The sequence below is a fragment of the Actinoplanes lutulentus genome (assembly GCF_003259845.1).
GTDB lineage: Bacteria > Actinomycetota > Actinomycetes > Mycobacteriales > Micromonosporaceae > Actinoplanes > Actinoplanes lutulentus.
Genome location: NZ_QLMJ01000001.1, coordinates 1 through 57,671 on the forward strand (window position 1 = coordinate 1; position 57,671 = coordinate 57,671).

A 57,671-nucleotide genomic window follows, 5' to 3' on the forward strand; every position below is an offset into this window, starting at 1 on the left:
CGCCGCGTTGACCAGGTTGGTGGCCTCCTGGAGCTCCTTCTCCGCGGACATGTGCGCCCAGAAGTCCGTCACCAGGTAAGCGCCGTAGGCCCCGGCGAACGCCGCCGTCAGGCTCTGCTCGTCGTAGTTGTCGGCCTGCACCACCTCCGCGCCGAGCTTGACCAGCTCCTGCGCCTTCACCGACGTGGTGTTGCGGGTCAGCGCCCGGACCGTGAAACCGCCGTCGGGGTCGTCCAGGATCGCCCGGACAAGACCGCCACCCTGAGAACCGGTAGCTCCGACGACCGCGATAACCTTTTTCTCACTCATTTCCTACTCCTGATTTTCCGATGTGGGCTTGCGTAGCTGCAGAACCGCGACCACTAGCAGGACTGCCAGACTCACGGCGACGTTCAGGACGGACATCCGTATGTCCAGGCGCTGTGCGGCAAGACCGAGACCCAGGACCGGCACGGTCAGGCCCAGATAGCCGACCAGGAAAAGACCGGCGAGGGACTCGCCGCGCAACCCAGGTGCGGCCAGGGCCGCGGCGGTCGCCACCGCACCCTGCAACGCCACACCGGCGCCAGCGCCGCTGAGCAGTCCACCGGCAAGGAAGACACCAACGCTGGGCAGCCACACGCCGGCGACCAGCGCCCCCAGACCAGCGATCAGCACACCGCTGCCGGTACGCAGCTGAACCGCCTGGCTGTGCCGGGCCATCGTCAGCTGCCCCGCCACCCCGGCCGCAAAGACACCGAAGGTGACCACGCCTGCCACGGCAAGCGAATGCTGATCGAGCGCCCGGCGCAGAATGCCCGGGGTCAGCGACGTGAACAGGCCGAAGACCGCAACGGACGTGAACGCGATCATCCCGGCGGCCGCGTACCGGTTGCCGTGGCCCGGCGGCACCGACGCCCGCTGCGGACGCCAGCGAAACGCACGCGGCGCGACCGTCTCCGGCGCCAGAAACGTGCCGGCCACGGCAAGAGCCAAAAGCAATTCAAAGACCAGATACGGTACGACCAAAGGGCCCGGCGCGTATTCGGCGAGCACACCACTGATCAGCGGGCCCAGGCCGGCGCCGCCGACGTTGGCGATGGTGGCGGCCATCGCGGCCCGCCGGCGATCCGTTCCCGGATGCCGCGCCAGGTGCAACTCCATGAGATACGCCGTGGCGGTGGCCGTGAGCAGCCCTACGCCGGCGCCGGACAGGATCCGGCCGGCGAGCAGGCTGCCGAGACCGGGCATCAGAAACAGCACACCAGCGGCCATCGCCGCGATCAACGCCCACCGCAGCACCCGGCGACGCCCCAGCCAGTCGGAGACATGACCGGCGGTGAAGACGCCCAGCACGACCCCGACGCCATAGGAGGCGAACACGACCGTCGCCGTGGACAGGCCGAAACCGTCACGCTGCTGGTAGAGCACGGAAAGCGGGGTAGGCGCCGCGGAGAAGGCCATCATGACCGCGAACGCGTACGCGACCGGCCAGAAACCGTCGCCGCGGTGGCCGGCCCTCACCGCCGGAACGGTGAGGGCCAGGGTAGTGCCGGACATCAGAACTCCTCAGACAAGTACATCGTTGACTCGTCAAGCGTCGTTCTCATCCGGCCTACCGCACCCCTGACCTGCGGCTGGGCTCGATCGCGTTCCGCGATATCAGGACCCGGCGGCCGCCAGCACCCGGTCACGGGAGGCAACCGCGCGGTCGCGGGCGCCGCCCGCGTCGACGCCGACCAGCACGCCGCCGCGCTTGCGGAACTCGCCGTCGATAAGCACGGTGTCCACGTCGCGGCTGTCGGCGAACAGCACCGCCACCGCCGGGTCCGGGGTGATCCGCAACGGCGAGGAGGCCGGGTTCACCAGGATCACGTCGGCGCGCTTGCCCGGAGTCAGCGACCCGACCCGGTCGTCGAGGCCGAGCGTGCGAGCGCCCTCGATGGTGGCGAACTCGATCGCCTGCCGGCTCGTCAGCGGCACGCTCTCCGGCGCGGCGCCGAGGTCCAGTTGCTGCTGGTACTGCACGTTGCGCTCGGCCTCGAGGACCGCACGCATCTCGCCGAACAGGGTGCTGGGCACACCGGCGGTCACGTCGAGCGACAGCGCCGGCCGGATACCGACAGCCAGCAGCCGGCCGGTGGCCGGGGTGCCGTGACCCATCATCATCTCGACCCGCGCCGACACCGAGGCGTTGCCGCCGCTGTCGGCCAGCATCTTCAGCTCGTCGTCGGTCGACGAGTTGGCGTGCAGGAAGATCAGGTCCGGGCCGAGCAGGCCGCTCTCGTGCATCTGAGTGATCGCCCGAGCCTGAGCGAGCAGGCCGATACCCACGTGCAGCGACGACCGCACGCCCAGCTCGCGGGCCAGGGCGATGTCGTTGGCGGTCGTGGCGATCGTGGACATCTCCGGACCACGGATCGCCAGCGCCAGGGTGAGCAGCTGGTCGGTGGAGCTGAAGTACTGCGAGGCCAGCCGGCGGGCATCGACTGGGTGCGGCCGCTCGCTGGCGTAGTACCACGACGGGTCCGAGGTGGGGATGCTGTGCCCGAAGACCGCGCGGATCCCGGAGGCGGACAGCGCCTCCACCGAGGCGTCCGCGTGCTCCGGGGTGTTCATGATGTGCGCCCAGTCGAACAGCGTGGTCACACCGCTGTCGAGCGCGTCGAGCGCACCGTAGTAGGTGCCGTCGCGGACATCGCCCGGCGTGAAGACCGGCGAGAGACGACCGATGATGCCGGCGAAGTAGTCGTTGAGCGTCCAGTCCGCGGCGGCCTGCGCGAAGCCGCCCTGCCAGGTGTGCCGGTGAGTGTCGATCAGACCGGGCATGACGATCATGCCGGTGGCGTCGACGATCTCAGCGTCCGGCGCATCGATGCCGGTACCGACCTCGACGATCCGGCCGCCGTCGATCAGGACGTCACCGCCGGCGATCTCCCCGATCGCCGGGTCGATCGACAGGACGTGACCACCACGAATGAGTTTGCGAGACATGAGCGTGCCTTTCTTCGTACCGATGAAGGGGTTTGCAGATCAGTGCGTCATCGGAGCCATCTGCCAGACGTCGAGCCGAAGGTCGACCAGCAGAGGCCCGGACCGGGCGGCGATGACCTTGTCGACCAGCGGCAGGTCGTCGAGGTCGCGGACGGTCACACCGGTGCCGCCCAAGGCCTCGGCGACGGTGACCAGGTCGGGCCAGGCGAACAGTGAGATGGCCGGGTCGAGGCCGCGGTCGGCGAGCTGGACGTGCTCGGCACCGTAGCCACCGTCGTTGCAGACCACGACGATGATGTCGAGGCCCTCCCGCACCGCGGTGCCGAACTCGGTGATACCGCCGTGCATGAACCCGCCGTCACCGCAGACCAGCACCACCGGGGCCGGGCGGCGAACCGCGGCAGCACCGATGGCGGCACCCATGCCGGTGCCGATCGACCCGAAGTTCTCCGGGAAGACGAACGCGCGGGGATCGGTCACCCGGATATGGCGCAGCGAGGTCATCATGAACCGGCCGCCGTCACTGACCACGATGCGCGACAGCGGCAGGATGTCGTCCAGAGCCCGCAGAGCGGTCTCGGCGTCGACAGTGCCGGGCGCGGTGGTGACGACAGCAGGCTCCGGCAAGGTGATCTTGCGCTTGGTCACGTCGGCCTGAAAACCGCTCGACGGTGCGCCGATCACGTCCAGCGCGACGATCAGGGCGTCGGCGACCACTGCCGCATCACCGGTCACCGAGGCGTCGACCCCGACCGCCGTGGCCTGCGGGTCGGTGTCGACCACCACCACCTGCCGGCCGGTCAGCAGACTGCCGTTGCCCGTCGTGTACGCGTTCAGACCGGCACCGACCGCGATGACCAGATCAGCCTCGCCGAGAATCTCCCGGGAGCCCGGATCGGCCAGTCCACCGGCGATACCGAGATCGAACGGCTCGCCACGAAACAGCTCCTTGGCCTTGAGCGTGGTCGCGACCGGAGCACCGATCCGCTCGGCCAGCGTCAGCAGCTGCTGACGGGCGGCGAGCGCCCCACGACCGGCCAGGATGACGGGCCTGCTCGCCGTGGCGATCCGCGCGGCCGCGTACCGAATCGCAGTGGGGTCGGGTTGCGGGGTTTGGATGTCCGGCAGATTCAGCGCGACGTGCCGATATTCCACCTCCGCCCACATGAACTCGGCCGGAATGTTGAACACGACCGGCCGGCGTTCGAGCACGGCGCGGCGCACGGCCACGGCCAGGTCGGCCAGGGTGCTCTGCGCGGTGGCGGCTTGTTCGAATCCGGCGCCGGTGGGCACCACGACATCACGCTGGGCGATGTCCTGAATGTTGGTGCGGCTACCGGTCGCCGTGTCGCCGGCGATCAGCAGCAGCGGCACCCGGCCGCGGACCGCTTCGACCAGGCCGGTGAGCGTGTTGGTCAGAGCGGGGCCGTGGGTGACCGTCACCACCGCCAGGCGCCGCGACACATTCGCGTAGCCGAAGCCCATGAACATCGCGCCGGACTCGTGGGCGGCGGCGACGTATTGCCCACCGGTGTCGTGCACGAAGCTGTGGACCATGAACATGTTGGCGTCACCGATGAGGCCGAACATGGTGTCGACGTCGTAGTCGGCCAGGGCGCGAGCCAGGGCCGCATGCAGCTTCATCGTTGTTCCTCCTCCGGCCGTCGTCAGGCCGTGGAAGAAGCGAACCGCTCACTCATCGACGCAGTGTCAACAGAACGATGACGGCCATCTCACGTCATCACCGTGCCGCTGCGCCCAGTCCTGCAGGGCGTTGAGTGCGGGTAGCAGCGAGTCGCCGAGTTCGGTCAGGTCGTATTCGGTGCGCGGTGGTATCTCGGCGTGGTAGGAGCGGGTCACCAGGCCTCGGCGCTCGAGTTCGCGCAGTCGGCTCGACAGCATGGAGGGGCCGATGCCTGGTATCTGCTTGTGCAGTTCGGTGAACCGGCGGTGACGGCGTCCGTCGAGTGCCAGCAGGATCTGCACCACCCACCGGCTGGTGATCAACTCCAGTACTGAGCTGGTGGTTCGCATGGTCGGTCCTTCCTCGCCCGGTGCCCGCCGGTGTCGCGGGCACCGGGATTGAACCTCGGCGATGTCGACATCTCGTTGACGACCGATCCATGCCGGGTGCTGTCCCCGGCGGCACCAACAAAACGTTGACCTGACGTCCATGCCGGACGGTTGCACTGGGGCGGACACCATCGTATGGAAGGGAAGTCGCAGCATGCACGAGGTCGAAGAGTCCTCAGGAATCGACCGGCGCACGATCCTGGGCTACGGCACCGCGGTGGGCGCCAGCAGTGTTCTCGGCGTTGTCGCCGCGGGTGGGCCGGCCGTGGCCGGTCCGCGCGGCGCGGCCGGCGGATTCCGCCGGCCGCCGGGTCTCACGGGCAAAGCGTTGCTGCCCGGCGATCCCGGGTACGCAGCCGAGGTCAAGACCTACAACCTGGTCCAGACCCCGAAGCCGGGCCTGATCATTGCAGCCGCCAACGCCCGTGACGTCCAGATCGCGGTCCGGTACGCGGCCTCGCGGTGCGCGCCGATCGCAGTGCTGGCGACCGGTCACCAGCCGTCGGTTCCGATCGGCCCGGACGCGGTGCTGGTCACCACCCGGTCGATGAGCGCGGTGACCGTCGACGCGCGGCGGCGGGTCGCCCGGGCGCAGGCGGGTGCGCTGTGGCAGCACGTCGTCGACAAGTCGGTTCCGGCGGGGCTGGCTCCGCTCAACGGCTCCACCCCGATCGTCGGCGTTGTCGGCTACACGCTCGGTGGTGGGCTGAGCCCGACGCTGGGCCGCAAGTACGGGTACGCCGCCGATCACGTGCGCAGCATCGAGGTGGTGACCGCGGACGGGCGGCTGCGCATGGTGACCGCGAAGTCCGACCCGGAGTTGTTCTTCGGCCTGCGCGGCGGCAAGAGCAACTTCGGTCTGGTCACCGCGATCGAGTTCGACCTGTTCCCGGTGACGTCGTTCTACGGTGGCGCCATCCTGTTCGCCGGCGAGGACGCGGGGCGGCTGCTGCATGCGTACCGCAAGTGGGTCCGCACGGTTCCCGAGGCGATGTCGTCGTCGGTCGGGCTGCTGCGTGTCCCGGACCTCGAGGCGTTCCCGCCGCCGCTGCGCGGCAAGCTGGTGGCAAGCCTGCGGATCGCGTACGTGGGACGGCCCGAGGTCGGCGCGTCCCTGGTTCACCCGTTGCGGCAGGTGGCGACGCCGATCATCGACGCGGTGGCGTCGCAGCCGTACGCGGCTTTCCCGGTGATCCATGCCGACCCGGTCGACCCGGCGCCGGTGTACGAGCGGACCGCTCTGCTGCGCGAGCTGAACGCCGACACCGTCGACGCGCTGCTGGCCGTCGCGGGGCCGAAGGCGCCGTTCCCGATCAGCCTGGTCGAGGTCCGGCACCTCGGCGGGGCCCTGGCTCGCTCCCCGCGGCAGCCGAGCGCGGTCTCGCAGCGCGACGCCGCGTTCACCCTGTTCATGGCCGGGGTCGCCGGACCGGAGCAGGCGGCGGCGACGCGTGCCGCGGAGGAGAACATCATCCGCCGGCTGCGGCCCTGGAGCACCGGCGGCATGTACCTCAACTTCATGAACGTCGACGACGCGTCGGTGGATGCGGTACGGCACGCGTACCGGCCTGAGGTGTACCGGCGGCTGCGCAAGCTGAAGCGGCGCGTGGATCCCGCCAACCTCTTCCGCCTGAACCACAACATCCCGCCGGCGTGACGACCGGTGCCGGTGCCGGCCAGGGCACCGGCACCTCCTACTTGGCGAGCGCCTGCGCCAGCTCGTCGCGGGCGGAGACACCGAGCTTCGGGAAGATCCGGTAAAGCGTGTTGCGTACGGTGCGGTGCGACATGAACAACCGCTCCCCGATCTCTCGGTTCGTCAGTCCCTGCGCCGCCAGCGTGGCGATCCGCAGCTCCTGCGAACTCAGCTCACTGGTCGCCGGACGCGGCCTGCTGACCAGACTCTCCCCGGATGCTCGCAACTCCACCGCGGCCCGCTCGGCCCAAGCCGGCGCGCCGGCCGCCTGGTAGAACTCGTACGCCGAGCGAAGCGGCTCGCGGGATTCCGCCCGGCGCCGCTGCCGCCGCAACCAGCGCCCGTAGGCCATCAACAGCGACCCCCGCTGCCACGGCCACGCCTCGATGCCGGCGTTGAACGCCGCTGCGAAGGCCGCGCCGGCGTGGTCGCCGTCGGCCAGCAGCGGCGCGGATGCGGCAACCGCGACGAGCAGCTGCGGTGAACCGGTGCGGTGCGCCAGCTCGGTCAGCTCGGCGTGCACCGGCCGCACCTCGTCGAGCCGTCCGGACATCGCCGCCGCGTCCATCAGATCCGTCAGCGCCCACGCTCGCGCGTTCTGCTGATACGCCCGCCCGTCCGGCCGGCACACGTCGATCAGCGCGTCGAACGCCGCCGCGGGGTCACCGTCCGCCAGGGCCGCGGTGCCCCGCACGAGCTGCACCATGGACAGCAGCGAATAAGCGCCGGCGCCGGCCAGCGCGGCATCGGCATGCGCCGCGATACCGGTGGCGACCTGCGTCTCACCCTGGCGAGCCGTGACCATCGCACCGGCAAGAACCGCGGTGACCACCATCCGGGGAAAGACGAACTCGCCGGCGACCCGCATGGCCTCCTCGACCGCGTCGCTCGCCGCCTCGTGCTGGGCCAGCAGGACACACCCCCATGCCTGCGAGGTCAGGATGCTGACCAGGTCCGCGAAGTCGCTGGTCGCGCGCAGATCCGCGGATGCCGCCGTGAGGTATGCCACCGCTTGCGGGATCGCCCCGACGGCGATCGCTGCCTGACCCAGGTTGCCGCGGTCCGCGCCGCTCACATCCTCAGCCGGCCATGACGACAGCCGGTGGCGGATGCCGGCGCCGCGCTCATCCGGCTGGCTGAAGGCCTCCAGGACCAGTCGGCGTGGCTCGTCCTCGGGCAGTGTCAGCGAGTCGACGGCGCGGCCCAGCAGGTCGCGCTCGGCATCGCCGAAGTTGGCCCACCAGCCGAGAAGAAAAGAGATCAGGAGAAGCTCGACCGCCTGGGCCGGGTCGTCCGCACCGTGGCGCAACACCAGTTCCGCCTGGCGGATCCGGCCGGCCGGCCCGGCCCAGCGATCGGCCGCCATCCCGTCCAGGGTGATCGTCACGATCGCGGCCTGCATGGGATCGAGCAGTTCCAGGTCCACTTCGCCGGCCAAGCGGCGAATCGCCTGTAGCGGACCCGAATCGTTGTAGGCGAAGATGGCCGCGATGCGACGGCGCGCAGCGGCGCGCGGATCCGGGCTCAGCCGCGCCGCCCGTTCCAGCACCACCGCGGCCGTGCTCAGGCCACCACGGTTGGCCCTGCGCCTGGCCATGCCTTCCAGCTCGACCGCGATCGACTCGTCCGGTGTCGCGGTCGCCAGCGCCGCGTGCCACAACCGGCGGTCGGCGTCCCCGCTGATCGATCGGGCAAGGCCCGCATGAACGGCCTGGCGCAGATCGGGGCTGACCGCTCGTTCGACCGCGGCACGCATCAACGGATGCCGGAACCTCAGTCGCCCGGCGAAAACCCACATCAGTCCGGCCTGCTCCGCCGGCGCCAGATCAGCCAGCGTCACCGAACGGACGAGCAGCTCACCCGCCGCCGCGAGCGCCTCGGCCACCTCGTCCGAGTCGTTGACCGCGGCGACCACGGCGACCATGCCGGCCGGTTCGGGGAGCGACCGGGCCTTGGCACCGAAGGTCGCCTCCAGCCGATCGGTCAGCGGCAACGCCGGACCACTCAGGTCGGTTTCGCCCGCCAGTTCGGTCAAGGCCAGCGGATTACCGATCGCGGCGGCCAGCAGCCGCTCCCTGACCAGCGCGGGCATACCCGGTGCCCGGCTGTCGAGCAGTGCTTCGGCGGCCCGGCGGGCCAGCGGCAGGACTGCCAGTTGCGACAGGTGCGCCGCGGCGAGCGGGCTGTCCGCCATCTCATCGGCGCGGGCGGCGCCCACCAGCAGCACCGCATCGTCCGCGAGACGGCGGGCCACGAAGGCGAGCACCCTGGAGGTGTCCCGATCGAGCCATTGCACATCGTCCACCGTCATCAGGATTGACGTCTGCTGACCCGCGTCGGACAGCAACTGGAGCACGCCCAGCGCCACGCGCTGCACGGAGACGCCGTCGGCGTCGCCGTCGTCCAGCGCCGCCATCAGAATCGTCCTGGTCGTGGGCAGCAGGGCGCCCGCGCCGTCCAGAACGGGTGTCAGCAGTTGCCGCAGGCCGGAGAACGCCCAGTCCGCCGTCGCCGGGCTGCCCGCACAGCTGAGCACCCGTACACCCGCGGCACGCGCGCGGGCCACCACCACATCCAGCAGGGCCGACTTGCCCACTCCGGCGTCGCCGACCAGGAGAAGCCCTCCGCCGGCGCCGGCCTTCGCTCTGCCGAGCGCCTCGGAAAGCACAGCGATCTCGGATTCCCGGCCGATCAGTGGTGCCATGATCGGGCATCCTACGTCGCGGCCGGCCGGCGTCATCGGATCGTCGACACCTCGTTGATCTCGGCCACTGAGCGTTGTCCCGTGACTCTGGAATCTCTGAACCTGAACTCGCTGGACCCGGCATCTCCGCCTCTGCGAACGTTACGGCTGTCCCGGAATGGCCGGGTGCTCACCGTCGGTGTCGACGCGCCGCCGCACAATTTCATGACCACCACCATGCAACAGGATCTGCTGCGGGTCGTCCGGGCCGTCGACGCCGACACGAGCATCGGCGTGGTGGTGCTGACCGGTGCCGTCACCGGCCGATTCATCACTCATTTCGACATCGCGGACCTGCTCGCCGCGGCCGAGGCCGCGCCGTCGTTGCCCCGGCCCGCGGCCCGGGCGCTGCTCGCTGCCGTGCGGGCATTGTCCGCGTGCGGTGCCGAACGAATCGTCGAACGGTCCCGGCTGGCCGGAGTGCTGGCCATCAGCCGCTTTCATCAGCTGGTGCTGGGGATCGCCCGGTCCCGGGCTCTCTGGATCGCCGCCATCGACGGCCCGTGCGGCGGCGGTGGCCTAGAGATGAGCGTCTTCTGCGATATGCGGATCGCCGCCGAGACCGCCACGTTCATCGTGCCGGAACTCTCCGTCGGCCTGACCACCACGGTCGGCGCGCAGCGGTTCACCCACCTGGTCGGGCCGGCCCGCGCGCTGGAGATGATGCTGGAGGCACGCGCGTACTCGGCTGCCGAAGCACAGGCGGCCGGGTTGGTGCAGCGGGTGGTGCCGCAGCAGGACCTGCTGGAGGAGGCGGCCCGCACCGCGGCCCGATACGCGCGCCGGCCCTCGTCCGCGGTAGCGGCCCAGAAACGCATCATCAACCAGGCGTACACGCTCGGGGCGCGGGCCGTCCTCAAACGCGAAGGCATCGCCCAGCTCACCGGCGTTCCGACGCCCGGCACCCGGGCGGCGTTGCGCCGGTGGCTGGCGATGCGGCAGCCGGACGGCGACTCGGTCTTCCTGACCTCACCCGGGCCGTGGCGCGACGGCACCGCCGTCGACTTCCATCAGCCGCCGCCGTGACCGGCTAGCCCATCGTCCACGGCGACTTGCCGGCCACCGTCACCGGCTGCGGGCCGGCCAGCGCCTCGGTGGCCGGCCCGTCAGCAGGCGGTGCCTCAGCAGCCAGTGCCCCAGTCACCGGCCCGGCGGCGGACGGCGTCTGCGTGGCGGGTTCGGATCCTTCCAGGTCGATGTCCGGCAGGATCCGGTCGAGCCAGGCCGGCAGCCACCAGTTGGCCTTGCCGAACATCGCCATCGACGCCGGCACCAGGATCATCCGGATCACCGTGGCGTCCACAGCCACCGCGGTGGCCATACCGAGCCCGAGCATCTTGACGACGATGTCCGTGTCGGCGGCGAAACCGGCGAATACCACCACCATGATCAAAGCTGCGCTGGTGATGACCCGGCCGGTCGCGGCCAGCCCCCGGACCACGCTGGCGCCGGCGTCCCCGTCGGCCAGCCAGTACTCGCGGATCCGGGAGAGCAGGAAGACCTCGTAGTCCATCGACAGACCGAACAGAGCCGTGAACAGCAGCACCGGTACCCAGCTGGAGACCGGCACCGGACGGTCGAGCCCGAGCAGACCGCTCCCCCAGCCCCACTGGAAGACGACGGTCAGAACACCGTAGGCCGCGGCGACACTGAGCAGGTTGACGAAAGCCGCCTTCAGCGGCACCAGAATGCTGCGGAACACGATGATCAGCAGAAGCAGGGACAGCCCCACCACGACGGCGACCACCAGCCACAGCCGTTCACCCAGCAGATCCGCGATGTCGACGAAAACCGCGGTGACACCGGTGACCTCGGCTCCGTCGGGCAACACCCTGCCCCGCAGCTCGTCGACCAGGTCGTCGGAGCGTTCATCACTGGGCGCGAATGCCGCCTGAACGCTAATCGCCGCGGCGCTGCCGTCCGGTGACAGGACCGGCTGAGCCACCCGGGCGACATCCGGCAGCTCCCGGACGCTCTCCACCAGAGCCGGCAGGTTGTCCGCCGGTACCTTTCGCAGGTCGACGGCGATCAGCATCGGGGCGTACGCGCCCGGCCCGAACTCCTGCGCGATCAGGTCGTACGCCCGCCGGACCGTTTCCGACGCGGGCTGGCTGCCGGCGTCCTGCGGCCAGGTACGCATGGCCAGCGCAGGCGCACCGAGCAGCAGCATGAACACCAGCGCACCCATCGCCCAGGGCACCGGCCGGCGGCCGACCCGCTGCGCCCACCGGGCAGTGAGCGTCGGCCGCTGAACGCCCGCGTTCCCGGCCGGGGTGAGCTCGCCTGCCGACTGCCGGGCGGCGATCTCCCGCCGCTGCCGGCGGCCGAACAGCCGGTTCCCGGCCGCCGCCGACAACGCCGGAACCAGCGTGACAGCGGTCAGCATGACGGTGGCGACGATGATCGCCGTGGTGTAGCCGTACGAATAGAAACTGGACAGCCCGGCGAAGAGCAACCCGGACAGCGAGACCAGGACGGTGGCGCCGGCCACCAGGATCGAGCGCCCAGCGGTGGCGGTGGCGCGGGCCGCCGCCTCCACCGGGGACAGGCCCTCACGAAGTCCCTCGACATGCCGGGTCACCAGCAGCAGGGCATAGTCGATACCCACACCGAGCCCGATCATGGCCGCGGCCGTCGGGGCGGTGGAGCTCACCTCGGCAACGGCGGCCAGCAGGATAACCCCGGAGCCGCCGACGCCCAGCCCGACCAGCGCCGCCAGAATCGGCAAGCCGGCCGCGATCACCGATCCGAACGCGATCACCAGGATGACCAGGGCGGCCACCAGGCCGACCGCCTCGGCCACCGAGCCGGAGGCGGTCTCCTGTTCGGGCACCTGCCCGGCGAGCTCGACCTGAATTCCGGTGGCCCCGGCGGCGCTGGTGGCCGCCAGCAGGTCGTCGACGGCGCTCGGACCGAGATCGGTGACCGGCTTGAGGTAGCGCACCTCGATCAGAGCCGTGTCGCCGTCGGCGGACATCCGCGGCTCACCGACAGCACCGACGTCTGTCACCTCGCCAACCCGTTGACGGACCTCCTCGACCAGACCGCGATCGAGGCGGACGCCGCTGGTGTCGTGCAGGACGACCCGGGCCTCGGTGCCGGACACCGCGGCGAAACGCTCACGCAGCAGGTCGGTGCCGGCCTGTGACGAGGTGCCCGGCACGTCATAGCTGGAGCGGGTGTCACCGCCAAATGCTCCAGCCAGGCCCAGCGCCACCGCTAGGAACCCGATCCACAGCGTCAGCGTTCGCCACGGGTGGGCGGCGCACACCGAACCGAGACGGTGCAGGAATCGCGACATCGGGTGTTCTCCTCGGTGAAGGGATGCTCCAGGCCAACCGGCAGTCGACCAGGCCATGGTCAACAGGGCATCGACAGCACCTCGATGCGATGCCCAGCGATGCCCTGCCGATGAAACGTTGACCTTCACCACGTGTCGTGGATCAGCACCGGGCGGCGGCATCCGGTGCCTCGACTGATCCAACGGGCGGAAAACCGGCGCGAGCGCCGCGATCCGCAGTACGGGAGCAACGTGATGATGAATGCGAAGACATCGACGCTGATCGCCACACTGGCGGCCGGCGCCATACTGATCACCGGGTGCGGCAAAGCGGAGGAGGAACCCGCGGCGAGCACACCCCCGGCCGACAGCGCGCTGTCGCTCGTCTCGGGCACGGCCGAGTCGAACAACGCGGAAAAGGGCACGGGCGACTGGGCGTACCCTCAGGGCGGCCCGGAGCTGGCGGCGAGTCGCGACAAAGCGCGCAAGTGGGTTGCCCTGGCCGCCACGTCGGTCGACGATCTGGACCCGGTCGTGGTCAACGGCGCCGGTCTGACGCTCTACCGTTTCGATGACGACGATGCCGAGCCCTCGAAGTCCAACTGTTCGGGCAAGTGCGCCGAGACCTGGCCGCCGGTCGCGGTGCGCTCCGGTTCGAAGGTGTTCATCCGCGGCATCCAGAAGGATGCGATCGGGTCCGTCGTGCGTGACGACGGCACTCTGCAGCTGACCCTCGGCGGCTGGCCGGTCTACCGCTTCAGCAACGACACCCGCCCCGGTGACACCAAGGGCCAGGGAGTGGGTGGCACCTGGTTCGGTGTCACGCCGGACGGCCAGCGCGCCGCCGGTGACGGCGACGGCGAACCGGCCGGTGGCGGCCAGGACGAGGGCGGCCAGGACGACGGTGACTCCGCCGTGATCGAGCAGCCGCAGGACGCCGAGACACCGGAAGGTTCCGGGGCTCGCTCGATCACCCTGTTCGAGGAGCCCGACTTCGCCGAGTCAGGTTCTTCTCAGGGCATCTCCGGCACCGGGTGCCTGCCCGTTCCCTCCCCCGGAATCGCCTCGTCGGTCAAGACGACCCGCACGGTGCGAATGTGGGCGGAGCCTGGCTGCAAGGGCGATGTCCGGCAGATCACCGGCGACGTCAATGACCTGAAGGACATCGACTTCGACGACGCTGTCGCCTCGGTACGGATCCTCTGACGGCTCTTCTGACTGCTTGCGAGGGCGCCGTGATTCGGCGTCCTCGCGCGGCCTCCTGATCAGCGAATACATCGGCTGTCGACATCTCGTCGATGGCCGATCGCTGTGCTGGGGATGCCTCATTCCCGCGGTCGACAGCTGGGCGACCCGATTCACGCGAAGACGGAGACAACGTGTCAAGCAACCCCTGGTTGCCGAGCCGCCGAAGCCTGTTCGCTTCGGCGGTGTTGGTGCTGGTGCTCGGTGGGCTACCCGTCGCCGTCACCAGGGCCGAGGCCGCCACCGCCCGCCCCGTCGTGCTCATCCACGGTCTGAACTCCGCGCCCAACAAATGGAACCCTTACGTCGGGCCGGACGGCTTCCTCGCGAGGATCGGGCGGCAGGGTTACGCCGTGGGCGACGGGCAGGCGCCCGGTGTCATCCGGGCCGGCAGCGAGCTCGAAGCGCTGACGAAGACGAACACCATCGCGGAGAACGCCGCCCAGCTGCGCGACTACATCGCCGGCGTCAAGAGCCTCACCGGCGCCGACCGGGTCGACATCGTCGCGCACAGCATGGGCGGGCTGATCGCCCGCTACTACATCGACCGGCTGATGGGCGAACGCGACGTCGACCGGCTCATCATGCTCGGCACCCCCAACGGCGGATCACCCTGCGCCAACCTCGCGGCCCGGCTCGGTCTCTCGGTCCCGGCGACCGTGGAGCTGCGGCCCGAATACGTCCGCGACATCTTCAACCGGCAGATCACCGACCGCCGGGGCATCGCCTTCTACGCCCTGGCCGGGGACCCGATCAGCGACGCTCTGCGTTCGCCGTGCGCGGGCATTCCGAGCGATCTGGTCGTCGGCGTCGACAGCGTCGAGGCCGTCGGGCTCACCGCGCAGCGAATGCCCGTGCTCCACAACGACCTCAAAGAGAACGAATCCGTTTTCGATCAGTTCGTCGCCCCGGCGCTGGAGTCGACGGCCACGGCGGCGGCGGACACCGGCTCGTCGTCAGCACCGGCGGCGGCTCAGGAACGCCAGACGGTGGCCTTGGCCGCCGGTCACGTCGACCAGGGGGGTTCCGTCGAGCAGGTCCTGAACATCGACGAGGTCGCCGTGGCGACGTTCGCCATCTACGACCCCACCAGGTCACTGGCCGTTTCCGTACGCGGCGCGAACGGCAACACGATCCGCCTCACCGCCGGCGAGAACGGCCTGGTCAAGGTCGACGACCCGGAAACGATGCTCTACCTCGGCTACGGCTTCACCAACCCGGCGCCGGGACCATGGCGGGTCACGCTGAGCTCGACCGGCTCCACTCCGGCGGCCGGCGCGGACTTCGCGGTGTCCGCGCAGGTCGAAGGCGGCGCCGACCTCGAAGCCCGGACCAGTGAGCTGCTGCCGACGATCGGCGAGGACGTCGATCTCAGCGCCGCCTTCGACCAGGCCGACATCCCGATCGTGGTCCAGCAAGCGACCGCGGTGATCCGTACCCCGGACGGCGCGGAACAGACAGTCGCGCTCACCGGCGGAGACCTGGAGACGACGGGGTCCTGGCGGCCCGCCGAGGCAGGACTGCACAGCATCGACCTCGTCGTGAACGGCATGACCGCCGACGAGCAGCCGGTCCAGCGCACCGCTTTCCTCGCCGCTGAGGTCCAGCAACCGCAGGTCGACAGGTCACTGCTGGTTCCCGTCGTCGGCGGAGCGGTAGCCGCGGTCCTCGGCGTGCTCGCCGTCATCTTCTTCTCCGTCCGCGCGCTCCGCCGCGCCCTGCGACGGCGCTCGGAAAGGGTCACCCCGTGAAGGTCCTCCAACGATTCAGCAGGATCGAACATCTCGTGCACGAGTTCAGCAAGTTCAGTGCTGTGCTGCTGGCGGTGTACGTCCTGGAAGTCCTGCTGTTCAACATCGCGCTCGGTCTGCTCGGCATGGAGCCGGTGGCCGCGAAAGCGTTCTCCTACCTGACCTGCGCGGTCATCTCCTTCTATGGCAACAAACTGTGGACGTGGCGCGATCACCCGCCCGCCAACCTGTTGCGCGAATACCTCGCCTACACCCTGGTCACCCTGGTCGGGCTCGGCATCCTGCTGTCGTTCGTCAGCGTCAGCCACTACTGCCTGGGCGCCATCTCCCCGGTTTTTCGCACCGCGTGGGCCGACAACATCTCCGGAAATATGATCGGGCCGCCGCTCGTGGCGTTCTTCCGGTTCTGGGCGTACAAACGATTCGTCCTGACCCAACCCGCGACCTGAGTTCAACAGACCGCCGCAAGCGGCGCATCCCACCGCCAGCCCGGATGGCGAGTATGTCGAAGCCAGCGTCGCGTTCGACACTCCCAAGGGATAACGTGTGTTCGTGGGGGTTGACGGTGGACGGATAGCCGCACGCGGCTTCCAGTACCAATATTTGCGCACCGTGGAGTACATGCTTGGTGCCCTTGCCGGAACGAGGGCTCATGCTTGCCGGATCGAGGGTGATCCGCATGCCCTCGTCGACGCCGACGCTGTCGACTTCGATCTTGTCGACGACAACGGACGTGTACTTCTCGCAGCCCAGGTCAAGTCTCGCTCCGAAGGCAAGAAAGTAGGCGTAGCAGAGGCCTGCTCAATCTTCATTCGCCTGGTCAGGCGCGCGGAGGCTGACAAATATCTGCTGCTTACCGACGCGCTTGAGGGATCCGGCATCGCAGACCTGAGGGCAACACTTACCCGTACGGACCTGCGGCGTGAACTCAAGGAACTTCTCGCCAGTTCCCACCGGACACAAGCACTAGTTGCGGACCTCAGCGACGTCGAGATCGAACGACTCCGTCGATGCGAAGTTGACATCGACCCACGGGAACGGGATGAGATCCTTGAGGGGCTCCGCCGGCATGTACGAAATTTTCGTCGTCGCGTCGGACAGGCGATTGGGCCTGACTCCAGCGGCCTGCTCGTTTCGTGCCTGATTGCCGAAACTCTCGAGCGGGCTGCTGAGCCGCACAAAGCAGTCTGGCTGTTTACCGACTTGCAGAGGACGCTGAGACTGTCCCCAGCGGCGCTCGCACAAGCCCTCACTATCAGGGACTGGGGCGTCATCGTCGGTGTCATTCCGCCTATCCCTGACGTTGCACGCAACGGCCTGATGCGCGCCATCGGTGACACATTCAGTGCTCCGGACCGCGACGCTGGCACGGTTATACAGCTCGTACTGTCTGGACCGTCCGGTATCGGTAAGTCGAGCCTGGCTGCTGGTTACATTGCTGCGTCCGCGGATCGCTACGACGTAATCGCCTGGATTGACGGTTCCAGCGAGTCCACATTGCGGGAGTCATTCGGCCTTCTTGTGAGTTGGCTGGGTGTTAGCCCACCAGCAGAGGACCGCGCTCTCAAAGAATTGGTCCACCGGCGACTGGGCTTGATGACTGGCCGGTGGTTGCTTATCGTGGACGACAGCCAGTCGACTGAGTCGGAGTCATGGATACCGCGCTTAGGTAGCGGCGATATCCTATTCACGACATTGAACAGCGCAACGGGATACACACGCGCCCAACGCCTCACTGTGCCACCTATGGAGCCGTCGGAGTCTCATGCACTGTTGACGGCACGCTTAGGTCAGGCTTTCCCTGATACGACCGCTCTGACTAGCGCTCTCGACCATTGGCCATTGGCCATCGAGTTGGCGGCGGGCTACCTGACGAGCTGCGGCTATGAGCCAGAGGACGTACCCCTTTACCTCGATAAATTGCGATTGCGAGCAATGGATGACTCCCCATCGGTACCCGAAGGTTATCCGAGGACTCTCGTAGCCGCCACAAATCTGTGCCTTGCCCGACTCGCCGAAACCGCCGCACCGAGCGCGTTATTCCCTTACGCCCGCGACTGCCTCGTTGTCGCAAGCTACCTAGCGCAACGCCGAATCCCTATTCATCTACTCGTAGCAGCAGTAGGCACTGATCCAGCCACCGTGCCCGCGCAGGCTGGTCCGCTGTTCAGTCAAGATCCACAAGTTCCTGAAATCTTTCGCCTACTAAAGTCCGTGTCGTTCATCCGTGACGATGAGCCATTGCCGCCATCGCACAACGATGCTTCTCGGGCCCGCCAAACGATCACACTAAACAGCATTCTGCAAGAAATCGTGCGCAATAATGCCGAACGACTGAACGTTCGGAGAAGCATCGGACAAGTATTAAGCTCTGCCGCATTCTACATCAATTTGTGGCTACAGTCCGCAATTCATAACGGCGAAAACGACCGGGTGCTCGCCGTGGCACCCCATGCGGATGTCCTGCATCGGCATGTCACCCGTCTTCACATCGCCGACAACCACGTCGCAATTATGATCGGCAACCTGGCCGCCTTCCATAGCGCTCAGGATAACAATCCGACAGCCAGGAATCTGCTCGAAGCCGAGCTGCTCATCCTCGAAAAGATCGACGACCCCAACCTCCACTTGCTCGAACAAGCCCGCATCTACTTCGCCGTGGTAGTCGCGCAAGAGGACTCGGGAGATTCCGACACAGCAGAAAAGGCGATTACCCATCTAGAGGCAGCTATTCCGTTCCTCTTCAGACTCGCGGCTGACGCCGCCGTCATGCCTGAGGCAGAACAAGCTGCATCGTTTATGTGCGGTCAGGCACTCCAAGCCGCAGAGCAGCTCTATGCCAATCGCGCTAGACCTCGCGCGACGCCCGTTCTGACGGCACTCCGGGAACTCTCGCTCCGGCTGCCCAAGCATCCAACGATATCCGCGAGAGAAGCAGTAGAACGTGCCAGCCTTCTCATCGACGTCGACAAGCTGCGGGAGGCAGAAAGCATCTGCCGAGACTCACTGAGCCGCGAGAGTGCTGGCGCCGGCAGCCTTTACCTGGAAGTCCGCCGAGTCCTGGTCGAAGCACTCGCGCAACAGGGCCGTTGGGATGATGCCCAATTAGAACTTGATGCACTCTTCGAGCGAATGGGAACGTCTCCGCTCTACAACGCGGTAGCCGCAACGACGTTGCACAACCTCGGGCTGTTCGCTGCAACCCAGATTCTTGTGGGCGACAGCAGACGTGCCCACCAATTCTTCAGCAACTTCATAAAAGCTCCGCAGTTCACTACAGTCAGAGGCCGCTTTCCGGTTGATGAAGCATGGCGCTATGACGTACTCGATGTGGCATATGCAGTTGCGCAGGGGGATCTGTCGAAGGCACGCCACCTTGCCGATCAGATATCCCGCAAGTTGCCGATCTCATCGAAATCCCATGATGACATGGGCTGGCGGGTACTGTTCAGGACATTCGCCGGAATTGCCGAGGGTTTAAACGGCGACGAAGCAGCCGAGGCTGCTTTCATGGAGGAGGCCCGTTTAGCCTCGATGTCGTTGGACGAACTTTCCGAGGCCATCGCGGCAGGCATCAGCAAGCGCCGCACCCAGTCAAGTGACGCGCCATTAAGTGACTGACTTCGTTTGCAGTGGCAGCGTTACTGGTGGGCATTTAGTCGGTTGTTCAGGCGTCCAATCCGCTTGGCCATCACGGAATTCACGGAGAATCCATACTCACATCGACCGGCATGGGTCTCGGAGTGACATCCTGTCGTAATTCGAAGAAACCACGAGTTCGTCATGAGTCCAAGCCGCCATATTCAGCGGCCAAGCAGCTCAGTGAGTGTTTGAGAAGGCTGTTAATCGGGCGTGCTGGAGGTCCAGCGGGTTGGCGGGTGGCGGGTCCGCCGCGGTCGAATTGGCGGACCATCGTGTTGATCGCGTCCCAGCGGATCAAGGCCTCGAAGACCGCGGGATCACGTTCGTAGTCGCGGGCCAGGCGGCGGTGGGCAGTCAGCCAGGCGAGGCTGCGTTCGACCACCCTCCGTTTCGGGTGCACGACGAAACCCTGCTGGTCGGTGGGCTCGCGGGCAAACTCGACAGTGGTCTTGAGTGTCTCGGCGGCCCAGTCGACCAGCCGGCCGCGAAGCCTTGATCAGCGAACACGTGCCGGATAGGCGTGAACAGATAGGTGCTGAGCAAAGTCGTCTTCGCGCCGTCGCGGGTCATGCCACGACGCCGACATCACGCAGACCACGGCCAGCAGCCCGAGAATGTCGGTGACGATGAACCGGTTACGGATGTTGATCTTCTTCCCTGGGTCGCAACCTCGGCTGCCCCTGCTGACGGTGTCGGCCGCCTTGACCGATTGCGAGTCCATGACACCGGCCGACGGCTGCGCGTCGCGGCCCTCGGCCAGCCGCAACTGCTCGCGTAACTCTTCAAGAATCCGCTGACGCCATGAGCAGCCACCATGGACCACCTGCAAGATCGCGTCGATGATCGCCCCGCGGGATGCTTCGGAATCCGGCCCGGATACTTGATCAACGGGAGCATCGGCTCCACGATCTCCCACTTAGCATCGGTCAGATCAGAAGGATACCGTCGCTCACACTCCACCAGGACTGCTTCGGGCCGCTCTCACCTCGCCCAAGGACACGCTGTGCGACAGCCCTCTCAAACACTCACTCAGCGATTCGCGGAGATAGTCACACGGGGCATTGAATCCCTGGTTACGCGCGAAGCCCATCGGGAACGGAACAGGTTAAACGCTGACTTGCGTGTTTTCGGCAGCCCACGGTGCCAGCGCCTGTAACGCCGCCTCCAGCAGCGGCTCGGCCGAGGCCTTCGTCCCTGGTTCGCCAGGTATGCGGGCGAGCAGCTGGAATCGCGTTGCTCGATGGCCGGCGCCATTCGGTGTCCGCGGCTGAGCCACGAACGCGCCACCGAGTTGCCGGATCTCCACCATCGGCACCGGTGGAGTGGCGTCTGGGCCGGCCACGGCAAGCAGGGTGTCCGCCGCCAGCATCGGGAAGCTGGTCAGCTCGACCGACCGCTCGTACACCGGCACCGGGTCGGCCTGGAGCGCGGTGCGCCCCATCAGTCCCACCGTATCGAGCAGTGCGGGCGCGGTCGCCCGCAGCCCGGCGATCAGCCACTGGCCCTGCGCGGCCGATCCGGCGTACGCGACTCGCACACGCACGCCGAAGCGGCCGCGCAGCGGCTGCGGGACCGTGGACAACGCGGGCAGGCGCAGCAGGGCGAGAGAAGCGGTCAGCTCGTCCGGCGCGTCCGCGACCAGCTCTCGATAGGCGTCCATGACCGCCCCGGCCTGCCCACCGTCGAAGAGCAAGTCACCGCCGTAGACCTCGATGGCCGGCGAGGCGAGGTCCGCTTCGTCGATCGTGGCCGAACCGATCATCTCCTGCTCCTTCTCGGACGACGTGATCGTTGCCGAGGGTTATCGGTTTGCGGGGGTTCGCAGCAACGGCCTCGCCGCCGCGGACAGCAGCAGGAGCAGGCTGGTGGCAAAGATCAGAACCGAGGTACGGGTGTCCAGGTGCTGGGCGGCCAGACCGAGACCGAGGACCGGCACGGCCAGCCCGAGGTAGCCGATCAGGAACAGCCCGGCCAGGGCCTCGCCGCGGGCCTGCGGGGCGGCCAGGCTGGCCGCCGTCGTCACCGAACCCTTGAACGCGGCACCGGCTCCGGCGCCGGTGAGCAGGCCGCCGATCAGGAAGAAAGCGAAGCTCGCCATCCAGATCCCGGCGATCAGCAGCGCGAGGCCGGCCACGAGTACGGCGACGGCGGCGCGCAGCTGGACCGCGAGCGGGAACCGGGCCAGGGCGATGGTGCTGACGACACCGGCGGCGAAGACCGAGAACGCGACCAGGCCGGCGACGGCGTGCGACTGCTGGTCCAGGACGCCGTGCAGGAAGCCGGGCGCCAGCGAGGTGAACAGGCCGAAGATCGAGAATGAGGCGAACGCGGTGAGGCAGGCGGCGGCGTACTTGCCGCGGTCGCTCGCCGGCACCGAGACCCGCTGCGGGCGCCAGCGCACGTCGCGGCGGGTGACGGTCTCGCGGGCGGCGAAGGTGCCTGCGAAGGCCAGTGCCAGCAGTGCTTCGAAGACCAGGTAGGGGACGGTCAGCGGGCGCGGCGCGTACTCGGCCAGCAGCCCGGCGAGCAGCGGGCCGAGGCCGATTCCGCCGACGTTCGCCGCCGTGGCCACCAGGTCCGCACGGCGGCGGCCGGCATCGGGTCGCTGTGCGAGGTGCAGCTCCATCAGGTAGGCGGTGGCCGTGGCGGTCAGCAGTCCGACGCCGACGCCGGAAACGAACCGGGCGGCGAGCAGGGCGGCGAGGCCGGGCAGCAGGAACAGCAGACCGGAGATCATGGCGCTGATCAGCGCCCAGCGGATGACCCGCCGCCGGCCGAGCCAGTCCGAGACGTGGCCGGCGGCGTAGACGCTCAGCGCCACACCGACGGCGTAGGCGGCGAAGATGATGGTGACGGTGAACGCCCCGAACCCGTCACGCTGCTGGTAGAGCACGTAGAGCGGGGTCGGTGCGGCCGAGAACGCCATCATGACCGCGAAGGCGAAGGCGATCGGCCAGAAGCCGCGGTGGGCGGTCTTCACCGGTGATGCGGCGAGGACCGAGGTGGTAGCGGACACGGAGGGCTCCTCAATCGGAAATGTCGGTGAGTCCAGCCTCGCGGCCAGACCGCCCACCGCCCGCCGAACGTTCCTCTGACACCGATCGCGATCCGCGATGCCGCTGTCAGTCCTCGAGCCGCAGATCGATGAGCAGTGGCCGGGTCCGGCTGGTGACGAGTTTCTCGACGGCGGGCAGGTCGTCGAGGCCGCGCACCGTGATGCCGTCGCCGCCGAGAGCCTCAGCGAGGGTCGCCAGATCTGCTCCGTGTCCGTCGTTGTCGCAGACCACGACGATGACATCGAGGTGTTCCCGCGCGGCGGTGGCGAACTCGGCGAGCCCGCCGTGCAGGAACCCTTCGCCGCTGCAGATCAGCACGACCGGATGCGGTTTGCAGGCCGCGGCCGCGCCGATGGCGGCGCCCATGCCGGTCCCGGCGGATCCGAAGCTCTCCGGGAACACGAAGGCGCGGGGATCGATGACCCGCAGGTGCCGCAGCGGCTCCGCCATGAGTCGCCCGCCGTCGCTGACCAGGACCCGGTCCTGGGGCAGGATCTCGTCCAGCTGACGAAGCGCCGTCACTATCGCGCCCGGCGGCAGCGGCGGCCGGCCGGCGAGCCGCCAGACCAGAGCGGCGCTGCGATGCCCGCTCGGCGCGGCGCCGCGTTCGTCCAGTTCGTCCATCAGGGCTTCGGCGACCACCGCCGCGTCACCGCGAACCTCGGCGTCGACGGTCCAGGGCCAGGCGCTCAGGTGGGTGTCGACCACGACGACGCGGCGGCCGGCAGTCAGAGCTTCGCCATCGGTACCGAACGCCACCACCAGGTCCGAGTCCTCGACGGCCTGGCGGGCGGCGGCCTCGGCCGGGCCACCGGCGATGCCGAGATCGAACGGCTCGTCCCGGAACAGATCCTTGGCCGTGAGGGTGGTCGCCACCGGGGCGCCGATACGTTCGGCGAAGGCGAGCAGTGAGGGCCGCGCGGCGATCGCCGCGCGTCCGGCGATCACGATCGGGCGATGCGCGGTCGCGATGCGCGAGGCCGCGTGACGGATGGCGCCCGGATCAGGGTACGGGGTCTGCGCGGCGGGCAGATTCAACGCAACGTCGGCGTACGGCACCTCCTCGTCCATGAAGTCGCAGGGAATGTTGAGCACGATCGGGCGGCGTTCGACCAGGGCACGGCCGATGGCGACGGCGAGATCGTGGAGGGCGCTGTGTGGGCTGCGGGCCTGCTCGAATCCGGCGCCGGACGGCAGTACGACGTCACGCTGGGCGATGTCCTGGATGTTGGTCCGGCTGCCGGTCGCGGTGTCCCCGGCGATCACCAGCAGCGGGATCCGTCCCCGCACCGCCGCGATCAGGCCTGTGACGGTGTTGGTCAGGGCCGGGCCGTGCGTCACCGTGACGACCGCGAGCCGGCCGGACGGGCCGGCGTAGCCGACGCCCATGAACATCGCGGCGGACTCGTGTGCCGCGCCGACGTATCGGCGGTCCATGTCGTGCACGAAGCTGTGGACCAGGAACATGTTGGCGTCACCGATGAGACCGAACATGGTGTCGACACCGTGGCCGGCCAGGGCCCGTGCCAGGGCTGCGTGCAACTTCATCGCGATTCTCCTCCGGCTGCTGATCGGCCAGCCCGGCACATCCCAGCGTCAGGTCATCAACGACATGTCGACAGCACGACGACGGCTGATGTCAGCGCCGCAGCGCGGTCTGCACCAGCACGCTCAGCAGGTCCGGGAATGCCAGACCCTCGGCTGCCCAGATGCGGGGCACCTGTGACGCCGCGGTCAGCCCGGGCGCCGTGTTCACTCCGTTGAGGACCGGCCGGCCGTTCTCGTCGACGAAGAAGTCGATCCGTGCGTGCCCGCGGCAGTCCAGCACTCGGTACGCGAGCAGCGCCTGCTCATGCAGCAGGGCCTCGACGGCCGGGTCGAGCGTGGCCGGCACCTGCAGGGTGGTGTCCCGGTCGGCGTATTTGGCGAGGTAGTCGAAGAACGGCCGGCGCGCCGACACCGTGATCTCCAGAGCGGGGCCGGTCACCAGGCGCCCGTCCGGATACTCCAGTACGGCGACGGCGATCTCACGACCGGCTGCCTCCGGCTCCACCAGGACCTTGACGTCGTGGCCGCGCGCTGCGGCGATCGCGTCCGGAAGTTGGTCCCACTCGGTGACTCGGGAGACTCCGATGCTCGACCCGCACCGAGCGGGTTTGACGAACACCGGCAGGCCCAGCCGGTCACGGTCGGCTGTGGATACGGTGGCGTCGCCGGTGAGCACCGTCGTATCGGTGACGGCCAGTCCCGCGCTGGCCAGCAGGCGCCGGGTGACGTCCTTGTCCATTGCGGCGGCGCCGGCCAGTACGCCGCTGCCGACGTAGGGCACACCGATCAGTTCCAGCATCGCCTGCACGATGCCGTCCTGCCCGTTGCGGCCGTGCATCACCGGGAAAGCGATGTCGCAGGACCGCAGCACGTTCTGTGCGTAGGCGAGTCCACTCAGCGCGCCGTCCCCGGCGCCGTCCAGCGGCTGGTCGTCGGCAACCCAGTGACCGGCCTTGGTGACGTAGATGCCGACGGCGTCGAATCGGTCGCGGTCCAGATGTTCCAGCACGGCTGCCGCTGAGGCGCGCGAGATGTCATGCTCCTCGTTGCACCCGCCGTACAGCACCGCCACCCTTACCCTGCGCGCCATGAGATCCTCCACGAGCCGTCCGTCAGATCACCGTCCGCAGCCGACGTCAACAGGTGATCGGCATGGTGTCGATGCGAGGCGCTCGGCACACGAATGGCCAGGAGGTGGGCTTCCGGATGAACAGCGGCGTCCCGGATGATCCCGGCTCTGCGCCGGTCTACTACGTGGAGTGATTGCCGTGTATCAGAGCGTCCGGGTGGCAGTCCTCTTCGGCGGACAGAACACCAAGCACGCCGTCAGCGTCGTGACGAACCTCGATCGCTCCCGATATCGGGTCATCCCCGTTCGTATCGCGGCCGACGGACGGTGGTCCGCCGGATTCGGTACGCCGGACGGGCCGATCGACGAGTCGGTGCTGCGGCTGCTGACTCCGGACCACCCGCCGGGTGTGAGCGTTGCCGAGAGTCTCTTCGCGACGATCGGGGTGATCCTGCGCGAGGCTGACCTGGTCTTTCCCGTTCTGCACGGCGTCCACGGCGAGGACGGCACCGTGCAGAACCTGCTCGATCAGGCTGGCATCCGATACGTCGGCAATCCTGCTGCGGCCTGCGCCACCGCGATGGACACGGCACTCACCCGGCGGATCCTCACCGCCCGCGGCATCGCGGCCGACGGCGCGGTGATCGGCCGGGACATCGATGTCGGGGTCCTGGAGACGCCTGACGGGCACCTGATCGCCAGCGCTCCGCGGGAGACCGGTGACCTCGCGGTGCCGGCCGGCCTGGATCAGGACACCACCGCCCGGCTCAAGGGCACGGCGGTACGGGTCTTCCGGGAGCTCGGCTGTGCCGGGATGCTGCACGTCGGCTTCGTCGTCGCGCCGGACTCGACGGTGAGCGTCAAGCAGGTCAGCACCATGCCGGGCATGGCATCGGGGTCACGGTTCCCGCTGATGTGGACGGCCGGCGGCATCTCCTATACGGAGCTGCTCGACATCCTGATCCGGACCGCCCGCCGAGGCAAGATCGATGCCACGACCTGACCAGGTCAGCTCCCGATGCCACAGCAGGTCGCAGAGCACCTGAACACCGCGGGTCAGGTGGCGGCGATAGGTGCTGAACGGCAGGCCGAGGCGCTGGGCCGCCGCGTCCTGGGTAGGTGCGGTGCCCAGATAGGTGGTGGTCAAGGCCCGGTGCGCCTTGCCCTCGCGAGGGTCGTCCCCCAGCGTGTCGATCGCGGATCGCAGCACGGCCCGTAACGCCACCGCCGGCACCTGTTCCGTCGTGGCGAGCGCCATCCGGCTGTGCACCAGCGGATTCTCGGCGAGCAGGTCGAGGCGCCGCCACTCCCGCAAGGCGCCACGCACCGCCGCATCGAATGCCGGGCGGGCCAGGCTGCCCGTGGACTCGGTGCGGGCGACCAGGTCGCGGACAGCATCGTGACGTGCCGGGTCCCGCCATCGCAGTTCGGATCGCACGGCGTGGCGCAGGTACGGCCGCACCCGAACGCCGCCGGCATCACCGTCGGCAAAAGGCTGATCGCGGAGCCATCGCAGCAGCGCCACCGCGTCGCCGTCCACGACTGCGGCGCGCAACTGTCGTTCGGTGAGCCGATCGGCGTACGCGCAGATCTCCACCGCCTGACGGTGCGCCGGCGACGGCAGGTCGGCGAGCACGTGCCGTACCAGCGCCTGGCCCACGTCGAGACGCACGTCGTGGTCGTCGCGGCCGTCCGCGATCGCCTCCGCGGCAAGGCGCATCGCCAGCGGATGACCGCAGCCGAGTTCACGCAGCAGCGGGCGGGCCGCGGGCGGGACCGCCGCGTTGTCCAGCCACAGCTCCGTCTCGGTCGTGTCGAACTCCACGATCCGCAGCAACCGGGTCACTTTGCGCCAGCCCGGATCGGTGGTCCACACGACGTCCGGTCCGGCGCGGCCGGCCAGCGCCACGACCGTACCCAAGGGAAGGCCGGGGAGAAACTCCTCGCGCAACCACGACGCGGCCGGCGACCACTGCTCGACGTCGTCGAGCACCAGCACCGGCGCGGGCTTCGCGCCCAGGCGCAGCGGACGGGCGCTGAGCACCGCAGCGACCGCGCCGACCGGATCACACCGGTCCAGTCTCACCACCGTCCGCCCGGCCGCCTCGGCGTCGGCAGCGAACTGCCGCAGCACTGTCGACTTTCCGATACCGGCGGCGCCGTGCAGATAGACGACGGCGCACGGCGACGACCCGGCCAGCGCGGCCCGGAACACCCCCAGCTCGGTGTCGCGGCCGATGAAGGCCCCGCTTCGCTCGGCGCGCAGGGTCTCGGCCAGCCGGGGTGTCTCGTCACGCCGGCCGATGACATCGACAGCACGGCCCGGCACCTGGTCAGCCGGCGGGAGTCCCCGCATGATCGCCTCCACGACGGATGTGATGTCGCGGGAGTCCGTCCTGCTCGGGCGGGACTGCACCGCGCCGGCAACCGGCGCGCACACCGAGATCTCGGGCGCTGCGGATCCGGGCCGGACAGGACGCGACCATACCCGAGGCGATCAGCGGCTCAGCGGGTGAACAGGAAGTGACCTTCCCGGTGAGCATCGGATCGGGCCAGGATGCCGCGCGTGTCAGATGATCCTCACGATGCCGGCGAGACGGCGGCCACGACGGCCGAAGCTGTCGTCGACCTGAACGCGATCGCCCACAACACTCGGCTGCTGCGCTCGGCCGCGGCGCCTGCCGCGATGATGGCGGTGGTGAAGGCAGACGGTTTCGGCCACGGCGCGGCGCAGGTCGCCCAGGCGGCGCTGGCGTCCGGCGCGACCTGGCTCGGGGTCGCCCACGCCGCCGAGGCGCTCGCCCTGCGCAAGTCCGGATTCACCGCTCCCCTGCTGTTCTGGCTGCCGCCGCCACCCGACGCCGTGGATGCGGTGCTCGCCGCCGGCATCGACGTCTCGGTCGGATCGGTGAGCGGGCTGCAGGCCGTGGCCGACGCCGCAGCCCGCACCGGCACGGTCGCCGGCGTTCATCTCAAAATCGACTCGGGAATGTCCCGCGGCGGTGCCCCGGCCGAGGTGTGGGGCCGGCTGTTCACCTGGACACACCAGTTCCAGGATGCCGGGCTGCTGATAGCGCGGGGCCTGTGGACCCATCTCGCCAGCGCCGAGGAGACCGGCAGCGCCGCCCTGCACATCCAGATGAACGACTTCCGTACCGCCATCGAGGCCGCGCGGGCAATCGGCCTGAGCTCGGTGATCTTGCATGTCGCGAACTCCGCCGCCGCGCTGCACACGCCACAAGCGCGCTTCGACCTGGTCCGGCCGGGACTGTCGTTGTACGGCATCGAACCGGTCCCCGGCCGCACCTTCGGTCTGCGGCCGGCGATGACGGTGCGGGCACCGGTCGTGCTCACCAAGCGGGTGCCGGCGGGCACCGGCGTCTCCTTCGGGCCGGACTACTACACCAGCCGCGAGACCACACTGGCGCTGGTGCCGCTCGGTTTCGCCGACGGGGTTCCCCGCCGGGCGAGCAACCGCGGCGAGTTCTCAATCCGTGGTGTGCGCTGCCGGGTCGCCGGGCGCATCAGCATGGACCAGGTCGTGCTCGATGTCGGTGATCTGCCGGTACGCGAGGGTGACACCGCCGTCATGTTCGGGCCGGGCGCCGGCGGCGAGCCCACCGTCAGCGAGTGGGCGCTCTGGGGTGACACCACCGCCAACGAGGTCCTCACGAGGATCGGTCCCCGCGTCACCCGGCGGTACCTGCCCCTGTGAAGACCTGGCACGTCCACCCACCGTCGATACCCAATTGATGTCCGCCGGATGTCCTGAAACGGTGTTGGCACAAAACCTGATCACGTTCGCAGATCTCCCCGGGCCGCCCAGCCTGCCGCTGGTCGGCAACAAGCTCGCTCTGGCCCGCGCCGGCGGGCCGAACCACGCGTTTCAGCAGTGGTGTGACCGCTACGGGCCCACCTATCGGCTGCGGCTGCCCGCGCCGACCGTGGTCACCGCCGACCCGTTGCTGGTCGACCAGGTGCTCAAGCAGCGGCCGGAAACGTTCCGGCGCAGCCCTCGCGTCACCTCGACGCTGCAAGGCCTCGGCATCCACGGCGTGTTCACCGCTGAAGCAAGTGAATGGCATCGGCTACGCCGGGTGGCCACCCGCAGTCTCAACGCCGCCCATCTCAACACGTACTTCGACACGATGACCCGTACCGCCGAGCGGGTCCGGCGCCGATGGCACGACGCTGCGGCAACGGGCGAACGCATCGACGTCCTCGACGAAATGATGCGCTACACGCTGGATGTCACGGTGGGCCTCGCGGTCGGACACGACCTCAACGCCGTCGAGAACCGCGACGGCGGGCTGCCGGCCCGGCTGCCCGAACTGTTCCCGGAGATCGGCCGGCGACTGTACGCGCCGCTCCCCTATTGGAAGTTCCTCAACGGCGCGCGCCGCCGGCGTCTGGCAGAGACGATGAGCGAACTGGACGCCCTAGTCGCCGAGCAGTTCCAGGTGGCAAAAGCCCGCGTCGCCGGCGGGGCGAGCCCGGCCAACTTCCTCGAGGCCCTCGCAGCCCCCGTCGACGGCGAGCCTGAACTCAGCCACGCCGAACTGGTCGGCAACGTGCTGACCATGCTGCTCGCGGGCGAGGACACCACCTCGGCGACCGCCGCATGGACCCTGCACTACCTCGCCAACGATCCGCAGATGCTGCGCCGGGTCCGCGCCGAGGCGCAGACCGTGCTTGGTGACCGCCCCTTCGCCGGCGATCCGGGCACGCTGCGCAAGCTCGAACTCGCCGGCGCCGCGGTGCGCGAGGCGGTCCGGATGCGGCCGGTCGCGCCGTATCTCGCGATGCAGGCCCTGCACGACGTCGTGCTCACCGGGCAGGACGGGCCGCTGCGGATCGACTCGGGCACCATCGTGTTCGTCCTGCTCAGTCGCGGCGCACGCCACGACACCGACCGCTTCGGCGAGCCTGACGAGTTCCGCCCGCAGCGCTGGCTCGGCGCGGACCCCGAGGCGACCGGCGGCACAGCGCCCTTCCTGCCGTTCGGCGGCGGTCCGCGGTTCTGCCCCGGCCGTAATCTGGCAATCGTGGAGACCACGCTCGTCACCTCGATGCTGTGCCGCGAGTTCGATCTCGAACCGGACACCACGACCGGCTCGGTCGGTGAACGCACCGCGTTCAGCGTCTTCCCCACCAATCTGTTCGTCCGGGCGCGGCTGCCGCAACCGGCGAACCCGGAATGAGAGCATCCATGTCTGACACCCCGCAGGTTCTCGCGCTCTTCCGAGACGCCGCCAGTAGCGTTCCTGCGTACGCACGATTCCTGCACGACAACGGAATCGACCCCGCCGCGGTCGACGAGGCGTCGGCGATCCCGCTGATGACCAAGGCCGGATACCACCAGCGTTATCCGCTGCCGGACCGCTGCCGGGGCGGTCGCCTCGATGCCGCCGCCGTGGTCGCCCTGTCCTCGGGTTCCTCCGGCCAGCCGACCGTGTGGCCGCGGTCGGAGCCCGATGAGCTACCCGTCATCGCCCGCTTCGAGCAGGTCTTCCGGGACGGTTTCCGCGCCGCCGAGCGCAGCACTTTGGCCGTGGTCTGTTTCGCGTTGGGCAACTGGGTCGGCGGCATGTACACGGTCGCCGCCTGCCGCAAACTGGCGGCCTCCGGCTACCGGATCACGGTGGCCGCGCCCGGCAACGACATCGACGAGATCCTGCGGGTGGTCGAAGAACTGGGCGGGCACTACGACCAGACGGTGCTGCTGGGTTATCCACCCTTCGTCAAGAACATCATCGACGCCGGCATCGCCCGTGGCGTCGACTGGTCAGCGTATGACATCAAACTCGTGCTGGCCGGCGAGGTCTTCAGCGAGCAGTGGCGTGATCTGGTGGCCGGCCGGGCCGGCATCGCGGATCCGGAGACAGCGATCGCGGCGTTGTACGGCACGGCGGACGCCGGTGTCCTGGGCAACGAGACCCCGCTGAGCGTACGGATCCGCCGGTTCCTGGCCGAGCGGCCCGACATCTCCTCGAAGGTATTCGGCGATTCCCGGCTGCCGACCCTGGTGCAGTACGACCCGGTGGCCCGGCTGTTCGAGGCCATGCCGGACGGAACTCTCACCTTCAGCGCCGACGGGACTGTTCCCCTGGTGCGGTACCACATCGCTGACGAGGGTGGCGTGCTGCCGTTCGACGAATTCATGGCGACCTGCCGTGACCACGGATTCGACCCGGGCGAGGGCCCCGACCTGCCGTTCGTCTACGTGTTCGGCCGCTCGCTGTTCACGGTCTCGTTCTTCGGCGCGAACGTCTACCCGGAGAACATCACGGTGGGTCTGGAACGCCCGGAGATCAGCGGGTGGACGACGGGCCGGTTCGTGTTGCGGACCGTCGATGACGCCAACCAGGACCGCCGGCTCTCCGTGGTGGTGGAGCTCGCGCCGGGTGCGGAGGCAAGCGAACAGCGGCGGGTGCTCGCCGCCGAGTCGATCCGGGCCGTGCTGCTGCGGCTCAACAGCGAGTTCGCCCATTACGTGCCGGCGGCGTACCGGACACCGCAGGTCGAGCTGCGCCCCGCGGACGATCCGGAGTTCTTCCCCCGTGGGGTCAAGCACCGCTACACCCGTCCCCCGGTGAGTTCCTGACCGGGGCGGTGGCCGCCCGTCGGGCGGCCACCGGCCCGCGGGATCAGCGCACCAGGCGGCGGCGTGACACCCACACCGAGCGGCGGCGGTGGTGCTCGGGTCCGCGCGGCGGCCGCCGGTCGGCGGGTGCCTGGGCGGATCCTCCGGCGAGGATCTGGTTCATCGCCTCCCGCAGCCGGGTGCCCGGTTCGATGCCCAGCTCGTCCACCAGCGCCCGCCGGGACCGGCGGTAGTGTGCCAGCGCCTCGGCGGTGCGGCCGGTGCCGTGCAGCGCGGTCATGTAGAGCGCCTGCACTTCCTCCCACAAGGGATTGGCGGCGGCCATTGCCATCAGGTCGGGTAGGACGTCGCGGTACCGGCCGAGCAGGATCTGGTTCTCGATCAGGTCGAGGTGCGCGGTCGCGACGCACTGCTCGAGACGGGCGCGCTGGCCTTCGGCGTACGGGCCTTGCACGCCCGCGAGTGGCCGGCCGTCGGGAAGTGCCAAGGCGGCGCTCAGCTCGGCGGCGGCTCCGTGGCGATCCCCGCGCCGACCGGCGAGGGAGGCTCGGACGCTGTGTGCCCGGAATCGGTTCACATCCACGGCGTCCTCGGGGACGTGCAGCACGTACCCACCGGTGCCTGACTCCAGGCGGGTTCCCTGCGGGCCTTCGTCCTGCAGCACTCGCCGCAGGCGGTAGATGTATGTGCGCAGGGTGGTGACCGCCGAACGCGGCGGTTCGTCGCCCCACAGACCGCTGATCATTTCGTCGAGAGTGACCATGGTGCCGGCTCGCAGCAGCAGCATGGCGAGCGTGCCGCGCTGCTGCGGGGACCCGATGTCCACCTCGGTGCCGGTCCGCGGTGCGCCACGCTCCGCCGGCGCACCACGCCATGCCTGGACAGGCCCCAAGAGGCTGAAGCTGAGTGTGGTTGATGGTGCGGTGTCAAGCATGCCGGAAGGCTATGAGCGAGGCCGGTAAGAATCCTTTTCAAGTTCTGAACGCGGCATTCAGCGGGACCCTTGTCGACCTGCCGTCGATTTCGGTGTGCCAGAAATACGACAGGACCGGATGTACAACGCGCCGGCACTGGGGAAGGAAACACCGAATGCCTTCGCTGTTGATCCGAGGCGGACACGTCCTGACCATGGACCCCGTACTCGGCGATCTGCCGGACGGGGACATCCTGATCGAGGGTGACACGATCGTCGCGATCGCGCCACGCATCGAGACATGCGACGCCGAGCTGGTCGATGCCACCGGCACCATCGTCATGCCCGGCTTCGTCGACACGCACCGGCACCTCTGGCAGGGTGCGCTGGGGCAGATCGCCGCCGACTGGACGATGCACGAGTACCGCACCGGTCTGGTCGACCGATATTCGCCGTTGTTCACTCCCGGCGACGTCCGTGACGGCACCTTCTTCGGTGCTCTCGAGGCGCTCGACGGCGGTGTCACCACGGTGTTCGACTCCTCCCACGTCATGCACACCCCGGAGCACGCTGACGCGGCTGTCGAGGCGCTCAAGGCCGCCGGCTTACGGGCTGTCTTCGGATACGGATCGCCGACCGAGGACCTTCCACATCCGTACGACGCGCGCCGCATCGCCGCCGAACAATTCTCCTCGCGCGAACAGCTGGTGACACTCGGCCTGGCCCTGCGCGGGCCGGAGACGGCCACCCTGGACACCACCGCGGCCGATATCGCACTCGGGCGTGAACTGGGCGTACCAGTGTCGATGCCGGTCGGGCTGGGCCGCTCCGGCCAGGGCCGGTCGATAGCCCGGCTGCGCGAGCGTGGGCTGCTCGGCGAGGATCTGCTGTTCGTGCACTGCACGAACAGCACCGACGAGGAGTTGACGATGATCGCCGGCAGCGGCGGGCACGTGTCGGTGTCGGCACGCGCCGAAATGATGATGGGACATGGGCTTCCCGCCACCGGCCGGATGATCGAGGCGGGCCTGCGTCCGGGTTTGTCCGCCGGTGTGCCCGGCAGCATGTTCGACGAGATACGCGCGACGCTGCAGGCGGAACGCGCGCACCGGGCGAGCCGCCGCGGGCTCACCGGCGGGCGGCCCCGGTCGGTCGGGTTGACCAGCCGTCAGGTACTCGAGCTGGCCACCATCGACGGCGCGCGGACGCTGGGGATGGCGGATCGGATCGGATCGCTGGCGCCGGGCAAACGCGCCGACATCATCGTGATCGACGCGAGCCGGCGCGATCTGCGTCTGCTCTACGACGCCGCGGCGCTGGCGACCTGCAGCAACACGGCCGACATCGACACCGTGCTGGTCAACGGCGAGTTCCGCAAGCGCGACGGCCGGCTGGTCGGTGTGGACCCGTTCGCGGCCCGGATCCGTGCCGAGGCGTCCCGGGACCGGCTCGTCACGATAGCGGCCGGTTGAGCGATACGGATCACCGCGCCTGCGATCACTCGGATTCGGCGCGCAGCCACGGATGCGCGCCGATCTTGATGCGCAGGGCGGTGGCACGCCGGGCCGCCGTACGGGCCAGCAGAGCCCGGCGGCCGTCGGCGTACCGGCGGCTCATCGTGTCGAGCGTCTGTGCGGTGATGAAGGCATCGCCGACCTCCTCGTAGAGCAGGACCGCCCGTTCGTCGGCGGCCACCGACTGCGGCCAGTCCCCCATTGCGGCGTAGGCCTCACCGAGAGTGCGCCAGGTGTTGGCCTCGCGATGCCGGTCGCCCACTTTTCGCAGCCACGCCACCGCACGCCGACCGTGATGGATCGCCATCGGATAGTCACCGAGATCAACGAACGCCGCCGCGACCAGATCCTCGGGCGCATCTCCGGCGCCGTCCCGCTTCACGATCTCCTCGTACAGCTCCACCGCATCACGCAGTTGCTCGATCATCCGGTCGCTGCTGCCGTCCGCGCCGTCCTGCCGGGCGAGCCACAGCAGGGCCAGCATCTGGTTGTGGACGTCACCGGCGACCGCGAACAACCGCACCGCCTCCACGAAATGGCGGCGACTGCGGTCGGGCACGTTGAGCGCGCGGCTGGAGAAGAGAACGCCCGCTCCATGGTGCGTGCGGGCCAGCAGCGCCGGGTTGCCGTGCCGCTGCCCCGCGGCCAGCGCCAAGTCGAGCAGCCGCCCCAAGGTGGGCCAGTCGAAGGCGCGTTGCAGGAAGTTCTCCAGTGCCCAGGCGTACTGGCCGACGGCGAGATCGGCGCCGTCGGCGACGGCTCGCTCGACCATCGCCAAGATGCTCCCCCGCTCACGGCGCAGCCATGATGAAGCCTGCTCGTACCCGACGAACTCCTCGGGAGTCACCCCGCTGCCCACCTCGGGCGCGCCGACGGCGTCCGGCGCACGGAACGGGTTGATGGTGACGCCGGCGTGCAGCACACTGTGCAGATAGTGATCGTGCAGGCGCCTCTCGGCGGCCTGCCGGGCCACCGGGGTCTCCTGTTCGGCGAGCAGCTCGTCGGAGTAGGCACGCACCAAGTCATGAATGTGGAACCTGCCGGGTGCGAGTTCGGTGACCAGGTTCGCCCGGGACAACTCGGCGAGCAGCGGGGCTGCGTGGCGCTGCCCCTCGCCGAGCAGGCTGACCGCGGCCGACGCCGTGAAAACCGAGCCGGGATGCAACGCCAGCAGTCGGAACAGCCGCGCTGCCGTACTACCCAGCAGGTCGTACGACCAGGAGAACACCGCGCGCAGGTCATGTCGGCGGTCACCGCTGGCGAACCGATCCAGCAGCCGCCCTCGCGGCGCGACCAGCTCCTCGGCGAGGTGGCGCAGCTTGAACTGCGGGTGCGCGGCCGCGCGGGCGGCGAACAGCGCGAGCGCCAGCGGCAGCCCGCCGCACAGCTCCATGACCTGCCGGGCCGCTTCGGCGTCACCGGCCACCCTGGCCGGGCCGAGGCGCCGGCCCAGGAACGCCGCCGCTTCGGCGTCCGACAGAAGCCCGAGCGGGACCGCGAGGGCGCCCTCATGCACGACCAGGCCGGTCAGCGGATCCCGGCTGGTAATGATCGCCGCGCTGCCCGGTGTCGCGGGCAGCAATGGGCGTACGTGAGCGGAGTCGCGGACGTTGTCGATGACCACGAGGATTTTCCGGCCGGCGATCAGGCTGCGGTACAGCGCCACCCTGGCGTCGAAGTCGGCGGGTACGTCATGGTCGGACACACCGAGCGCGCCGAGAAAGCGCCGCAGCACGTCCGCTGTCGGGGTGGGCGCTGCCGACGGGTCGAAACCACGCATCGACGCGTACAACTGCCCGTCAGGGAACGCATCGGCCTCCTGGTGGGCGCAGTGCACGGCCAGGCTCGTCTTGCCGACACCGCCGAGGCCGGTGATCACGGCAGCTCGGGCGGCGCCCGGCCCGCCGCGCAGGAACGTCGACAACGTCTCGATCTGCTCGTCACGACCGGTGAAGGTCGGCAGGTCGGTGGGCAGTTCCACCGGGACCGGCCTGGCCGCCTGCGGAGTACGCAGGGAGGCGAGGTCACCCTGCAGGGCTTGCTGGTGCAGTGTCGTCAGTTCCGGGCTGGGGTCGACGCCCAGTTCGTCGGCGAGTCGTTGCCGGATGGCGATGTATTCGATCGACGCGTCCGCGAGGCTTCCGATGCGGATCAGTACGCGCAGCAGGGCAGCGTGCACGGCCTCGTCAAGGGGCGCACCGGCGGCCACCGCCCGGATCACGGGCAGCAGGCTGCGGGCGGATTCCTGGGTGCTCGCCAGCGCGGCGGCGTGCACTGCGGCGTTGATGAGTTCCTGCTCGACGCGCACGAACGGCGGCGACGACCGTACGGTCTCGTCCAGGCCTGCCGCGACCGGCCCACGCCGCAGCTTCAACGCGGATGCCAGCATGGTCGCGGCCCGGTCCGGGTCGGTGGCGGCGACAGCGGCGGCTTCGGCGGCCGCCCGGCGGAACGCGAGAAGGTCCAGGCCGTCGGCGTCCAGCGACAGCCGATAGGTACGGGTACCCCGCGTGAGCAGGTCCGCCGGCAGCAACCGGCGGATCTGGCTCACGTATCGATGGACGACGTTGACCGCGCTGGCGGGAGCACCGGCCGGCCACAACACGTCGATGATGTGACCGACGGTGACCGGCTCGCCGGCGTGTACCAGTAGCAGGCCGAGCAGTGACTGCTGCTGTGGCGTACCCAGGTTGATCTCTGTGCCGTCGCGCCAGGCACGGACCGGCCCCAGCACTGAGAACCTGATCATTGTCGGCAGCTCACTTGGGATCGATGGGGAATCGTTTCCACGAGCGTGGCGCAGCGAGCCGCCGCAAGCACACGGCTGTGGCGACACCTGTCATCGCGATTCGCGATGGTGGCCCGCTCACCACCGGGTGAACAGGAGAGCCACGTTGTGTCCCCCGAAACCGAGGGATGTCTTCAGCACGGCGGTGACGTCGAGCATGCGAGGCGCGCCGGTCACCACGTCCAGAGCGATCCCGGCGCCGGGTTCGTCGAGGTTGATCGTCGGCGGCACCATGCCGGCGCCCAGGGTCAGTACCGCCACTGCCGCCTCCACCGCGCCCGCTGCTCCGAGCAGGTGACCGGTCGCGGACTTGTTAGCGGTCAGCACCGGGTGCTCACCGACGGCCGAACGGATCGCGTCGGCCTCGGCCAGATCGCCGATCTGTGTGCCGGTCGCGTGAGCATTGACGTGGGTGACGTCCGTGCGATCCAGGCCCGCGTCGCGCAGCGCGAACGTGATGGCGTCTGCCAGTCCCTGGCCGCCGGGGCGCGGCTGGATCAGGTCGTGGCCGTCCGAGGTGACGGCGGTGCCCGTCAGCACAGCCCGGATGTGCGCGCCGCGTGCCAGCGCATGCCGCGCGTTCTCCAGCACGAGCATGCCCGCGCCCTCGCCCATGACGAATCCGTCGCGGCGCGCGTCCCACGGCCGTGAGGCGGCGGCGGGTTCGTCGTTACGCAGCGACAGCGCGCGCAGGGCGTGAAAGGCGGCGAAGGACTGCGGCACGATCGACGCCTCGGCGCCGCCCGCCAGGACCACGTCCGCCCGGCCGGATCGGATGATCTCCGCTGCCCGCGCGATGGCCTCGGTGCCCGATGCGCAGGCGCTCGACACCGAGTGCACACCCGCACGCGCGCCGAGATCGACGCCCACGCAGGCGGCCGGGGCGCTGCCCATGGTTCTGACGATCGCTGTCGGCGAGACCGCGAGCGGGCCACGCTGCTCCATGATCGCTGACTGCTCCAGCATGCTTGCCACACCGCTCATCCCGGTGCCGATGCACACGGCGAGGCGTCCGGTGTCCACGTCGGCGCCGTACAGGCCGGCGTCCTTCCAGGCCTGGCGTGCCGCGCTCAGGGCGAGTTTCTGAACTCGGTCGTACCGGCGGGTCTCGGGCCGGCTCAGGCCGGCGTCCAGATCCATGCTCACCTCACCGGCGATGCGGACCGGGAGCCGCTGCGCCCAGGGATGCCGCATCGCCGCGACACCTGACCGGCCCTTGAGCAGCGCGTCCCAGTGTCCGGCGGCGGTGGAACCGAGAGGACTGATGACCTCCAGGCCCGTCACCACGACTTCGTTGCCGGCCACAGGTCTAGCGCTTCTTTCCCGCGAGACCGGAGGAATTGATCATCTGCAGCAGGTCGCGGGGCGTGCGGACCGCACGCATCTTCTCGTCATCGATGGTGACCTCCAGCAGATCCTCCAGGCACTGGACGACCTCCAGCCGCGAGATCGAGTCCAGCTCCAGGTCGGCCATCGAGGCGTCGAGACCGAAATCATCCGGAATCGGCTCACCGGCCACATCCTGGTAAGCCGCGGCGAACTGCGTCGCGAAATGGTCTTCGCTGATGGTGGAGACCGTCATCGGAGTTGCCTCTCATGGTGCCGCCGGATGCGATTCCGGATCACCTTGTCCGTCACACATCGACATTTCATCGGCAGCACGTCAATCCGCGTCCGTCGAGCTTCTGTCGATGACGCATTGATCGACGCCTGGCTTCATGAAGTGGTGCACCAAGGCGCGAACCCCGTTCTCCCCAGGACTCCGGGCCGCGACCAGCGGTGCTCTCATCGGCCGGCCATGACGCTGACGGTGCGCACAGAGCGGCCTCTCTGCACCGGCGCCGGCCGGCCGATGAACCACCTACCGGATAGCCAGTCACAGCCCCCCGTTCCTGACTGTCCGGTAGGTGCACGAAGGCCGCCGGCTCCAATGACGGAGCCGGCGGCCTTTTGCGTGACGACAGCCTCCCTGCTCAGCCGGCCATCCGGAAGCGTTCGGCATGGACCTGCCGCTTCGGTACGCCGAGGTCGCGCAACGCGCCGAGAACAGCGACGGCCATCGCGTCCGGGCCGCAGATGTAGACGTCGCGCTCAGCCACGTCCGGCACCAAAGCGACCAGGTTTTCCGGGGCGAACGGCCTGTTCGGTGGCGTACCCGCACCGGTACGGCCGGCGAGTACGTGAAGCTGAGCGCCGCGCAACTCGGCCAGCGTCCGCAACTCGTCGAGCAGGACGGCACCCGGCTCCGACGGAACCCGGTACAGCACCGTGACCGGCCCGGTCAGATCCTCCAGCAAGGCGCGGATCGGTGTGACGCCGATGCCGCCGGCGATCAGCAGGCTTGCCGGTCTGGTCCGGTTCAGGCTGGTCAGCGCCCCATATGGCCCCTCGGCGAACACCCGCGTACCCACCCTGAGGTCGCGCAGGCCCGCGCTGGTGGTACCGACCCCCTTGACGGTCAGCCGCAGCGTCTGTCCATCCGGCGCTGCCGACAACGACCACGGATTGACCTGCCACCAGGGGTTGTGACCTGGGAATCGCCACAACATGAACTGGCCGGCCCGTGCCGGGAGACGGTCGAGGTCACGCCCGGTGACATACACCGACACCACGTCGCCGGCCTCCGGCACGACGGCCAGGACCCGGTAGCGGTGCCGCGCGTTGCGCAGCATCGGCAGGACCACCCGGCCCACGACCAGCGCGGTCAGTGCGGCCGTCCAGAGCAGCCACCAGTACGTCCGGGTCCACGCCGACGCGGTGAAGGTCGTGATCTCGAACATCTGGTGGATCAGCGCCAGCACGATCACCAGGTAGAGCAGAAAGTGGACGGCGTGCCAGGTCTCGTACGACATACGGCGGCGGGCCCGGCGCGCCGAGATTACGGCGACGACCGCGACGATCACGAACGCGATCAGTCCCAGTGCCACCGGCAGCGAGCCGGCCAGGCTAACCAGCTGTACCGGAACCGGGTTGTGGTACAGCTGCGCGAAGCCGGTCACGATGAACGCCACATGCAGCAGCAGGGTCCAGAACAGCGTGAAACCGACCCAACGGTGCAGCGACGTGAGTTGGTCCATGCCGAGCCGCCGGTCGAGCCACGGTATCCGCGCGATCAGCACCAGCTGAAAGATCATCACGAGGGCGACGTGCAGGCCCAGGAAGCGCCCGACGGTGATGAGCGCGTTCTTCTGCGGTACGTCGGTGACCGCGAACGTGATCCATACGAACAGCAAATTCGCGCCGAGCGCCCCGAACAGGACGGCGCGGGCCACCGCGGCCGGCGGCCAATTCTCATGTGTCTTGATGTCTCGAACTCCCATGTCCCCCGCCTCGTGCCGCCATTGACGGCGTCCACACGGATCGCAGGACGAAGTGGTTCACGACGCACCGAAGAGGCTTCGCGTCCATCGCCCGTCGATCCCGCGTAGACGAGCACACGGAATCTGGTCGTCAGACGTTCGCGACGAAGGAGCCGACGTGAAACACCTGATCCAATCCCTGCTTCTCACCGACCTGCTGGGCGGCGGCGCAACAGATCGCCGCCGCCGATGTGACGACGGCAACGCCGACCGGAACCGAACCACTCCCCTCGCCCATCCGTGTGAATGGCGACCCGTTCCCCGGAACGGTCCTGGAGACGCGACTTGGAGAAAATCCCGATGAGAACGTGGAAGTCCCCGGCACTGGTAGCCGCCCTCGCGGCCATCACCCTGATCACCGCCGCCTGCGGCGCCGACTCGCAGACCGACGAGCCGGCCGCGGTGACGCCGTCCGGCCCGGCGCAATCCGGTGGTGACGCGCTCGCCCTGGTCTCCGGCACGCCGAAGTCGAACAAGGCGCAAGCCGGAACGGGCGATTGGGCGTACCCAAATGGTGGCAAGGAGGAGCCCGCGAAGCGGGAGAAGTCCCAGAAGTGGACCTCGCTGCGCGCCACTTCGGCGGGCGACCTCGACCCGGTGGTGGTCAACGGAGCGGGCTTTACTCTCTACCGTTTCGACGACGACGATGCGAAGCCGTCGAAGTCGAATTGCGCTGGCGAATGCGCCGAGACGTGGCCGCCGGTGATCGTCAAGCCCGGCGCGAAGGTGTTCGTCGCCGGTGTCAAGAAGGCGAAGATCGGTTTCCTCAAGCGCGACGACGGCACGCTACAGATCACCATCGGCGGCTGGCCGATTTACCGCTTCAGCAAGGACAGCAGGCCCGGTGACACCAAAGGCCAGGGCGTGAAGGACACCTGGTACGCCGTCATGCCCGACGGCAAACGGGCCGGCGCCGACCAGGACCCTGAGGTGATCGAGTTGCCGGAAGGATCCGAGCCGCCCGCTGATCCCGAACTGCCGGCCGATCCTGAACTGCCGACGGAGCCCAGTGACGCTCCGGAGCAGGGCGGCGACCGGTCGGTCACGCTCTTCGAGGACGCCGACTTCGCCGAGAGCGGCCCCTCTCAGGGCATCTCCGGTGATGGTTGCCAGAACGTCCCCACCCCTGGCGTCGCCTCCTCACTGACCGTGCAGGGCACCTTGCGGATGTGGTCGAAGAAGGACTGCAAGGGCGAGGTACGCGAAGTCGACGGTGACGTGCGCGACCTGTCCGAGATCGACTTCGACGACACGGTCGTCTCCGTCCGTCTCGCATGATCAGTCTTTGGAAAGGATCGTTGGCAGCCGCCCTCATGCTGCTGATCGCCGCCTGCGGCGACGAGCCCACGACGCGGCCGGCCGATTTCGTCAACGGCCCTTGGACACCCACGCTGGTCGCCGGACTCACCGTCACCGACGGTCCCAGCGGCCTGAAGCCCGCAGGGCCCGCTGCGCAGTCGCAGGCCGAGAACGGCGACGGCGGCCCTGCCGACCAACTCGCCCTGGCTGCTCTGGACGACGTCCAGGCCTACTGGATCGACGCGTTCCCGCGCGCCTTCGACGCGGAGTACCGGCCGATCCGCCGGGTCGTGTCCTACGACTCGGCGACCGGCGGCGGACAGTTGTGCGGGGTCGACACGGCAGGCCTGGTCAACGCGTTCTACTGCTCCGACGACACGGTGGCCTGGGACCGAGGCGTACTGCTGCCCGATCTCCAGGAGCAGTTCGGCGAGCTCGCCGTGGTCACCGTGCTGGCTCACGAGGTCGGGCACGCCGTGGCGTCCCGGCTCGGTGACGCCGGTGAAGGCACTGCGTCGATCGTCAAGGAGCAGCAGGCCGACTGTTACACCGGTGCGTTCTTCCGGTCGGTTGCCGAAGGCGACGCCGACCGATTCGAGGTGAGCACCGGTCCCGGACTGAACCAGGTGCTGGCCACCCTGTTCGCAATCCGTGACTCGGCCGGCCGCAGTTTCGACGCCGACGGAGCGCACGGCAATGCGTTCGACCGGGTCACCGCGTTTCAGAAGGGCTTCGGTGAAGGCCCGCCCCGGTGCCGGGCGATCGACGAGGCGGAGATCGCCGACCGCATCACGCAGCAGTCCTCGGCGCAGGACGGCGACGCCGACTCCCAGGGCGCCGATCTGGGCATCGGCTTCGATGAGCTGGCCGATCTCGAGACGACCCTGCGGGAAGCGTTCCAGCCGCTCAACGAAGGCCGCATCGACGTGGACGCGGCCCCCTGCGACGGAACGGAGAAGACCTCCCCGGTCTCCTACTGCCCGGGCACTGACACCGTCGCCGTGGACCTGCCGGAACTTCGCCGGGTGGGTGCCGCCGCACAGGATGGAGGATTCGGTGACTTCGCCGCGTTTGCCGAGGTCGCCTCCCGTTTCTCGCTCTCCGTCCAGCAGGCCGCCGGGCTCTCCCTGGAGGGCCTGCTAGCCGCGCAGCGGACCGCGTGCCTGACTGGCGCGTGGGCGGCCACGATCCAGGCTGACCAGCAGAAGGCGCTCCGGCTGTCGCCCGGTGATCTGGACGAGGCGGTGGCCGAGATGCTCACCGCGGAGAGTCTGATCGCCTCGGACGTCTCCGGCGCGAGCGTGCCCTCGGGGTTCGCCCGTGTGAAGGCCTTCCGGGACGGATTCACCGCCGGCATCGACAATGCCTGCGCTAAGCAATACCGCTGACCGCTCGCAGTGTCTGCAAGGCGTAATGCGACCGGGACTTCACCGTGCCGGGCGGGATGCCGAGCGCCATGGCGGCATCCCGCACCGAGCCGTCTCTCAGATACACCAGTTCGAGCACCGCCCGATGGTCAGGCGAGAGCCTGCTGAGCACCTCGTCGACCAGCACCGAAGCGACGACGTGGTCGGCATGATCATGTGCCACCACGTCGGCGCCGACAACCCCGCTCACCTCACGCGGCCTGCTGCGCCGAGCACGATGCAGATCAAGAACGATATTGCGTACGACAGTGAGCAGCCAGCCTCGAAGCGAACCTCGACCCACGGTCAGGTCGTCCCGGCGCCGCCAAGCACGCAGCATCGCCTCCTGAACGGCGTCCTCGGCGGCGGCGCGGTCGCCGAGGAGCTCGACGGCGTAGGCCAGCATCGCCCGCCCGTGCTCACGCACGACGAACTCGGCGAAGCTGTCCCCCGGTCGTTTCTCTCTGCCGGTCAGCACTGTCGCTGTCGCCATGGTCCGTCCCTCAGGCCGTGTGGAACGGCCCGGTGCCGGTCCAGCGAGCCCCAGGCAACTCGCCGGACATCGACGACAGATCGACATATCAATGGCGTTCCACAACTAGATGAGGATCCTGATGAACGACCCGACGCCGGTGCTCGCACACCGGCCGCGGCATGCGGTCCGCACCGTTATCGTCAGCCTGGCCGCCGTCACGGTGCTGCTCGTCGCCGTGCTCTACACCTGGCCTGTCACCAGCGGTCTGCGGCAGGCCGCCGTCCGGCCGCTCAGCTACGCCTCAGCCCAGGCCGAAGCGCTGCGGACGGCCGAGGCCGACGCGAACGACCAGCAGGTGCGCCCCGGCTGCGCGAGCCAGATCCTGGATCACGGCGAACGGACCGGCAAGGCGGTGCTGATGCTGCATGGATACACGGCCTGTCCCAGCCAGCTCAGCGGTCTGGCCAAGGAGTACTTCGACGCCGGCTACAACGTCTACATTCCCCGGGCCCCGCTGCACGGCATCACCGACCGGCAAGCGCACGCCGAGGTCGAAGCCGGAGGTCTCATTCGGTACGCCGCAGACGCTTGGAACATCGCCGCGGCGCTCGGTGACGACGTCGGCATCGTCGGCATCTCCGGCGGTGCCGTACTGGCGACCTGGCTTGCCCAGTACCGGGCCGACTCGGTGCGGCGGCTCCTGGTCCTGTCGCCGTTCTACCGGCCGGACAACGACAAAGCGCCGTCGATCGCCATCCGGCCGATGACGTTTCTGTACAGCAACGGGCTGCTGCCCGACCATGTCAACGCCAACGGGTACTCGTTCACCGCGCTGGCGCAGTACATGCGCGTTGCCGCCGCTTTCCAGCAGCCGCCGGAGGATGCCGCTCTGAGCAGTGTCGCGCTCGTGGTCTCACCTAACGACACCTTCATCGATCATGATCAAGCAGTGACGGTGCCTCGCGAGCTGGCCGAGGACTCGGGAGCGTCGTTCGCGGAACGAACGCTGCCGAAGGAGCTCGGCCTCGAGCACGACATCGTCACCGTCGACCGGCTCGGGCCGGCGGCCGACGATCTGTATCCGATGTACCGGGAGCTCTACGAAGCCGCACCTGCAGGATGACCAGCTCGTCCTGTCCCCGGCGGCTCACCGACGGGGACAGGACGAGCGCGGTCAATCGGTGGTGCCCGTGACTCCGAGCGCGCGGCCGAGCCGGCGCACGGCGTAGAAGGTCCGGGACTTCACCGTGCCCTCGGGGATGTCAAGCTGACCGGCTATGTCCGCCGGGTCACGATCCCGGTAATAGACCTCGATGATCATCTCTCGGTGCATCGGTGTGAGTTTGGGCAGCGCCGTGGAGATGAGGTGCGCGTCAACGACCTGCTCGGCGATGTCCACCGAAGAGCGGCTTGCGCCCGAGTCGATCAGTTCGACTTCCGTCGGCCGGGCCCGGCGGGCCCGCAGGACGTCGATGGCGGCCCGGCGGGCGACCGTGAACAGCCACGGCCGTGCTGAGGCAGGCTCACCCGGCAGGTCCGCGATCCGGCGCCAGGCCCGTAGGAACGTCTCCTGCAGCAGATCCTCGGCCAGATGGTGCTCGCCGAGGGTCAACTTCAACAGGTACGCCATCAACGGTTCCGACTGCGTCTCGAACATGCGCCGGAGCCGGGCCGCCGGATCGTCGCCGGATTCCTGATCGATGTCCGGTGTAAAGGCAACGAGCGTCATGATGGGGGTCCCTTTTCCGCATGTGCAGGACCGGTCCATTCATTCCGATGAAGATCGGCAGGATCTCGACATCACATCAACGGGCCGCCGCCTCGACGGCGGCGACGTCGGCCGCAAGCAGGGTCCGCATCTCCTCGACGGTGGGTTTCACGGCTGTCCGCAGCCGCCGGGCCTGCCGGACGATCATGTCGTCGAGCACCGTCCGGGCGTACCGGCCGTTGCCGAAGGTCCGGCCGCGTGGCACCGCCTCGAAATGGGATCGCAACGCGGTCAGGGTCGGCCCGGGACAGTCGTAACCGGAGGTACGCGCCAGAGCCTCGACGATGGCGACCAGTTCGTCGGGGGCGTAGTTGGCGAAGTTGATCCGCCGGGTGAACCGCGAGCGCAGGCCGGGGTTGGCGTCGAGGAAGGTCGCCATCTCCTCGTCATACCCGGCCGCGATCACCACCACCTCGTCGCGGTGGTCCTCCATCAGCTTCATCAGCGTCTCGATCGCTTCCCTGCCGAAGTCCTGCTGGCTGCCGGCCGACGACAGGGTGTACGCCTCGTCGATGAACAGCACACCGCCGAGCGCGCGCTCGAACACCTCGCGGGTGCGTTGTGCGGTGTGTCCGACGTACTCACCCACCAGATCGGCTCGGGCCGCCTCGATCAGCTGGCCCTGAGGTAGCGCGCCGAGGGCGGCCAGGATCTTGCCGTACAGCCGGGCCACGGTCGTCTTTCCGGTGCCGGGCGGGCCGGCGAAGACGAGGTGCCGCGAGACCGGGGGTGCGGGGAGCCCGGCCGCGACCCGGGCCCGGGCGGCTTCCAGAACGTCGATGAGTTCGGCGACCTCCCGCTTGACCTCGGCCAGGCCGATCATGGCGTCGAGGTTGACGAGCAACCGGTCGGCCTCGCTCGTCTGCGGTGCCGCCGATTCGACCACCGAGGTGACGGGCCGGCCGAGGTCCTCGGGAAGCAGCTGTGCCAGCTCCACGCCGGCGATGTCCGGTTGTTGCGCGAGCCGGAACGCCTGCCGACTGATCATTTCCTCGAAGACCTGCCGGGCGACCCGGGCGTTGCCGAACGAGGCGCCGCGCGGCATCTGCTGGAACAACTCGATCAGCGCGATCCGGGTGTCGTAGTCCAGCGAGTAGTGGTGGGTACGGCACAAACTCTCGACGATGCTCTGCAGCTCAGCCGCCGAGTAGCTTTCGAACTCAATGGTCTTGGCGAACCGGGAGTTGAGGCCGGGGTTCGCCGCCATGAAGGTTCGCATCTGCTGGGAGTAGCCCGCGACGATCACCACGACGTCGTCACGATGGTCCTCCATCAGCTTGACCAGGGTGTCGACCGCTTCACGCCCGAAGTCGTGACCGCCGCCGGACCCACTGTCGACCGGGGCGAGGGTGTACGCCTCGTCGATGAAAAGCACACCGCCGAGCGCCTCGGTGAACTTCTCGGTGGTCTTCACAGCGGTCCCGCCGACGTGCTCGGCGACCAGGTCCGCGCGGGCGACCTCGACTATCTGCCCCTGCCGCAGCACGCCCAGCGCAGCAAGAATCTCGCCGTAGAGACGCGCGACAGTGGTCTTGCCGGTGCCTGGTGCGCCGGCGAACACCATGTGCCGCGACATCGGCGGTGACGGCAGGCCGGCCGCGGCGCGGCGCTTGTTCACCCGGTGCAGTCCCACCAGGGTGGCCACCTCGCGCTTCACTCCGGCCAGGCCGACCATCGCTTCGAGCTGGCCGAGCAGCACCCCGGCGGCGTCCACCGCGGGCTCGGCGACGTTGCGTGCCGCCGGCACCGCCGGCACCGCGGGAGCTGCTGGAGCGGCGGGCACGGGCTCCGGCGCCGTGGGCTTGTTGCGGGTCTGCGACGTGTCGGTCACCTCGACCGGCTCGCCGGTCTCCAGCTGCAGACCCCCGCCGGCGTTGCCGAAGATCTCGCAGCCGTCGACGACGCCCCGGCTACCGGGACCGTACCGGACCCCCGCGCCGCCGCATCCGTGTACCCGGGTGGCCTTCAACCTCAGCTTCGCTCCGGCTGCCGCCGTCACTCCGATCGCCGTCGTGTCCGCGATGTCGCAGCCGTCGATGATGGTGTTACCGCCGTCGGACACGATGGCGTTCGAGCCACCACTGAGCCGGGTGCCGGAGAGGTGAGCGACGCCGGACACGACGTGCAGCCCGGTGGCGCAGTCCCGCATCTCGGAGCGTGCGACGGTGACGCGGCCGGTGTCGCGTACCTCGACGCCGGTCGTTCGTGCCGCGACGATCGTGACGTCGGTCAGCTCCGCGCGAGCCGCGCCGGCCACCACCAGGGCGTGGTCGGCGTCGCGCATCGTGACGCCGTCCACGGTGCCCGCGGCGGAGCCTTGCACGGACAGGGCCGGCGCGGTGGCGGTGCCGTGCAGGACCCCGCCGGTCAGGCGCGCCTCGGCACTGTCGTCGAGGACGACACCGCCGGCCACGTCGCAACCGGCGAATTCGGCTTTGGCGGTGTCGGTCAGGAACAGCCCGTTGCCGGCCGGGGCGGTGACTCGGCAGTCACGCATGACGGGCGTGCCGTTGACGACGACGACACCGTGCCCACCGGCACCCTCGACGGTGCAGCCGTGCAGGACCGGAGACCCGTTGACGACCAGGATCCCGGCGCCGACGGTGTCCCGGATAGTTGTTGCCGAGAGCATCGGCTCACCGCCCTCGATCGCCAGCCCGGGACCGTCCACCGCGCTGATCTCGCAGTCGAGCAGCCGGGCCCGTCCGGAGACGCTGTGCACTCCGGCGCCGCGCACGTCTCGGATCACGCACTGGTGGAACTCCGGGTCGCCGGTTCCGGCGAGCAGGAGCGCGGTGGTTCCGATGTCGGTGATGCTGGTGCCCCGTGCTTCGACATGCGCGTCGGCCTCGACGAGGATTCCGGCGCCTGCCGCGTTCGTCACGCTGCCACCACGCACCCGCAGGCCGCCGCCGCGGGCATGGACGGCGGCGATGCCACGCCCGGCCACCTCGCAGCCGTCCAGCTCCAGCGTTCCCGCACCCACCTGGACGGTAGGCAGGCGCTCGTCGCCGCCGCGCAGCACCAGCGAACGCAATACGTTCGTGCCGCCACCGGCGTAGACCACCACCTCGCCGGTCTCCACCACCACGGTTCCCGGGCCGTCCTCCGCGATCAGCGTCACCGAGCCGTGCAGCATCAGCTGTTCGGCGTACCGTCCGGGTTGCACGACGATGGTGCTGTCGGGACTGGCCGCGCGCAGCGCGGCCGAGATCGTGAGGTGGCAGCCGGGTTCGGTTTGCGACACCGTCAGCACGTCATGACTCATCGGAGTCTCCTTCCGGGTACGGGTGACCGGTGTCGTCAAGTCCAGGCGCGGCGGACAGGTACTCCTGGTGCTCGGTGAGCTCGGTGCTTGCTGGTCCGGCGGCGCGCATGCGGTGCAGGACCCGGTCGGTGTAGCCGCCGACCGGGCCACCCCGGGCCGCTCCGGCGACGTCACAGAGCAGCACCCGTGGAACGTGTGTGGACCCGTCCGGCTGGTCGACGGCGAGCACCGTGAACTGGCTGGCCGGTGGGAACAGGGCCGCGGACGGCCCGTCGCCGCCGACCCGGCCGAGACGGCGGGCGCTGACCGACCAGATCACGAACTGGACGTCGGCGCCGGCCAGGGTCGCCGGCGTGATCCGCACGTCGAGCAGGCCAGGTTCGGTGAGTACCCGGCCCGGCTGGTAGGCGGCCAGGACGTCGGCGCCAAGCCGGCCCGGGCGAAACACCGGGCCGAGCACGGTGGGCAGGCTCCGCAGACCGTACGCCGCACCCCGCGCGACCACCGCGGCCTTGTCATCGCGGTCGCCGGTGCGCAGCATCCGGTTGACGCCGTCGCGTTCACCGGCGCAGTACGCCCGCACCGCCACCAGGCCGGCGACCAGGTCCGTTCGCGCCCCAGCGGTACGAAGGCCGGGTTCCTCCGCGAGTGTCTTGGTAACCACCCGCATGTGGGCGTCGTAGCTGCCGTTGAGCCGGGCCCGCAGTTCTGCGCGGTCGGTCTCGCGCCACGCCCGGTGATCGATCCGAACGGGCCGTTCCCGCACGACCGGGGCCTCGGCTCGCGGCGCCGGCTGCCGGGAAAACAGTGGATCCGCCGGTGCTGGCAAAGGCGCAACCGCCGTCGGAGCCACAACCGGCGGCTGCCCCACAACCGGCGGCACCGCAGCCAGCGGCACCGCAGCTGGCGGCACCGGCGGTTGCGACCGCTGACGGCCGGCATGCGGCCACTCCCGGCGGGCCAGCAGCATCCGCAGCCGCTCCGAGACATGAACCGACGACGACGGCCAGACCGGCTCGTCACGTTCCTGATCCCCGGGCACCCCGGTCAGCCACAGCGGACCCGGCACCACCCCAGGCACCAGCGGCGTGACCGGCACGCTCACCGGCACACCCAGCAGGTCAGCCAGGTAGCGCACGGCCTCAGCGGTCGTGGCCCCACCAGGGAACGAGCCGAGCGTTACCAGCCGGACCGGCACATCCCGGTCAGGAAGGCTACCGGCCAGCACATGCGGGAACTGCACCGCGAGGCCTGCGGCCTCGGTGACCAGGACGTGCCGTACGCCGGCCTCGGCGGGCAGCCCACGCAGGATGCCCCGATACGCCTCCGCCTCGTCGCGGCCGGTGCGCAACAGCAGACCGTCGCCGACCTGTTCGGCCGTCACCTGCTCTTCGGTCGGCGCCATGGGCGGGGGTGTTGGTGATGAGACCGTGCTCGGCACGGCACCCTCCTCTGCATCGGCCCGGTGACACCGTCGGCACTACTACGTCCGCACCCCCTCGGCTGTTCACGGCAAACGAGATCAGTTCTACGCGGAGCGATCGATCAGGTCGGCCGGGCGCATGTCGGTCCAGTTCTGTTCGATGTAGTCCAGGCAGCGTTGTTTGCTGCCCGGACCCCAGGCGACGGCCCAGCCGGGCGGCACGGCGATCGGCTCCGGCCACAGGCTGTGCTGGTTCTGGGCATTGACCAGGGCCAGAAACGAGCCGTCGTGGTCCTCGTCGTCAAAGGGGTTCGGCATGGCGGCCTCCTAGGGAGTGCGCTCGCAGGCGCTCGTAGAACGGCAGGTGGTAGCGGTAGAAGTCAGCGAGGACCGGGTTGTTGTCCACGGTTTGCGCGTAATGCCGGTCCGGAGCGCGGAAACCGGTGCTGCGAGCGGCGTCGCGGTGCCAGGGCGCGGTCCGCGACCATTCCCGGCGTTCGCTCGGCTGCCAGGTGAGCGCCTGGGGCAAGAACGGGATGCCGACGGCCCGGCAGTACGCCCGCACGGTCCGGTGCGGGTCATCGAGCAGCCGTTCCGCCTCGATCACCGGAAGCGGGCCGGCGGCACCGCGGCGGAGCAGGTCGAAGATCTCCAGTTGGTGCCGGTACCCGATCTCGTGGCAGGTCAGCAGCGGATTCATCGCGTAATGCGACGCGATCGCCCTAGCCGGGTGCCGGATGATGAATGAATGGGTCGCCAGACGCGGCAGCCGCGGGTCGGCGACCACGTCATAGAGGTACTCGGTCGTCTCCTTGACGAAGACCTGCTGGACCGCCGAGAGTTGCTCGATCAGGTCGAGCAACTCCGCCGGTGTACCGACCTTCTCGCCGTCGACAATGGCGTATCCCTGCACCACGATGCTCGACAACGGTTCGTGCACGACCAGGAAGTCGCCCCGTTCCAGCATCATCCGCAGGAATGCGGTCGATAGTGAGCGTGGGTGCGCCCAGAGGAAGACCGCGGTCACGCCAGCTGCTCCAGGTCGGCCCGGACCACGCCCATCACCGTGGCGAGGTACGCGCCGGTCAGGATCTCGTGGTGGCCGCAGTCGATCGGGGTGTCAGCAACCCGCCCGGTCACGCTGGTGCTCCAGTCGTGTGGTTGCTCCGGGGCGTCGCGGGTGGCGGTGAACGTCAGCACGTCACCGTGGAAGGTCTGCGGGGTGTGGGTGAGGCGCACAATCCGCGCGGTCAGGCAGTCCTGGTACATGGCGATGAAGGCCCGGTCCGGCAGGTCACGCAACGGGTGGTCAAGGGCGCGCAGCCGGGCCAGCAGCTCGGCGGGTGTGGTGGCGCCGGCAGGGATGCCGAGGACCCCGGCGAGGTCGGTCACCGGTGCGGCCTCGGCAGCCGAGCGGACCCGGGGATGGGTGTCGATCAGCGCGAGCAGCTCCACCTCGGCGCCGAGGCGCTGTAGCCGCACAGCCACGGCCTGGGCCAGGATGCCGCCGAACGACCAGCCCAGCAGCCGGTAAGGGCCATCCGGCTGCACGGCACGAATCTGGTCGGCGTAGTCCTCGGCGATCTGCTCGACCGAGGACGGAATCGGCTCATCGGTACCCAGGCCGCGGGCCTGTAACCCGTAGACCGGCAGATCGGCCGGGAGATGCGCGAGCAGCCGTGCGTACCCCCAGGCCAGGCCGCCGGCGGGGTGCACGCAGAACAGCGGCCTGCCATGCGGCGCCGGGTTGAGTGGCAAGACGACCTGGACCGCCTCACCGGCCGGCGACGTGCCGAGCCGGACCGCCAGGTCCGCGACCCGGGGCGCCTCGAACAGCGCCCGCACGGACACGTCGACGCGCAGCACCTCACGGATACGGGCGACCAGCCGCACCGCGGTCAGTGAGTGGCCGCCGAGCGCGAAGAACGAGTCGTCGGCACCGACCTCGTCGACGCCGAGGATTTCGGCGTACAGGCCGCACAGCACCTGCTCGTGCAGGGTCCGGGCGGCACGGGTGTGGGCCGGGGACGGCGCGGCCAGTGCTCGCCGGTCCAGCTTGCCGTTGGGTGTCAGCGGGAGGTGGTCGAGGCGCACCACTTCGCCGGGCACCAGGTAGTCGGGCAGTTCGGTGCTGGCGAATTCGCGTACCGACGCTTCGCTCACCTCGCCCACCACGTAGGCGACGAGGCGGTGGCCGTCGTGGACCACGACGGCGGCACGCTGGACCGACGGGTGCCGCATCAGGACCGCTTCGATCTCACCCGGCTCGACCCGGATGCCGCGGAGCTGGACCTGTTCGTCGACGCGTCCCAGGAATTCGAGATCACCGGACGCGTTGATCCGGACCAGATCCCCGGTGCGGTACATCCGCTCGCCCGGCTGCCCGAACGGGCAGGCCACGAACCGTTCCGCGGTGAGACCGGGCTGGCGAAGGTATCCGCGGGCCAGCCCGGGACCAGCGATGTACAGCTCACCGGCCGCGCCGGCCGGCAGCGGGCGCAGCCACCGGTCCAGCACGTACAGCCGGGCGCCGCGGACCGCTGTGCCGATCGGCAGTGCGGGCTGCGGCGAGCCGGCGTCCTCCGGCCGGACCTGGTAGTAGCTGGCGGCGATGGTGGCCTCGGCCGGCCCATATCCGTTGACCATCCGGCGCCCCTGCGCCCAGGGCCGGGCCAGCGCCGGCGGGCTCGCTTCCCCGCCGACGCTGAGGGTGCGCAGGCCGTCCAGCGCGCCGGCCGGCAGCGTCGCCAGCACCGCCGGAGGCACCAGCGCGTGAGTGACGCCGTACTCCCGGATGCTGCGTGCCGGGCCGTCCGCCGGGTTCGCGCCGGGCGGGGGCAGCACCAGCGCGGCGCCGGACAGCAGCGCCCGGAATATCTCGCCGGAGGCGGCGTCAAAACTCAGCGAGGCGGACTGCAGGATCCGGCTGCTCGCATCCACGTCGAGCCGCTCGATCTGCGTCGCCACCAGGTTCGAGATGCCGGTGTGCGTGACCTGAACTCCCTTGGGGCGGCCGGTCGATCCGGAGGTGAAGATGACGTACGCCGGGTGCTCGGGCAGCAGCGGCGCGATCCGGTCCGCGTCGCTCACGTCGTGATCCGGATATCGACCGGCACGAGCATCGTCGGGTGCCACGACCGGATACGTGCCGGCTGCGGCCGTGCCCACCACACACACCGGCTCGGCAGCGCCGAGCATGGCGGCGATCCGCGCGGCCGGGTATCCGGTATCGATCGGCAGGTAGGCCGCACCGGTCTTGGCGACCGCGAGCAGTGCCACGATGGTCTCCGCCGATCGGGGCACCGCCAGGGCGACGATCCGCTCCGGTCCGGCGCCGTGCGCGACGAGCAGCCGGGCCAGCCGGTTGGCGCGGGCGTTGAGCTGTTCGTAGGTCAGCTCACCGGTCTCCGAGACCAGCGCGGTGTTGCCGGGCGTCCCACGGACCTGCCGTTCGAACAGGACGGGCAAAAGTTCCGGCAGGACATCCCCCACTGAGGTCGGCTCGACAACTGGTGGTGCGCCGAGCGAGATGTCCTGGACCCGGGTCTGTGGCCCGGCGGCGAGGATCCGGGTGAACATGCCGGTGAAAGCCTCGATCGTCGCCCGGTCGAACAGGTCGGCCGCGAAGTGAAAGGCGCCGCTGACACCGTCGTCGTGTTCGGTCAGGGTGACAGTGAGGTCGAATCGGGTCGGGCGGCCGGCGACGGGGACGTCCTCGACGGCCAGCCCGGTCAGCTCCAGCCGGGGCCGCTCGTTGTCGACCACCAGCATCACCTGGAACAGCGGGTGCCGTGACAGCGACCGCTGCGGAGCGAGCTCTTCGACGAGCCGTTCGAACGGCACGTCCTGGTGGGCGTACGCGGCCAGGCTGGTGGCCCGGACTCGGCTCAGCAGCTCGCTCAGTGTGGGGTTGCCAGACAGGTCGGTGCGCAGCACCAGGGTGTTGACGAACAGGCCGATCAGCGGTTCCAGCCGGGCGTCGCCACGACCTGCGACCGGGGTGCCGATAGCCACGTCGTCGGTGCCGGCCAGCCTGCCCAGCAGCACGGCCAGCCCGGCCTGGAACACCATGAACAGACTGACCTGATGCTCACGAGCCAGCGAGTGCAGGCGGCGGTGCTCGGCGGCGGTCAGAGTGAATGGCACCGCATCGCCGCGGTAGCTGGTCCGGGCAGCACGCGGCCGATCGACCGGCAGGCTGAGCAGCTCCGGCAGACCGTGCAGGGCGTCACGCCAGAAGGCGAGACGGTCAGCATCGATGCCCGCCTGCTGCCACCGCGCGTGATCGGCGTACTGAATCGGCAGATCGGGCAGGTGCGGCGAACGGCCGTCGACGCGGGCGGCGTAACCGGCGGCCAGCTCACCGGCGAGGTTGTGCAGCGACCAGCCATCGCCGGCGATGTGGTGCAGCACGACGAGCAGGACATGGGTCCGAGGCGCGATCCGGAACAGCGCGACACGCAGCGGCGTCTGGGTGGCCAGGTCGAAGGGCTGATCCGCCACCGCGCTCAGCACGCCGGGCAGGCCACTCTCAGCCACCGTGACGACGGTCATCACCGGCGCAGCGTCGAGAATTCGCTGCTCGGGTTCACCGCCGGTGACAGGTAGCACGGTCCGAAGAACCTCGTGCCGTCCGACGATGCCGGCCAGCGCCTCCAGCAGTGCGGCGTCGTCGAGCGTCCCGGTCAGCCGCAGCGCGAACGCGATGTGCTGGGTGGCGCTGGGCCCGTCCAACTGGTCCAGAAACCACATTCGGTACTGGGCCGGCGACAGCGGAATCCGGGCCGGGCGCGGGGACATCTCCGGCGCGACCTCACGGTCGCGGACCTTTCTGAGGTACGCCGAAAGCCCAGCGGGTGTCGGGTGATCGAAGATCGCCCGGATCCCAGCCCGTGTTCCGAGCGCGGCCTGGATCCGGTTGTCCAGCTGAGTGGCAAGCAGCGAGTGACCGCCCAGAGCAAAGAAGTCGTCGTCGAGACCGACGGCGGGCAGCGCCAGCGTCTCGGCGAACAGCGCGCACAGGGCGCGTTCGTGCTCGTCGCGTGGTGCCCGTCCGGATACCCCGGCAAGGCGCGGCGCGGGCAGGGCCAGGCGGTCGACCTTGCGGTTCGCAGTCATCGGCAGTTCGTCGAGCAGGACCACCGTTGCCGGAACCATGTAGTGCGGCAGGTAGCCGGCGGCGTGCGCGATGAGGTCGCCGGGCTCCGCGGTCTCGCCCGCGCGGGTCGTGACATAGGCGACGAGGGTGGTGTTGTCGTGCGCGACGACCACGACTTGGCGGACGCCGGGATGCCGTAGCAGCACGTTCTCGATCTCCGCGGGTTCGATCCGGAACCCGCGCAGCTTGATCTGGTGGTCGGTGCGGCCGGTGAAGTGCAGCGTGCCGCCGGTGTTCCAGCGTGCGGTGTCGCCGGTGCGGTAGAGCCGGGATCCGGGCGGGCCGAACGGGTTGGCGACGAACCGGGACGCGGTGAGCCCGGGTTCGCGGTGGTATCCGCGGGCCAGCCCGGCGCCGGCGAGGTAGAGCTCGCCGACCACGCCCGGCGGCACCGGGTTCAGCGCGGCGTCCAGGACGTAGGCGGCGGTGTTGTCGATCGGCCGGCCGATCGACGGGGTCCCGGCCTGCTCCTTGTCCAGTGGTGCGGCCGTCGACCAGATCGTGGTCTCGGTCGGGCCGTAGAGGTTGACCACCTCGCCGCCCAGGTCCCGCAGGGTCTCGGCCAGCACGGCCGGCAGCGCCTCCCCGCCGACGAGTTTGCGCAGGCCGGGCAGCACCTGCGGTGCTGTCGCCGCGAGCGCCTGCCACGCCGCCGGTGTTGCCTGCAGCACTGTCGCTGCGCTGCTGGTCAGCAGCTCGGCCAGCAGGTGCGGGTCGCGGACCGTGCCGGCGTCGGCGAGCACCACTTGTGCGCCGCTGACCAGCGGCGCGAGCAGTTCCAGGTTCGCGATGTCGAAGGCGACGGTGGTGACGGCGACCAGTCGGTCGCTCGCGCCGAGCGGGGCAAAGGATCGGCTGGCGGTGAGCAGGTTGACCAGGTTGCGGTGGGTGACCACGACGCCTTTGGGCCGGCCGGTGGATCCCGAGGTGAACGTGATGTAGGCGGCGTTGTCCGGGTCGCCGACACGAAGCTCACCGGGCGTGGGGTCGTCTAACGGTTCGTCGAGGCGCACCACCCGGGCCCCGGCCAGTGCGGCGGCGACGTCCGGCGCGGGCTCGTGGTCGGTGAGCAGCACGGCGGGAGCGGCCCGGCCGATGGTGGCCGCGATCCGTGCCGCCGGGTGGGCAGGGTCGAGCGGGACGTACGGCGCGCCCGCTTTCAGTGCCGCGAGCAGCGCGACCACCAGGTCGGGTGTGCGGGAGGCAAGGACGGCGACCGGCCGTTCCGGGCCGGCCCCGCAGCCGGTGAGGTGCCGGGCCAGCCGGTCGGTGCGGCGGTCGAGGCCGGCGTAGGTGAGCGTGGTGCCGTGCTGGGATACCGCAACGGCGTCCGGTGTCTGCCGTACCTGTGTCTGGAAGAGCTCGGGCACCGTGCCGGCCTCGGCGGGGGTGGCGGTGTCGTTCCAGGCGACCAGCACTCGGTGCCGTTCGCCGGGCCCGAACAGGTCCAGTTCCCGTACCGCGGTGCCGGGATCGGCGGAGACGATGCCGTCCAGCATCGCCATGAACCGCTGGGCGTGCGCGGTGGTCTCCTCGTCGGTGTACATCTGCGGATTCGCGTCAAAGGTGATCTCGAAGCCGGCGTCGCCACCGCGGTCGTAAACGGAGACGGTCAGGTCGTCGACCGGGCCGTTCGACAGGTTGCGGGCCACGATCGCGGCGTCGCCCAGGCGCAGGTCGACGTCGAACGCCATCACGTTGACCGACGGCCCGAAAAGCCGGCTGCCGCCACTGAGGCGCAGGTCCCGGCTGATGTCCTCGTATCGGTAGCGCTGGTGACGCAGCGCCTGGCGGACCGTGCCCGACACCTCGCGGACCAGTTCCGCCGTCGTCATCTGCGGCCGCACCTCGATGCGGATCGGCAGGATGTTGGCCTTCATCGCCGGCACCCCCAGCTCGGCGGATCCGGATCGGCCCAGCACCGGCACACCGAGCACGATCTCGCCGGCTCCGGTCAGCCGGTGGGTGTACGCGGCGGTCGCGGCGATCATCGTGACCGACAGCGTGGTCCGCAGGCGCCGGGCGGCGGCTCGCAACTGCTTGGCCCGTTCCGGCGCGACCGGTTCGCGGTGGCGCCGGAACCAGCGGGGCTTGCCCGGCGCGGACACGTCGCTCCAGCTCACCGGGGAAACGCCGGAGGGAAACCTCGCCGCCCAGTAGCGCCGGTCGTCGTCGAACGCCGGTGAGTTCCGGTATGCCCGTTCGTTGTCGATGAGTGTCTCGACTGGCGCCAGCGGGCCGATCTCAGGTGCGGCGCCGGTACGCGCGGCGTTGTACAGCGCGACGGTGCGCGCGAACACGATCGGGCTGCTGAAGCCGTCGACGGCGATGTGGTGGCAGCGCGCGTACCAGAAGTACCGGTCCGGTCCGGCGGTGAACAGCGCCTGGGTGAACAGCGGCCCGGCCGCCAGGTCGACCGGGCGGCGCATGTCCGCCCACATCCAGTGCTCGGCGGCGCCGCGCGGATCCTTCTCCTCGGTGACGTCGATGCGGTGCAGTTTCCAGTCGGCGCGCCGGCTGAGGTCCTGCCACACCCCACCGTCGTGGCTCACGAACCGGGCGTGCAGTGCCTGAGCCTCGTCGATCGCCTGGCGCAACGCCGTGACGAAGGCGACGACGT

Annotated in this window: 40 protein-coding genes (1 of these 40 running past the window's edge); 14 read left to right on the forward strand and 26 right to left on the reverse strand. The window is 69.3% G+C overall.

Going from position 1 to position 57,671, the window contains the following annotated elements:
• The 5 genes from B0I29_RS00005 to B0I29_RS00025 all read right to left on the reverse strand — a co-directional run.
• The coding region (locus B0I29_RS00005) for an NmrA family NAD(P)-binding protein (protein WP_181557618.1) at nt 1-309 on the reverse strand (309 nt) is incomplete at its 3' end.
• A gap of 3 nt (nt 310-312) precedes the next feature.
• Nucleotides 313-1,539 (reverse strand): MFS transporter, encoded by a 1,227-nt coding sequence (locus B0I29_RS00010; protein ID WP_111646706.1) that lies wholly within the window; start codon nt 1,537-1,539, stop codon nt 313-315.
• Between the two features lie 102 nt (nt 1,540-1,641).
• Complete coding sequence (locus tag B0I29_RS00015; protein WP_111646707.1) at nt 1,642-2,973, reverse strand: amidohydrolase family protein; 1,332 nt, start codon at nt 2,971-2,973, stop codon at nt 1,642-1,644.
• A gap of 39 nt (nt 2,974-3,012) precedes the next feature.
• Complete coding sequence (locus B0I29_RS00020; RefSeq protein WP_111646708.1) at nt 3,013-4,617, reverse strand: thiamine pyrophosphate-binding protein; 1,605 nt, start codon at nt 4,615-4,617, stop codon at nt 3,013-3,015.
• A 66-nt stretch (nt 4,618-4,683) separates the two neighbouring features.
• Nucleotides 4,684-5,007, reverse strand: a complete 324-nt coding sequence (locus B0I29_RS00025; protein WP_111646709.1) for a winged helix-turn-helix transcriptional regulator — start codon at nt 5,005-5,007, stop codon at nt 4,684-4,686.
• 193 nt (nt 5,008-5,200) lie between these two features.
• Between B0I29_RS00025 and B0I29_RS00030 the strand changes: the two genes are divergently transcribed.
• Complete coding sequence (locus B0I29_RS00030; RefSeq protein ID WP_111646710.1) at nt 5,201-6,703, forward strand: FAD-binding oxidoreductase; 1,503 nt, start codon at nt 5,201-5,203, stop codon at nt 6,701-6,703.
• 37 nt (nt 6,704-6,740) lie between these two features.
• Here the strand turns inward: B0I29_RS00030 and B0I29_RS00035 are convergent, their stop codons facing one another.
• Nucleotides 6,741-9,446, reverse strand: coding sequence for a helix-turn-helix transcriptional regulator (locus B0I29_RS00035; RefSeq protein WP_181557619.1), 2,706 nt, complete (start codon nt 9,444-9,446; stop codon nt 6,741-6,743).
• 81 nt (nt 9,447-9,527) lie between these two features.
• Between B0I29_RS00035 and B0I29_RS00040 the strand changes: the two genes are divergently transcribed.
• Nucleotides 9,528-10,511, forward strand: coding sequence for an enoyl-CoA hydratase/isomerase family protein (locus B0I29_RS00040; protein ID WP_146616658.1), 984 nt, complete (start codon nt 9,528-9,530; stop codon nt 10,509-10,511).
• Nucleotides 10,512-10,515: 4 nt separating this feature from the next.
• On the opposite strand, the gene B0I29_RS00045 is transcribed toward B0I29_RS00040, so the two are convergent.
• The gene (locus B0I29_RS00045; protein WP_111646713.1) at nt 10,516-12,786 is read right to left on the reverse strand and encodes an MMPL family transporter; all 2,271 of its coding nucleotides are present in this window, start codon (nt 12,784-12,786) and stop codon (nt 10,516-10,518) included.
• A 234-nt stretch (nt 12,787-13,020) separates the two neighbouring features.
• Between B0I29_RS00045 and B0I29_RS00050 the strand changes: the two genes are divergently transcribed.
• The 4 genes from B0I29_RS00050 (at nt 13,021) to B0I29_RS45060 (ending at nt 19,382) form a co-directional block, all read left to right on the forward strand.
• A complete protein-coding gene (locus B0I29_RS00050; RefSeq protein WP_111647291.1) occupies nt 13,021-13,971 on the forward strand; it encodes a hypothetical protein in 951 nt (316 codons plus the stop codon).
• 173 nt (nt 13,972-14,144) lie between these two features.
• The gene (locus B0I29_RS00055; RefSeq protein ID WP_181557620.1) at nt 14,145-15,761 is read left to right on the forward strand and encodes an alpha/beta fold hydrolase; all 1,617 of its coding nucleotides are present in this window, start codon (nt 14,145-14,147) and stop codon (nt 15,759-15,761) included.
• The gene (locus tag B0I29_RS00060; protein ID WP_111646715.1) at nt 15,758-16,210 is read left to right on the forward strand and encodes a GtrA family protein; all 453 of its coding nucleotides are present in this window, start codon (nt 15,758-15,760) and stop codon (nt 16,208-16,210) included. The genes B0I29_RS00055 and B0I29_RS00060 overlap by 4 nt, the downstream gene beginning before the upstream one ends.
• 103 nt (nt 16,211-16,313) lie before the next feature.
• Entirely contained in the window at nt 16,314-19,382 is a 3,069-nt protein-coding gene (locus B0I29_RS45060) for a tetratricopeptide repeat protein (protein WP_146616659.1), read from the forward strand.
• Nucleotides 19,383-19,899: 517 nt separating this feature from the next.
• Here B0I29_RS45060 and B0I29_RS45530 read toward each other — a convergent pair.
• From B0I29_RS45530 to B0I29_RS00100, 5 genes are all read right to left on the reverse strand, one after another.
• Nucleotides 19,900-20,319, reverse strand: a complete 420-nt coding sequence (locus B0I29_RS45530) for a hypothetical protein (RefSeq protein WP_181557621.1) — start codon at nt 20,317-20,319, stop codon at nt 19,900-19,902.
• A gap of 189 nt (nt 20,320-20,508) precedes the next feature.
• Nucleotides 20,509-21,165: a hypothetical protein gene (locus B0I29_RS00085; protein ID WP_111646720.1), complete on the reverse strand. Its 657-nt coding sequence runs from the start codon at nt 21,163-21,165 to the stop codon at nt 20,509-20,511.
• Nucleotides 21,166-21,204: 39 nt separating this feature from the next.
• Nucleotides 21,205-22,419 carry an MFS transporter gene (locus tag B0I29_RS00090; RefSeq protein ID WP_181557674.1) on the reverse strand — a complete coding sequence of 405 codons (1,215 nt, stop codon included), beginning with the start codon at nt 22,417-22,419 and terminating at the stop codon, nt 21,205-21,207.
• A 106-nt stretch (nt 22,420-22,525) separates the two neighbouring features.
• Nucleotides 22,526-24,007 carry a thiamine pyrophosphate-binding protein gene (locus B0I29_RS00095; RefSeq protein ID WP_111646722.1) on the reverse strand — a complete coding sequence of 494 codons (1,482 nt, stop codon included), beginning with the start codon at nt 24,005-24,007 and terminating at the stop codon, nt 22,526-22,528.
• 91 nt (nt 24,008-24,098) lie between these two features.
• On the reverse strand, nt 24,099-25,097 hold the full coding sequence (locus B0I29_RS00100; RefSeq protein WP_111647292.1) for a D-alanine--D-alanine ligase family protein: 999 nt from the start codon (nt 25,095-25,097) through the stop codon (nt 24,099-24,101).
• 178 nt (nt 25,098-25,275) lie between these two features.
• Between B0I29_RS00100 and B0I29_RS00105 the strand changes: the two genes are divergently transcribed.
• A complete protein-coding gene (locus tag B0I29_RS00105; RefSeq protein WP_181557622.1) occupies nt 25,276-26,079 on the forward strand; it encodes a D-alanine--D-alanine ligase in 804 nt (267 codons plus the stop codon).
• Here the strand turns inward: B0I29_RS00105 and B0I29_RS00110 are convergent.
• Nucleotides 25,975-27,432 carry an ATP-binding protein gene (locus B0I29_RS00110; RefSeq protein WP_146616660.1) on the reverse strand — a complete coding sequence of 486 codons (1,458 nt, stop codon included), beginning with the start codon at nt 27,430-27,432 and terminating at the stop codon, nt 25,975-25,977. The two genes, B0I29_RS00105 and B0I29_RS00110, sit on opposite strands and share 105 nt — an antisense overlap.
• A 210-nt stretch (nt 27,433-27,642) precedes the next feature.
• On the opposite strand from B0I29_RS00110, the gene alr reads away from it, so the two are divergent.
• The 3 genes from alr (at nt 27,643) to B0I29_RS00125 (ending at nt 31,680) form a co-directional block, all read left to right on the forward strand.
• Nucleotides 27,643-28,791, forward strand: a complete 1,149-nt coding sequence (gene alr, locus B0I29_RS00115; RefSeq protein WP_245972080.1) for an alanine racemase — start codon at nt 27,643-27,645, stop codon at nt 28,789-28,791.
• Nucleotides 28,792-28,852: 61 nt separating this feature from the next.
• A complete protein-coding gene (locus tag B0I29_RS00120; RefSeq protein ID WP_181557623.1) occupies nt 28,853-30,277 on the forward strand; it encodes a cytochrome P450 in 1,425 nt (474 codons plus the stop codon).
• A gap of 8 nt (nt 30,278-30,285) precedes the next feature.
• Nucleotides 30,286-31,680, forward strand: coding sequence for a phenylacetate--CoA ligase family protein (locus B0I29_RS00125; protein ID WP_111646727.1), 1,395 nt, complete (start codon nt 30,286-30,288; stop codon nt 31,678-31,680).
• A gap of 43 nt (nt 31,681-31,723) precedes the next feature.
• On the opposite strand, the gene B0I29_RS45070 is transcribed toward B0I29_RS00125, so the two are convergent.
• Nucleotides 31,724-32,614 carry an AfsR/SARP family transcriptional regulator gene (locus tag B0I29_RS45070; RefSeq protein ID WP_146616661.1) on the reverse strand — a complete coding sequence of 297 codons (891 nt, stop codon included), beginning with the start codon at nt 32,612-32,614 and terminating at the stop codon, nt 31,724-31,726.
• 155 nt (nt 32,615-32,769) lie between these two features.
• Between B0I29_RS45070 and B0I29_RS00140 the strand changes: the two genes are divergently transcribed.
• Nucleotides 32,770-34,065 (forward strand): amidohydrolase family protein, encoded by a 1,296-nt coding sequence (locus B0I29_RS00140; RefSeq protein ID WP_181557624.1) that lies wholly within the window; start codon nt 32,770-32,772, stop codon nt 34,063-34,065.
• A 25-nt stretch (nt 34,066-34,090) separates the two neighbouring features.
• Here B0I29_RS00140 and B0I29_RS00145 read toward each other — a convergent pair whose 3' ends face one another.
• The 5 genes from B0I29_RS00145 to B0I29_RS46270 all read right to left on the reverse strand — a co-directional run bounded on the left by B0I29_RS00145 (nt 34,091) and on the right by B0I29_RS46270 (nt 40,492).
• Nucleotides 34,091-36,856: an AfsR/SARP family transcriptional regulator gene (locus B0I29_RS00145; RefSeq protein WP_111646730.1), complete on the reverse strand. Its 2,766-nt coding sequence runs from the start codon at nt 36,854-36,856 to the stop codon at nt 34,091-34,093.
• A gap of 117 nt (nt 36,857-36,973) precedes the next feature.
• A complete protein-coding gene (locus B0I29_RS00150; protein ID WP_111646731.1) occupies nt 36,974-38,200 on the reverse strand; it encodes a beta-ketoacyl-[acyl-carrier-protein] synthase family protein in 1,227 nt (408 codons plus the stop codon).
• A 4-nt stretch (nt 38,201-38,204) separates the two neighbouring features.
• On the reverse strand, nt 38,205-38,477 hold the full coding sequence (locus tag B0I29_RS00155; protein ID WP_111646732.1) for an acyl carrier protein: 273 nt from the start codon (nt 38,475-38,477) through the stop codon (nt 38,205-38,207).
• A 391-nt stretch (nt 38,478-38,868) separates the two neighbouring features.
• Nucleotides 38,869-40,215 (reverse strand): ferredoxin reductase family protein, encoded by a 1,347-nt coding sequence (locus B0I29_RS00160; RefSeq protein WP_111646733.1) that lies wholly within the window; start codon nt 40,213-40,215, stop codon nt 38,869-38,871.
• A gap of 130 nt (nt 40,216-40,345) precedes the next feature.
• Nucleotides 40,346-40,492: a hypothetical protein gene (locus B0I29_RS46270; RefSeq protein ID WP_220091239.1), complete on the reverse strand. Its 147-nt coding sequence runs from the start codon at nt 40,490-40,492 to the stop codon at nt 40,346-40,348.
• A 62-nt stretch (nt 40,493-40,554) separates the two neighbouring features.
• Here B0I29_RS46270 and B0I29_RS00165 point away from each other — a divergent pair, with 62 nt between their 5' ends.
• Together B0I29_RS00165 and B0I29_RS00170 are read left to right on the forward strand one after the other, a co-directional pair.
• Complete coding sequence (locus tag B0I29_RS00165; RefSeq protein ID WP_111646734.1) at nt 40,555-41,532, forward strand: hypothetical protein; 978 nt, start codon at nt 40,555-40,557, stop codon at nt 41,530-41,532.
• Between the two features lie 20 nt (nt 41,533-41,552).
• Nucleotides 41,553-42,941, forward strand: a complete 1,389-nt coding sequence (locus tag B0I29_RS00170; protein ID WP_220091240.1) for a neutral zinc metallopeptidase — start codon at nt 41,553-41,555, stop codon at nt 42,939-42,941.
• On the opposite strand, the gene B0I29_RS00175 is transcribed toward B0I29_RS00170, so the two are convergent.
• Nucleotides 42,925-43,452 (reverse strand): sigma-70 family RNA polymerase sigma factor, encoded by a 528-nt coding sequence (locus B0I29_RS00175; RefSeq protein ID WP_111646736.1) that lies wholly within the window; start codon nt 43,450-43,452, stop codon nt 42,925-42,927. The genes B0I29_RS00170 and B0I29_RS00175 overlap by 17 nt on opposite strands.
• Nucleotides 43,453-43,573: 121 nt before the next feature.
• Between B0I29_RS00175 and B0I29_RS00180 the strand changes: the two genes are divergently transcribed.
• Entirely contained in the window at nt 43,574-44,557 is a 984-nt protein-coding gene (locus tag B0I29_RS00180; RefSeq protein WP_111646737.1) for an alpha/beta hydrolase, read from the forward strand.
• A gap of 51 nt (nt 44,558-44,608) precedes the next feature.
• Here B0I29_RS00180 and B0I29_RS00185 read toward each other — a convergent pair whose 3' ends face one another.
• The 6 genes from B0I29_RS00185 to B0I29_RS00210 form a co-directional block, all read right to left on the reverse strand.
• A complete protein-coding gene (locus tag B0I29_RS00185; protein ID WP_181557625.1) occupies nt 44,609-45,163 on the reverse strand; it encodes a sigma-70 family RNA polymerase sigma factor in 555 nt (184 codons plus the stop codon).
• A gap of 76 nt (nt 45,164-45,239) precedes the next feature.
• Nucleotides 45,240-48,470, reverse strand: coding sequence for an AAA family ATPase (locus B0I29_RS00190; protein WP_111646739.1), 3,231 nt, complete (start codon nt 48,468-48,470; stop codon nt 45,240-45,242).
• Nucleotides 48,460-49,875 carry a hypothetical protein gene (locus tag B0I29_RS00195; protein WP_111646740.1) on the reverse strand — a complete coding sequence of 472 codons (1,416 nt, stop codon included), beginning with the start codon at nt 49,873-49,875 and terminating at the stop codon, nt 48,460-48,462. Before B0I29_RS00195 ends, B0I29_RS00190 begins: the two co-directional genes overlap by 11 nt.
• A gap of 123 nt (nt 49,876-49,998) precedes the next feature.
• A complete protein-coding gene (locus B0I29_RS00200; protein ID WP_111646741.1) occupies nt 49,999-50,211 on the reverse strand; it encodes an MbtH family protein in 213 nt (70 codons plus the stop codon).
• Nucleotides 50,195-50,920, reverse strand: a complete 726-nt coding sequence (locus B0I29_RS00205) for a sulfotransferase-like domain-containing protein (RefSeq protein WP_111646742.1) — start codon at nt 50,918-50,920, stop codon at nt 50,195-50,197. Before B0I29_RS00205 ends, B0I29_RS00200 begins: the two co-directional genes overlap by 17 nt.
• Nucleotides 50,917-57,671: the 3' portion of an amino acid adenylation domain-containing protein gene (locus tag B0I29_RS00210; RefSeq protein WP_111646743.1), read on the reverse strand. It continues 115 nt past the right edge of the window; 6,755 of the gene's 6,870 nt are visible here — the last part of the coding sequence; its start codon lies beyond the right edge, outside the window; it ends in the stop codon at nt 50,917-50,919. The genes B0I29_RS00205 and B0I29_RS00210 overlap by 4 nt, the downstream gene beginning before the upstream one ends.

Coding starts and splice junctions, on each gene's coding strand:
- B0I29_RS00010 (WP_111646706.1), bottom strand. CDS start 1,539: ATGTCCGGCACTACCCTGGCCCTCACCGTTCCGGCGGTGAGGGCCGGC.
- B0I29_RS00015 (WP_111646707.1), bottom strand. CDS start 2,973: ATGTCTCGCAAACTCATTCGTGGTGGTCACGTCCTGTCGATCGACCCG.
- B0I29_RS00020 (WP_111646708.1), bottom strand. CDS start 4,617: ATGAAGCTGCATGCGGCCCTGGCTCGCGCCCTGGCCGACTACGACGTC.
- B0I29_RS00025 (WP_111646709.1), bottom strand. CDS start 5,007: ATGCGAACCACCAGCTCAGTACTGGAGTTGATCACCAGCCGGTGGGTG.
- B0I29_RS00030 (WP_111646710.1), top strand. CDS start 5,201: ATGCACGAGGTCGAAGAGTCCTCAGGAATCGACCGGCGCACGATCCTG.
- B0I29_RS00035 (WP_181557619.1), bottom strand. CDS start 9,446: ATGGCACCACTGATCGGCCGGGAATCCGAGATCGCTGTGCTTTCCGAG.
- B0I29_RS00045 (WP_111646713.1), bottom strand. CDS start 12,786: ATGTCGCGATTCCTGCACCGTCTCGGTTCGGTGTGCGCCGCCCACCCG.
- B0I29_RS00050 (WP_111647291.1), top strand. CDS start 13,021: ATGATGAATGCGAAGACATCGACGCTGATCGCCACACTGGCGGCCGGC.
- B0I29_RS00085 (WP_111646720.1), bottom strand. CDS start 21,165: ATGATCGGTTCGGCCACGATCGACGAAGCGGACCTCGCCTCGCCGGCC.
- B0I29_RS00095 (WP_111646722.1), bottom strand. CDS start 24,007: ATGAAGTTGCACGCAGCCCTGGCACGGGCCCTGGCCGGCCACGGTGTC.
- B0I29_RS00100 (WP_111647292.1), bottom strand. CDS start 25,097: ATGGCGCGCAGGGTAAGGGTGGCGGTGCTGTACGGCGGGTGCAACGAG.
- B0I29_RS00110 (WP_146616660.1), bottom strand. CDS start 27,432: ATGCGGGGACTCCCGCCGGCTGACCAGGTGCCGGGCCGTGCTGTCGAT.
- B0I29_RS00125 (WP_111646727.1), top strand. CDS start 30,286: ATGTCTGACACCCCGCAGGTTCTCGCGCTCTTCCGAGACGCCGCCAGT.
- B0I29_RS45070 (WP_146616661.1), bottom strand. CDS start 32,614: ATGCTTGACACCGCACCATCAACCACACTCAGCTTCAGCCTCTTGGGG.
- B0I29_RS00140 (WP_181557624.1), top strand. CDS start 32,770: ATGCCTTCGCTGTTGATCCGAGGCGGACACGTCCTGACCATGGACCCC.
- B0I29_RS00145 (WP_111646730.1), bottom strand. CDS start 36,856: ATGATCAGGTTCTCAGTGCTGGGGCCGGTCCGTGCCTGGCGCGACGGC.
- B0I29_RS00155 (WP_111646732.1), bottom strand. CDS start 38,477: ATGACGGTCTCCACCATCAGCGAAGACCATTTCGCGACGCAGTTCGCC.
- B0I29_RS00160 (WP_111646733.1), bottom strand. CDS start 40,215: ATGGGAGTTCGAGACATCAAGACACATGAGAATTGGCCGCCGGCCGCG.
- B0I29_RS46270 (WP_220091239.1), bottom strand. CDS start 40,492: ATGGGCGAGGGGAGTGGTTCGGTTCCGGTCGGCGTTGCCGTCGTCACA.
- B0I29_RS00165 (WP_111646734.1), top strand. CDS start 40,555: ATGAGAACGTGGAAGTCCCCGGCACTGGTAGCCGCCCTCGCGGCCATC.
- B0I29_RS00175 (WP_111646736.1), bottom strand. CDS start 43,452: ATGGCGACAGCGACAGTGCTGACCGGCAGAGAGAAACGACCGGGGGAC.
- B0I29_RS00180 (WP_111646737.1), top strand. CDS start 43,574: ATGAACGACCCGACGCCGGTGCTCGCACACCGGCCGCGGCATGCGGTC.
- B0I29_RS00185 (WP_181557625.1), bottom strand. CDS start 45,163: ATGACGCTCGTTGCCTTTACACCGGACATCGATCAGGAATCCGGCGAC.
- B0I29_RS00190 (WP_111646739.1), bottom strand. CDS start 48,470: ATGAGTCATGACGTGCTGACGGTGTCGCAAACCGAACCCGGCTGCCAC.
- B0I29_RS00195 (WP_111646740.1), bottom strand. CDS start 49,875: ATGGCGCCGACCGAAGAGCAGGTGACGGCCGAACAGGTCGGCGACGGT.
- B0I29_RS00200 (WP_111646741.1), bottom strand. CDS start 50,211: ATGCCGAACCCCTTTGACGACGAGGACCACGACGGCTCGTTTCTGGCC.